Raw genomic sequence first — 57,671 nt, 5'->3', positions numbered from 1 at the left:
GGAAAGCCGAAATACGACGACGTCTGGCTGGAAAGCTGAAGGGATGGCGCGACGCAGTCCGGCACGGGTGATCGGCGGCCGCCTGCTGCAGGCGTTGCCGGTCATCCTGCTTGCGACCTTCATGGTGTTCGCGCTGCTGAAACTCGTGCCCGGCGACATCGCCGTGACGCTGGCCGGCGACAACGCCACCGACGCGCGTATCACCGAAATCAGGAAGCTCTACGGCCTCGACCGGCCGTTCCTGGTGCAATACGGCTCCTGGCTCACCAAGGCAGCGCAAGGCGATCTCTCGCAATCGCTGCTGACGGGGGAGAAGGTCGCGAACTCCATCGGCCGCGCCTTTCCCAATACGCTGCTGATCGTGGTCATTGCGCTGATCCTCGCGCTGGTGACGGGCATTCCGATGGGCGTCGTCGCGGCCATCAAGCCGAACGGCTGGGTGGACAAGATCGTCAGTGCCATCGCCTCGCTCGGCGTCGCAATTCCCGGCTTCTGGCTCGCGATGATCCTGGTCGCCGAGATCTCGCTGAAGCTGAACTGGTTGCCTGCCACGGGCGCAAAATCCTTCGCGGTCTCGCCATGGGAGGCGATCCGGCATGCGCTGCTTCCGGGCATTGCGATTGCCGCCTACGGCATGGCCGAGGTGGCGCGGCAGTTGCGGGGTTCGCTGCTGGAGGTGTTGTCGTCGCAATATGTCCGCACGCTGCACGCCAAGGGGCTGTCGATGAACCGCATCCTTTGGCAGCACGGGCTGAAGAATGTCGCGGTCAATCTCTTCACCATCATCAGCGTGCTGGTGAACCGCATGCTGGCGGCCACCGTCGTCATCGAGGCGGTGTTCGCCATTCCCGGCATGGGCAGCCTGATCGTGCGCGGCGCCATCCAGCGCGATTTCCCGATCGTGCAGGGCGTCGTGTTCGCCATGGTGATCGTCGTCATCCTGGTCAACCTGATCGCCGACCTCCTGTGCGCCGCGGTCGATCCGAGGATCGAGCAATGACGGACATGGCGCTCACGGCTCCGCGCGTTCTTGCCCGGCCGACCCGGCTGCAGCGCTTCTTCCGCTGGCTGGCGGGCGACCTGCGGGCGGCGCTGGCGCTGCTCGTGCTGCTAGTGCTGGTCATCGTCGCGATCGGCGCGCCCTGGATCGCGCCCTATGCGCCGACCGCGCAGGACGTCAACAACATGCTGGCCCCGCCGGGGGCGGGGCACCTGCTCGGCACCGACGATCTTGGTCGCGACATCTTCAGCCGCCTGGTCTACGGCGCGCCGGCCACAGTCTATGCCAGCCTGCTCGCCGTCAGCGTCGCGGTCGCGATCGGCCTGCCGGTGGGACTCGTCGCCGGCTTCTTCGGCGGCTGGACCGACGACGTCATCAGCCGGGTGATCGACACCTTCCTGTCCTTTCCGGCCATCGTGCTCGCCATCGCGGTGACCGGCGCGCTCGGCATCGGACTCACCAATGGCATGATCGCCGTCGGTATCGTGATGTTCCCGGCGCTGGCGCGGATCGTGCGGGCGCGCACCCTGATCGTGCGGCAGGAGCTTTATGTCGATGCCTCCAAATGCTTCGGCGCTCCGGCCTGGCATATCCTGTGGCGGCATGTGCTGCCGAACTCGTTGCCGCCGGTCATCGTCCAGGTGACGCTGCTGCTCGCCGCCGCGCTGCTGGCGGAGGCCAGCCTCAGCTTTCTGGGGCTCGGCATCCAGCCGCCCAACCCGAGCTGGGGGGCGATGCTGGCCCGGGCCTATCGGTACATGGAGATCGCGCCGGAGCAGATGTACGCGCCGGGGCTTGCTATTCTGGTGGTCTCGCTGGCATTCAATGCGCTCGGGGAATCCCTGCGCATCGTGCTCGATCCCACGATGAAGGATCGTTGAGACGGAACTGTCGATGTCATTCAAGAAGCTGTTGATCGCCAATCGCGGCGAGATCGCCATCCGCATCGCGCGCGCCGCGGGGGAGGCCGGCCTTGCCTCGGTCGCGATCCATCCCGCGGACGATGCCTCCTCGCTGCATGTGCGCACCGCGGACGAAGCCTGCGAAATCCCGGGCCGGGGCGCGCGGGCCTATCTCGACATCGATGCTGTCATCGCGGCGGCCAAGGCGACCGGCTGCGATGCACTCCATCCCGGCTATGGTTTCCTCAGCGAGAACGTCGGGCTCGCCCGGCGCTGCGCCGAGGAAGGCATCATCTTCGTCGGGCCCTCGCCGGCTGCGCTGGAATTGTTCGGCGACAAAGCCAAGGCAAAGGCGCTGGCCAAGGGCTGCGGCGTACCCGTGATTGAAGGCACCGAAGGCCCGACGTCCCTGGAGGATGCGCGCGCCTTCCAGGCCGGCCACGGCGCCGTCGTGATCAAGGCGATTGCGGGCGGCGGCGGGCGCGGCATGCGTGTCGTCGACGATCCTTCGAGGCTGGACGAGGCTTATGCGCGCTGCCAGTCCGAGGCGATGGCCGCTTTCGGCAGCGGCGAAGTCTATGTCGAGCGGCTGATCCGCAGGGCTCGCCACATCGAGGTGCAGATCGTCGGCGACCGCCATGGCGCGATCAGCCATCTCTGGGAGCGCGAATGCACCATCCAGCGCCGCCACCAGAAGCTTATCGAGGTGGCACCCAGCCCGTCGCTGAGCGAAGCGCTGCGCGCCCGCATCATCGAAGCGGCCAAGCAGCTCGCCGCCGCCGCGCAATACGACAATCTCGGCACCTTCGAATTCCTGGTCGACGACGAGGCGAAGGGCAATCAGGATCCCTTCGCCTTCATCGAGGCCAACCCGCGGCTGCAGGTCGAGCATACCGTCACGGAAGAGGTGCTCGGCATCGACCTGGTGCGGGCGCAGCTTGCCGTCGCCGGCGGCGCCACGCTGGGGTCGCTGGGCCTGGCGCAGCCCTATGTGCCGAAGCCGCGCGGCTATGCCATGCAGCTTCGGGTCAACATGGAGACCATGGACGAGACCGGCGCGACCCAGCCGACCGGCGGTACGCTCACCATGTTCGACCTGCCGTCGGGGCCGGGCGTGCGCGTGGATACGTTTGGCTATTCCGGCTACCGGACCAGCGCCGCATTCGACTCCCTGCTCGCCAAGGTGATCGTGCATTCCACCGGGGCGGCCTGGCGCGACGTGGTGCAGAAGGCGTCACGCACCTTGCGCGAATTCCGCATCGGCGGCGTCGCCACAAATATCCCGTTCCTGGCGGCGATCCTGGCGCACCCCGATTTCGCCGCCAACCGCATCACGACAGGATTCATCGACACCCATGTCGCCGACCTGGTCGGCGCGGCCGAGAACGTCGAAACGCTGCTGGTGGAGGAAGCGCACAGCGCGACCGGTCCGGTCGAAGCAGCGCCATCTGCCGCCGGCCCCGCCGGATCGGCGCCCGTGCCGGCGCCGCTGCAGGGCACCGTGGTCAGCATCGACGTGACCGAGGGCGATCTGGTTCGTCCGGGCCAGCAGATCGCCGTGCTGGAATCCATGAAGATGGAGCATCTCGTCAACGCGCCGCACGGCGGCAAGGTGACGAGGATCGCAAGCGGAGCCGGCACCACGCTGATGCAGGGCGAGGCGATCCTGTTCCTTGAGCCGGTCGAACTGGACGAGCATGACGTCGTCGAAGAAACCGAGGTCGATCTCGATCATATCCGCGCTGATCTTGCCGAGCTGAATGCGCGGCACGCGATCACGCGGGATGAGAACCGTCCCGGCGCGGTGGAGCGGCGGAGGAAGACCAACCAGCGCACCACGCGCGAAAACATCGCGCAGCTGGTCGACCCCGGCTCCTTCGTCGAATACGGCTCGCTCGCGATCGCGGCGCAGCGGCGCCGTCGCAAGGTGGAAGACCTGATCCAGAACACGCCGGCGGACGGCTTGATCTCCGGCGTGGCCACGGTGAATGCGGACAAGTTCGGGCCGGAAGCCGCGCGCTGCATGGTGATCGCCTACGACTACACCGTGCTCGCGGGCACGCAGGGCCACATGAACCACAAGAAGATCGACCGCATGCTCACCCTGACCGAGCAATGGCGGTTGCCGCTGGTGTTCTATGGCGAAGGCGGCGGCGGACGGCCGGGCGATACCGACCGGCTCGGCATGACCGGGCTCGACGGGCCGTCCTTTGTGCAGTTCGCCAGGCTCTCGGGCCTCGTGCCGGTGCTTGGCGTCGTCTCCGGCTATTGTTTTGCCGGCAATGCCGCCATGCTCGGCTGCTGCGACGTCATTATCGCAACGAAGAACGCCTCGATCGGCATGGGCGGTCCCGCTATGATCGAGGGCGGCGGGCTCGGCGTCTATCATCCGGCCGAGGTCGGCCCGGTGTCGTTCCAGTCGCCGAACGGCGTGGTCGACATTCTCGTCGAGGACGAGGAGGAGGCGACCGCGGTCGCGCAGAAATATCTCTCCTATTTCCAGGGTGCGGTGAAAGACTGGAAGGCCGCCGACCAGCGTCTGCTGCGGCGGGCGATCCCGGAGAACCGCCTACGCGTCTACGACATCCGCACCGTGATCGATCTCCTCGCCGACGAGGGGTCGGTGCTGGAGATCCGCCGCGATTTCGGCGTCGGCATGATCACGGCCTTCATCCGCATCGAAGGCAAGCCCTTCGGGCTGATCGCCAACAATCCAAAACATCTCGGCGGCGCCATCGACGCGCCGGCCGGCGACAAGGCCGCGCGGTTCATGCAGCTGTGCGATGCCTTCGACATCCCGATCGTGTCGTTGTGCGACACGCCGGGCTTCATGGTCGGTCCCGAAGCGGAGAAGACCGCGATCGTCCGCCATGTCGCGCGGATGTTCGTCACCGGCGCGAGCCTCACCGTGCCGCTATTCGGCATCGTTCTGCGCAAGGGCTACGGGCTCGGCGCGCAGTCGATGATCGGCGGCGGCTTCCACGCCTCCTTCTTCACCGTGGCCTGGCCTACCGGCGAATTCGGCGGCATGGGGCTGGAAGGCTATGTGCGGCTCGGCTTCCGCAAGGAGATGGAGGCGATCGCCGACCCGGTCGAGCGCGAGAATTACTACAAGGCCAAGGTCGCCGAGCTCTATGCCAACGGCAAGGCCGTCTCGATCGCCTCGGTGCTCGAGATCGACGAGGTGATCGATCCCGCCGATACCAGGCACTGGATCATGTCGGGCCTGCGTTCGGTGCCGAAGACCGAGCCGCGCACGCAGCGCAAGCGGCCGTGCGTTGACGCGTGGTGATGCAATGGTCATTGCGAGGAGCGTAGCGACGAAGCGATCCAGCTTTCTTGCGTAGTGAGATGGATTGCTTCGCTTCGCTCGCAATGACGACTGGGGTGCAATGATACCCAAACGTCTACTTTGCATGGGGTTGTTTTCGCAATTTTGTGCGGAGCCTAGAGATACCATGCCAAAACGGCCTTGAGCCGGGCGTCCTCAATGACAGGCAGCACGACGATCTGGTTCATGCCCGATGCGCGCGCCTGCGCTGCCGCGACGGAATTGTCGACCTTGAGATGCTCGTTGATGGCAGGCATGCCAGTCGCCCACGCGCCGCCGATGGAGCCTTCGCCCTTGCCGATCTGCTTTCCCTCGTAGAGCGAGGCAAGGTCGGCGCCCTTGCTGCAATCGCCGGAATGGAAGACCAGCGCGGTGCGTGCTGCGTTGGGCACCCAGATCTCGAAGCGCAGTGCGATCGGGGTGGCCTGCGCCGAAAGAAACGTCATTACCCAGGTCTGATCCGCGCCGGTCCGGTAGGGAATGCCGACGCCGCAATTGATGCCGATCTCGGTAGCCTCTTCCCAGCGCAGGAACGCCTTGGAATTGTGGAGGTCCTTGATGACCAGGGGCATGCCCGCCTTCCAGGTCCGGCCGGGCAGGCCAAATCCCTTCGGAAACCTCGTGTGCCGCGAATTGAACTCGAACATGTCGGCGGTGCCGTAATAGCCGTCGACCAGCGCCATCTCATGCGAGCGTTCGGCGTCATTGTGCCAGAACTCGATGGCGCCGACATGCTTCTCGTCGTCGCCGCAAAACAGCACCATGACTGCCATCAGGAACTCGCCGGCAAACACCGGCAGCGCCACGCCGCAGGTGAGGCCGGCCTCGACCGCCTCGTCGGTGCGCTTGAAATAAGAGTTGGCGAATTTGGTCAGGATGACGGGATGGCCGCTCGCCCAGGCCTTGCCGGGCAGGCCTTCGTCGTAGGCAAACAGCGCGTTCTCGCTCACCGCCTTGAACTCGGCATATTCCGCGCTGCAGAGACAGCCGCCGAATTCGAGCCGGGTGCGCGTGCGGTCCGGCACCCATAGTTCAACGACGCGAATGAACGTCTTCATGCGACGCCCCAGGATCATTGTTTGAGCATGACCCTGATCGGAAAACCGGTATCGACTTTCCGGGATCATGCTTGCCGGCAAGCCAGCATCCGCCATTTGGCGGCGTCATGTGCGTTCAAATTAACGGCAAGGGCTGCTCAAACTTCGAGCGGATGACCAGCTTATAAGATGGGTAGAGCGAAGCGAAACCCATCAGCTTTCGGTGGTGAGATTGATGGGTTTCGCTGCGCTCTACCCATCCTACGCCTTCGTGCGAATGACTAGGAAAGCGCTAGCTCGCTGTAGCCCTTCGCTGCGACCTCGTCGCAACGGGCGCGGTAGGCCGGCGCGCTGCCGCTGTAACGTGCGACGATGCGGGTGTCCTTGCCCTCGACATTCCGGTTGATACCGGTCATCCAGGAGTCCACCTCGTTGGAGAGCAGGCCCTCGCCGAGCGCCTTGACGTGCTCGGTCCAGTCCTTGACGCCCTCAGGCGTTGCCTCCAGCCGGGTCAGGCCGTTGTCGCGCGCAAAGCGGATCAGCCCGGTGACCCAGTCGACGCTGTACTCGATGCTGCGCGGAATATTGCCGAGCGCCGTGTGCGGCCCCATGACCATGATCATGTTGGGAAAGCCTTCGACCATCAGGCCGAGATAGGTCTCGGGCCCGCTCTTCCATTTGTCCCGCAGCTTGACGCCGCCGGCACCGCGGAAATCGATCTTGTCGAAGCTTCCTGTGATGGCGTCGAAGCCGGTGGCGTAGATGATGATGTCGAATTCGTACTCTTTCTCGCTGGTCTTGATGCCCTTGGGCGTGATCCGCTCGATCGGCGTCTCCGCGATGTCGACGAGCTCGACATTGTCGCGGTTATAGGCCTCGTAATAGAAGGTCTCGAGCGGCAGCCGGCGTGTCCCGAAGCCGTGGCTTTTCGGGATCAGCTTCTCGGCAACCTTCGGATCCCTGACCCGTTCGCGGATCTTGCGCGCGATGAAATCGCTGATGGTGGCATTGGCCTTGCGGTCGATCAGTATGTCGCGGAAATTGCCCTGCCAGATGCCGAAGCCGCGCTCGCCGTACAGCTTCTCGTAATGCGCCTCGCGCTCCTCGTCGGAAACTTCGAATGCACCGCGCGGGTCGGGCGTGTGGATGAAGCAGGCGAAGGTTTCCTGGCAGCGCGCGAATATCTCGGGATAGCCGGCCTTGATCTTCGCCTGCATCTCGGCGTCGATCTTGGCGTTGTGCAGCGGTGCGGCCCAGTTCGCGGTGCGCTGGAACACCGTGAGATGGCCGACCTCCGAGGCGATGGTCTGGATGGTCTGGATGCCGGTGGCGCCGGTGCCGATCACGGCGACGCGCTTGCCGGCAAAATCGACCGGTTCCTTGGGCCATCGCGCGGTGTGGAAGGCCTGTCCCTGGAAGGAGTCGCGGCCTTCGATACGCGGCAGCGTGGGTGTCGAAAGCGGGCCGATCGCAGTGACGAGGAAGCGGCAGGTAGGCTCGCTGCCGTCCTCCAGCGAGATGCGCCAGCTGCGCGTATCCTCCTGATAGATCGCCGCGGCGACCCGGCTCCTGAACTGGATGTCGCGCCTCAGGTCGAGCTTGTCGGCCACAAACTGGCAGTAACGCAGGGTTTCCGGTTGGCCGGCAAAGTGCTCGGACCATTCCCATTCCGCCAGCAACTCCTTCGAGAAGGAGAACCCGTAGGAATAGCTTTCGGAATCGAAGCGCGCGCCGGGATAGCGGTTCCAGTACCAGGTGCCGCCGACATCGGTGCCGGCTTCGAACACGCGGACGCGCAAGCCCAGCTCGCGAAGGCGGTGGAGCTGGTACATGCCCGACAGCCCGGCGCCGATGATGATGGCGTCGTAGTCGAGCGCGGAATTTGGCGGCGAAGCGGTCACCCCGGCGTTTCCCTTGTCGTTTTGAGCAGGCTAGCCGGTCCGTGGTCCCGGAACAAATGCCGCCGGAGCATGGCGGTTGCAGTTTTTCGTGTGGCTGGCGAAACTGCAGGAAATAAATCCCGGGGGGCGCATGAGCGAAGGACGTTACCGGCTGATCGGATCGACGGCTTCGCCCTATGCGCTCAAGCTGCGCGCGCTGATGCGCTATCGCCGCATTCCCTTCGACTGGCTGATCATGACCAAGGCCCTGCGCGCGGCCACCGCGCATCTGCGGCCGATGCTGATCCCGGTGCTGCAATACCCTGACGGCACCTATCGCGGCGAGACCACGACGCTGGCCTACGATCTCGAAGCGCGACACAAGGGGCGCTCGGTCATCCCCGAGGACAAGGCGGTCGCTTTCGTCTGCGACCTCCTGGAGGACGTCGCCGACGAATGGGCGGTCAAGGCATTGTTCCTGTACCGCTGGTGGGATCCGGAGGACCAGGCCTATGTCTCGCGCTGGGCCGGCGAGGAGTGGTCGACCTCGGAAGCCGAGACCGGCAGCGCGCTGGAAATCGAGGAATTCCGGCAGCGGCAGATTTCGCGCATGGTCATTCTCGGCGCAACGGAAGAGAACAAGCCGTTGCTGGAGGAAAGTTACCGCCGCATCCTCAGCGCCTTCGAGCCGCATGTCGGCATGAGCAGGTATCTGTTCGGCAGCCGGCCGTCGTTGGCCGATTTCGCCTGGTTCGGCCAGCTCAGCGAGATGGCGACGGATCCAACGCCAATGCGGATCATGCGCAAGCTCGCGCCATTCACCGACCACTGGGTGCGGCGGCTGGACGATGCCTCCGGCGTGGAAGGCGAATGGTATCCACGCGAGCAGGCGCTCGGCGGCATGGCGGAGGCGCTCTTGAAGATTGCCGGCGAGCTTTACTTGCCGTTTCTCGCCGCCAACGAGCAGGCCTTCGCGAAGGGGCTCGATCGGCTGGAGCTCAAGGTCTGGGGCCTGCCTTACGCGCTGGCGCCGTTCAAGTATCAGGTCAAATGCCTGCAGCAGCTGCGCGAGAAATTTGCGGCGCTTGGCGTTGAAGACCGTGCGGCGTTATGCCCCGTGCTGGAGCGCACCGGTTGCTGGGCCCATCTGGCGGGTTGAGCAAACGAATGGGCCCCGGTGCAGCTATGGCATCGCGGGGCCCTGGTTCTTCGTTTTAGCGAAGAGTGTTGGCATAAGCCATTTCATGTTCAGGATCGCATGGCACGTGGCCTTTGGGCCTCGATCCTGCGGGTATGGTTCAAATTGTCGGCGGCGTAACACGAGGTCGGCAGCTGTCCAGCCTCACCTTGCGCCGTGACCTTGCAGAGCAAGGTCGCGTGTCTGAGCCGGTGGCGTCATGCTCCTCTCCAAGAGTGGGCCGACGGACTTTGTCCGCATTCCTGCCTGCCGTCCGGTGCCTTGGCCGGTCGGCAATTCCTGCGAGGCGGGAAGCCGGTGCTTCGCGACCCCAGCAGGTGCAGCACTTGGAAATGCTGCGCCCGATATTCCAAAGTGTCAAGCTAGGCGTGAGTCGGGTTCCCGCGCTTTTGCACCGTCATCCCTAACAGCAGGTTCCCGGCTACTTGTGGCGCCGGCTGCCGAGCGCGGCGGCAACGCTCTCGGGGTTCTTGATCCGCTCGACCAGCATGTCGATGCGATCGGTGCCCCAGAACAGTTCGCCGTTAAACACCATGGTGGGCACACCGAACACGCCGAGGGATTCCGCTTCGTCGATGATGCGATCGTGCTCGGCGCGGGCCGGGCCATGCACATACGCTTCGAAATCGGCCACGGAGCCTCCGAGCGAGGCGACGACGGCGGACATTTCCGGCAACTCGTCGATGTCGAGCTCGTGATTCCAGAACTTCCTGAACACCGTGTCGTGGTAGGAGCGGAAGAAGCCATGGCGCTGCGCGAACAGCATGCCGGCACTGGCATAGAAGCCGTTGTAGATGCGTCGCGGTCCCTTGATGGTGAGGCCTTGCGCGTTGGCGAGCCGCCGCGCGTCCATGTAGGAGTAGCGCACCTTGCGCCAGAAATGCGGCGTGCGCTCTTCCACCGCGCCCATGAATTCGGGGATGCGCAGCGTATAGGGCAGCCATTCCAGCTCCACGCCGAGGCTTTGCTTGATCTCGAACAGCCGCTTGTTGGCGATATAGGCGAACGGGCTCTTGTAGTCGGTGTAGACGCGAACCTTGGCCATGGGTGGCTCCCAGCTCAGGCTTTGCTCTGGCGGTAGTCCTTCAAGTTAACGTCATGCGTCATCTGCCAGTAGTCGACGAACCGCCACGGCATCGCTGAGAACACGCGGCCCTGGCTGTTGCGGTAATAGGTGGTCATGCCCGGATGGGTCCAGATCATCTGCTCGTGCTCGGCGTCGACCTTGCGGACATATTCGTCATGCGCGTCCGGCTTGACGTCGATGGCAGCAAGGCCGTGCTCGATCATCTCGACCAGGCAGGAGGTGATGTAGCGGCTCTGGCATTCCGACTGGAAGATCACGCTGCCGCCGTGCGCCGGGCCGGTGTTCGGGCCGAGCATGACGAACAGGTTGGGAAAGTCGGGGACGGTGAGGCCGAGATAGGCAGTCGGGTTGTCGTTGGCCCAGGCCTGCTTCAGATTCTTGGCCCCGCGTCCGGTGATGTTGAGCCGCGCCGCCATCTCCGTCACCTTGAAGCCGGTGGAGATGACGATGATGTCGTGCGCGCGCCGCTTGCCGTCTGCGGTGACGATGCCATCAGGTGCAAAGCGATCGATCGGCTCGGTGACCAGCTCGACATTTGGCCTGGTCAGCGTCCTGAACCAGTTATTGTCCAACAGGATACGCTTGCCGTAGGGTGGGTAGGTCGGCAAGCATTTTCTGATGAGGTCGGGACGATCCTTCAGTTCATCCAGGATGAAATTCGTCAACTCTTCGCGGTGGCGATCGTTGCCCTTGTTGACGGCGCGTTCCGGATGCGGCCATGCCGGATCCTTGCGCAGGAACGGCAACAGCCCGTCGCCATAGCGCCAGAACATGTTGAAGCGATACCACTGCACATAAAACGGAAGATAGGCGAGCAGCCATTGCGCGCCGTCGGTGATCGGATCGGAATAGCCCTTCACCGGCCGCGCCCATTGCGCGGTGCGCTGGTAGACGGTGACGGAAGCGACGCGGTCGGCGATCGAGGGGACGAGCTGCATGGCGGTGGCGCCGGTGCCGATCACGGCGACGTGCTTGCCTTCGAGCTCGATGTCGTCGCTCCACAGCGCCGAGTGGATCTTTTGACCCTTGAAGGTGTCGTCGTCCCTGAAACGCGCAGGCGCGGGGTCGTTGAGCTGGCCGATCGCGCTGACCAGAATGGTCGACTCGAACGTCTCCTCGCCGTCCTTGGTGCGCAGCGTCGATATCCAGCGCTTGCTGGCTTCGTCCCATCGCGACGATGTCAGCTCGGTGTTGAGCCGCACATGCTTGCGGATGTCGTGTTCGCCGGCGACCTTGAGCAGATAATCCTGCAGCTCCTGGCGCTGCGCGAAATAGCGCGTCCACGGATTGCGCTTGCCGAAGGAGAAGGAATAGGAGTGGTTCGGCGTATCGACGCCGCAGCCGGGGTATCGATTGACGTACCATGTGCCGCCGATCTCGTCGTTCTTCTCGACGATGGTGTAGGGGATACCGAGCCGGCCGAGCGCGACACCGAGCGCAATGGCACAGACCCCGGCGCCGACGATCAGGACGTGCTGCGCGGCGAGCTTGTCATCCGAAGGACGCTTGCTCCAGCGCATCTCGCGCGGGATGAAACCCATCTCCTCCCGCATCAGCGGCGCATATTCCGGCGTGACATTCTCGCCGAGGGTGGCGCGCATCATCTTCAGCATCAGCTCGTTGCCGGGATCGACGATGGCCGGCTTCGGCTCGCCGCTCTCGAACAGTTTCAGCACGGCGGCGCGGACTTCATCCTGGATTTCCTTCGGCACACCCGCGTCGGGATCGGGGATCAGCCGCACGTCGCGCTTCGGTTTATAGGGCGGCTCCAGCCAGCGCATGTCGCCGGTCATGTGCACCAGCACCATGAGCAGCACGCGGATGTCGCCCTCGGCGATCGCCGAGGCGAGGTCAAGCTTCTTGCGCGGGATTTCGATGTTCATGGCGTTGTCCTCAACTGGCTGGCGGCTGCGGCAGCCCGCCATAGGCGCCCCAGGTCGAGCCTGCGAGAAAACCGGCGTCGACCGGCAAGTTAATCCCGGTGACGGCGCTGCTCATGGGCGAGAGCAGCCACGCGATGGCCTGCGCCACCTCGACCGGCTCGACCATCCGGCCCATCGCGGCATAGCGCTCCATCAGCGGCTTGTTCATCGCGCCCGAGGCGATGCCGGCTTCGAGCGCTGCGGTGCGCGTGAAGCCGGGGGAGACGGCGTTGACGCGCACGCCGACGCGGCCCCATTCCGCGGCCAGCGTTTGCGTGACCTGGATGACGCCGGCCTTGGCCGCGGTATAGGCGTGGATCGGGCCGGAGGTCATGCCGGCGACGGATGCGACATTGACGATGGCGCCAAAGCGGCGCTGCGCCATGCGGACGCCGACGCTGCGCGCCACCATGAAGGTGCCGCGCAGGTCGATGTTGACCTCGCGGTCCCATTGCTCCATCCGTACCTTTTCGAGGCTGTGCATCTTTCCGAAAATGCCGGCGGCGTTGACGAGGCCTGAAATCGGCCCGTGCGCCTTCTCGATGTCGGCAACGCCCGCCGCCACGCCGCCTTCGCTGGCGACGTCGAACGGCGCGGGCCACAGGATCGCGCCGCCCGCAATCGGCTCGGGTGCGATGTCGACGATCACGACGGTCTTGCCTTGTCCGGCCAGCAGGGTCGCGGTGGCGGCACCGATGCCGCGGCTGCCGCCGGTGACGAGGACGATGCCTTCGCTCATTTCCGCTTGCCCTCCGGCTTGATCAGCCCGCGCGTGATCAGTTTTTCGTAGGCCGACTTTACGTGACCGGGCACGTCGACGACGCCGCCATCCTCGGCATAGGAATAGCGCAGGCTGAGATAGCCGCGAGCGCCCATCAGCATGTGCACGACAGCTTCGAATTCCTCGTCGCTGTAGTCGACGATGGTGCCGGCCTCGCGGGCGCGCTGCAGGATGCGGACGTAGGCGCTCGCCACGTTGTCGAGATGCTTCTGATAGCCGGCGGGCGCGAAGAACTCGGCTTCGTTGAGGATGCGCAGGAATTCCGGGACCTCGCGGATGAAGTTGAAGAAGGCGGCAAAGCGCTCGATCTCCTGCCGCGCGGCGTGTCCCGTGCCGGTGCGGTCGCGGATGAAGCGCACCATGTCGATGCCGATCTTCGGCAGCAGCTGGTCGAGCAGCTCCTGGCGGTTGACGAAGTGATTGTAGAAGGTGCCTTGCGCTACGCCGGCCTGCTCGGTGATGCGGGCGACGGAGGCCTCCGCATAGCCGTATTGGCCGACCACTCTCGTGGCGGCCTCGAAGATCTTCTGCTTGGTCCAGGCGTTGCGTTCGACCCGGTTAAGTTTCGTCACCTTGGCGGATGCGGCTTGGGTCATGCGGATGTCTCGAGCTCGGCGCGCAGGATGCGCTTCAACACTTTTCCTGAAGGGTTGCGCGGCAGGCTGTCGCGCAGGATGAGCTGTTTCGGCACCTTGAAGCCGGCGAGCCGGGCGCGGCAGTGGTCGGTCAGGTCGGGCATCGCAAGCTCCGCGCCTTCGGCGAGCACGACGATGGCGACCGGCTTCTCGCCCCAGCGCTCGTCGGGCAGGCCTATCACGGCGACCTCACGCACCTGCGGCAGCTCGTAGATCACGCGCTCGACCTCGGAAGAGGCGATGTTCTCTCCGCCGGAGATGATCATGTCCTTCTTGCGGTCGGTGAGATACAGGAAGCCATCCCTGTCGAGATAGCCGACGTCGCCGGTGCGGAACCAGTCGCCGAAGAAGGCCGATGCGGTCTTTTGCGGATCCTTCCAATAGCCTTTGGTGATCTTCGGCCCGCGCAGGCAGATCTCGCCGTTCTCGCCGGGCGCGAGCCTGTTGCCCGCATCGTCGCGGATCTCGATCTCGACATGGGCAATCGCCCGGCCGGTCGAGCCGATCTTCTCGATCTCGCGGCCCGGCTCCATGAACGTGTCGCCGCCGACGCTTTCGGTAAGGCCATAGGCGTCGATGTAGCGTGCGTTCCTGAAGAACTCCGAGAAGGCGCGGATGCGAACCTCCGGCGTCTTCTCGCCGCCGCCGATAGCCCATCTCAGGCTGGAGACGTCGTAAGCGTTGCGGGTCGGGCAGGTGAGGATCGCCGTGGTCATCACCGGCGCAAGCCAGGCCGCGTTGAGCTTGTCTTTCTCGATTGCTGCAAGCGCCGCCTCGGGCTCGAAATTGCGAAGTACCGACAGCATGCCGCCGTGCCAGAGCACGGAGATGCCGGGCAGGTCGAGCGCGCCGACATGATAGAGCGGACCGACGACGAGCAATCGCGTGTCGGCATTGAGTCCGAGCGCGATGGTCTGGTCGGCGGACTTCCAGTAGAGGTTCTCGTAAGTGAGCATCACGCCCTTCGGGCGATCCGTCGTGCCCGAGGTGTACATCAGCCGCATCAGGTCGCCGGGCTGCACGGGCTGCATCGGTGCAGGTGCGGTTTCCGGCGCGAGATTCACGATGCTGGCTTGCGCGGCATCGTCCAGCAGCACCACCGGCGCGTTGCCTGAGGTAATTGAGGCGAGTTCTTCATCCGCAACCAGCAGGCGCGCGCCGGCATTGCCGACGATGTAGCCGACTTCATCCGCCGAGAGCCGATAATTGATCGGCAGGAACACCGCGCCGACATGGCTTGCCGCAAACACCAGCTCGAGGAAAGCGGCGCTGTTCTTCATCAGCACGGCGACGACGTCGCCGCGGCCGATCCCGCGCGCGGCGAGCCAGCCGGACGTCTTGCCGATGCGCTCATCGAAGGTCGCGTAGGTAATTTCTTCGCCGCGGTATTTCAGCGCACAGCGGTGCGGAGTCCGCTTCGCATGGAACGCGATGAAGCTCGACAGGTTGATCATTGCCGCTCGAAAAGCCGGTTTTCCGGCTTCGCTTCCTTCCCCGATGAATTATGACTCGTAATTCATCTTTGGCTTGACGTCACCCCCCAGGCTCTGAAATTCTTCCAGGCACGGAGACAATACGATCTCCGACAAGGGATTTTGGCAAACGAAACCCGATCAGGGAGTGGAAAATGACGAGAACCCGCAAACCGGGCATCAGCCGCCGCACGACTCTCGCGCTGATGGGCGCCGGCGCAGCAAGCCTGGCGACCCCATGGGTCGCACATGCCCAGGCCAAGACCATCAAGATCGGCATGCCGACCATTCTGTCCGGCCGCGTTGCGCAGCTCGGCACCTCCTCGCGCAACGGCGTGATGATCGAAGTGGAAAAGGTCAACGCTGCAGGCGGTTTTGCCGGGCGGCAGATCGAGATGGTGGTCCGCGACTCCAAGGGCCAGCCGCAGGAAGCCGCGCGCGTCGCACGCGAGCTCGTCAACACCGACGGCTGCGAGATCCTGATCGACGCGGAAGCCTCCTCCGGCGCCTTTGCCGTGCATGAAGTGGCGCGCGATCTCGGCGTGCTCTGCATTCACACCAATTCGGAAACCTCTTCGCTGACCGCCGATCCCAAGCAGCACATCCCGAATGCGTTCCGCACCGCGCGGCAGGGCGTGCACGATTCCATCGCCGGCGGCAGCTATGCGGCGGCGATCGCCAAGGCCAAGGGCCTGAAGAAGTGGGCAACCTGCGCGCCCGATTACGCCTATGGCCGCGACACCACCGGCGAGTACACGACCTATCTGAAGCGCTTTGCGCCCGACATCGAGATCATCAGCGAGTCCTGGCCGAAGCTGTTCCAGCCCGACTACACCGAGGTGGTGACGAAGATTCTGCAGGCCAAGCCGCAGGCGCTCTACACCTGCCTGTGGGGCGGCGATCTCACCTCCTATATCGACCAGGCCAACATCTATGCGCTGTTCAGCCAGATGGAGGTGTTCGCGGTCAACATGGCCGACTACACCGCGCTGACCGTGGTGAAGAATCTGCCCAAGGGCATCCATTCCGGCAACCGCTACATCAAGACCTATCCGGCGACGGCGGAGAACGCGGCCTGGGGCGACGCCTACAAGGCCAAGTACAACGAGTATCCCACCAACTGGTCGTGGGAGAACGCCACCGCGATCATGCTGCTGGCGGAAGCTTCGAAGAAGGCAAATTCGGCCGACGGCAAGAAGATCGCGGAGGCCCTCAAGGGTCTCAAGATCAAGTCGCCGTTCGGCGCCGACGGCACCGTGACGATGCGCGCCGAGGACAATACGCTGGTCGGCTACGCCATCGGCTGGGGCACCACGATCCCGCAGGAGCCCTATGTGCCGGAGGTCAAGCCCGGCGATTGGAAGACCATTCTCGAACTCGAAGCCGAGTGGAAGAAGAGCAAGGGCTACACCTGACCGGTGAACAAGAGCAGGGGTGGCGCGCGCCGCCTCTGCTTTCTCGTGCATGGTTTTCCTGCGGGCCCGCGCTGGCAGCCCGTCTCATTGGACATCTCCCTTGGATCTCGACGCGCTCACCGGCTGTCTCGTCACTTCCGCCTGTCTGGTGACGCAGACCACCAGCGGACTCATCATCGGCATGCTGCTGTTCCTCGTCGCCGTCGGGTTGACGCTGATCTTCGGTGTGCTGAAGGTGGTCAATTTCAGCCATGGCGCCTTCTACATGTTCGGCGCCTATTTCGCGATGACGGCCTACCAGGCGACCGGCAGCTTCGCGCTGGCGATGCTGGCCGGCGCGATCGGCACCGCGATCATCGGCCTCGTCTTCGAGCGCGGCTTCATGAGCCGCGTCTATGGCCGCGACGTGCTGATGCAGCTGCTGGTCTGCTACGCCTTCGTGCTGATCTTCGACGACGTCGTGCGCATGATCTGGGGTCCGGAATTCAAGTCGATGGGCATGCCGGCCGCCTTTCAGGTGGTGCCGCTGTTCATCGCCGGGGGCGTGGTGCCGCCGTATTATCTGCTGCTGATCGGCGTGGCGCTGGCTGCGGCGCTCGTGCTCGGGCTTGGCCTGGCGCGCACGCGGATCGGCAAGGTGATCCGTGCGGCCGCGCATAATCCCGGCATGGTTTCCGCGCTCGGCATCAACACCGGCCTGATCTATGGCGGCGTGTTCGCGCTCGGCGGCGGGCTTGCGGGGCTTGCCGGGGCATTGGCCGCGCCCGTGCGCTCGCTGACGCCGGGCATGGGATTCTCCGTGCTGATCGAATCCTTCATCGTCACCGTGATCGGCGGCATGGGCTCGATCCTGGGCGCGCTGGTCGGCGCGCTCCTGATCGGGCTGATCCGCTCCTTCGGTTCGCTCGGCTTTCCGCTGTTCACGGAAGGCTTGATGTATCTGTTCATGGTGATCGTGCTGGTGTCGCGGCCCTCGGGCCTGTTCGGCAAGGAAGTGGCATGAGCGAGCTTCAGGCCGGGCAGGGCACTGCCCTCGACGTTCGCGCCGACACCAAATCGACGCGCTATCGCGACGTGCTGATCGCGCTCGCCGCTTTCGTCATCCTGGCGCTGCTGCCGGCATTTACCGGCAGCAAGTTCCTGCTCGACTTCGTGATCCGTTGTGCCGCCTATGGTCTGTTTGCGACCTCGCTCAATCTGCTGGTCGGCTATACCGGCCTGACGTCCTTCGGCCATGGCATGTTCTTCGGACTCGGCGCCTACGGCTTTGGGCTGATGATGCAGAAGGCCGGCGTTTCCGTTCCCGTCGCTTTCGTCTCGACGCTGCTGATCGTTCTGGTGTTCGCAGCCGTGATCGGGGCGATCTGCGTGCGCCTGAAGGAAATCTATTTCGCCTTCGTTACGCTCGCCTTCCAGATGCTGATCCACTCCACGATCCTGTCCTGGGTGTCGTTCACCGGCGGCGACCAGGGGCTGCGCGGCGGCATCCCGCGGCCGCCCTTCCTCGGCATCGATCTTTCCAACCATCTGCATCTCTACGTCTTCAGCTGCGCGCTGCTGGTGCTCGGGCTGCTTCTGATGCGCCAGATAGCGCAGTCGCCGTTCGGCTATACCTTGCGCATGATCCGCGACAATGCCACGCGTGCGAGCTTTGTCGGTATCGACGTGTACCGGGCAAAACTCACCATCTTCGTACTGGCGGCGCTGTTTGCCTCCGTCGGCGGCATGATCATGGCGCTGTTCGTCTCCGGCGCCTATCCGGAATTCGCCTACTGGACCATCTCGGGCGAAGGCATCTTCATCAACATGCTGGGCGGCGTGACGACGTTCCTCGGGCCGATGGTGGGCACCGTACTGCTGTTGATCCTCAACGACACCGTAACGCGGCTGACCGAATATCACGGCATCGTGCTCGGCATCGTGATCCTGTTCTTTGCCATCGGCTTGCGCAAGGGCCTGATGGATTTTGCCTGGGAATGGTACGTGCAGCGGCGTGACGCAGCAAAGGAGCGCGGCTGACCATGCTTGAGATCCGCGGGCTCTCGAAATCCTTTGGCGGCGTGAAGGCGACCGACAATGTCTCGCTCGATTTCGCCGACGGCTCGCTCACCGCCGTGATCGGTCCGAACGGTGCGGGCAAGAGCACGTTCTTCAACCTCATCACCGGTGCGTTCAGGCCGGACAGGGGGCAGGTTCTGCTCGACGGCGTCGATCTCGCCGGCCGGACGCCGCCGGAAATCGTCCGTCACGGCATCGGCCGCGCGTTCCAGGTCGCCAGCATCTTTCCCTCGCTGACCGTCGAGGAAACCATGCTCGCCGCCGTCGGCGCCGACCAGCGCCGTGCCGGCGTGCTGCACCGGCGCTTCCCGCTCGCCGAGACGCGCGACCGCGCCGAGAATGCGATGGAGTTGCTGGGCCTCGCCAACAAGCGCCGGCGCACTGCGGCGACGCTCTCGCATGGCGACCAGAAGCTGCTCGATATTGCGCTGGCGCTGGTGCTCGATCCGAAGGTGCTGCTCCTCGATGAACCCACCGCGGGCATGGGTACCGAGGAGCGCTGGCGCATGATCGACAAGGTGCGCGAGCTCTGGGAGCGGCAGAAGATCACCGTCGTCTTCATCGAGCACGACATGGATATCGTGTTCAAGATCGCGCCCGAGATCGTCGTGCTCTGCTACGGCCGCATCCTTGCCAGGGGGACGCCGGAGGCGATCCGCCGCAACCAGGACGTCATCGACGCCTATCTCGGCACCGACCATCATGCCGGAGCGCACGCATGAGCGAGGCGGTCGTAAAGGTCGAGGATCTCGACGTCTATTATGGCACCAGCCAGATCCTGTTCGGTGTCGGCCTGTCCGTGCGCCAGGGCGAGACCATGGCGCTGCTCGGACGCAACGGCGCCGGCAAGTCGACCACCATGAAGGCGATCATGGGGCTGGCGCCGGCGCGGCGCGGCCGGGTGCTGCTGCATGGGCAGGTCGTTTCGGGCATGAAGCCGCATCACATCGCCCGTGCCGGGCTCGGCTTCGTGCCGGAGGACCGCCAGATTTTCCCGGAGCATACGGTCGAGGACAATCTGGTGATCGGCCAGAAGAAGGGCCCGAACGGAGAGGACGATTGGCCGATCCGGCGCATCTATGACGTCTTCCCGCTGCTGGAGCCGCTGCGGCAGCGGATCGCCGGACGGCTCTCGGGCGGCGAGCAGCAGATGCTGGCGATCGCCCGCACGCTTATGGGCAATCCGGCCTTGCTGCTTCTGGACGAGCCCAGCGAGGGGCTGGCGCCGATCATCGTGCAGCGGATCGGGGAACTGCTCCGCCAGCTCCGCGGCACCGGCGCCACGGTGCTGATCGCCGAGCAGAACATGCATTTTTGCCTTGGCCTTGCGAGCCACGCGACGGTTATCGACAAGGGCCAGATCGTCTACACATCCTCCATCGAAGAGCTGAAGGCCAACGACAACATCCGGCAGCGCTATCTTGCGCTGTAGGGTCCTTCAGTCACAAGGGAGGAACCATGGCCGGCAAACTGTCGCCGACCCACGAGGCGCCGTACCGGGGCTTGCGCGTGCTCGATTTCGGGCAGGGCATCGCCTCGCCCTATTGCGCCATGCTGCTCGGCGTCTACGGCGCCGATGTCATCAAGGTCGAGCCGCCCGAGGGCGACTGGTCGCGCTTCCTCGGCACCACTTATGGCAACCACACCACGCTGTCCGCCGTCTATAACCGCGGCAAGCGCAGCCTGTGCCTCGACATGAAGCACAGGGACGGCATCGCCATCGCCAGGAGGCTGGCAGGGGAAAGCGATGTGCTGATCGAGGGCTTTCGCCCCGGCGTCGCCGCCCGCCTCGGGCTCGGCTACGAGGAACTGGCACGGGAAAATCCCGGGCTGATCTATCTCTCGATCAGCGCCTTCGGGCAGAGCGGACCCTATTCGAAACGGCCGGGCTCGGATTCCGTGGCACAGGCCTTTTCCGGCCTCGTCTCGGTCAATCCCGGCAATGACGGCCTGCCGCACCGCGTCGGCACCACGGTCTCCGACGTCGTCACCGGCGTCTACGCCTTTCAGGCCATCGCCACCACACTGTTCGCGCGTGCGGCGACCGGCACGGGACGGTGGATCGATGTGAACCTCGCGCAATCCACCGCAGCCCTGCTGGGTCACAAGGCCGCTGAGCATGTGCTGGAGGGTGGCGCACCGCGGGCGCTCAACGTGCCTGCCGGCACCTATCAGTCCAGCGACGGCTGGATGATGGTGACGCTGGTCAACGAGCCGCAATACAAGCGCCTTTGCGCCGCCATCGGCCGCGAGGATCTCGCTGACGATCCGCGCTTCGCCGATTTTGCGCGGCGGGCGGATTCAGCCGATGCGCTGATCCCGCAATTGCGGGAAATCTTCCGCACCCAGCCCAGCGAAGCCTGGATGACGCGGCTGCATGCCGCCGACATCATCGCCGAACGCATCCACACGCCCGGCGACTGGCTGAACAGCCCCCATGTCGAGGCGACGAAGGCCGCGGTCTGCCAGAATACGCCGGGCGTCGGTCTCGTCTATTCGCCGCGCACACCGGGAATAGCAAGCCTCTCCGAGGACAGCTTGCGGCCCGCACCCGATATCGGGCAGGACAGTGTCGACGTGCTATTGGAAGCAGGCTTCGATCGGGGCGCCGTTGACGATCTCGTCAAGTCGGGCGCAGTGCGTCAGGCCAAGGGAGGGCAGGCATGAGTGCTGATCTGGTTCGCTATTCGGCGGCGGCTGGCGTCGCCGAAATCATGCTCGACCGCGCTCCCGTCAACGCGCTGAGCATGCCGCTGATCGACGCGCTGCTCGCGGCGCTCGCCCGGGCGCGCGACGACGAGGCGGTGCGCGCCGTGATTGTCGCCAGCGCCCACAAGGTTTTTTGTGCTGGACTCGACCTCGACATCGTCAGGGGTAAGCCGGGCATCGAGACCAAGAAATTCCTGGAGCGGCTGTATTTTGCGCTCAACGACACCCAATACCGCATGGGCAAGCCGACCATCGCGGCGATCGACGGCGCGGTGCGCGCGGGCGGCATGACGATTGCGATCTCCTGCGACATGATCGTTGCCGGCGATGCCTCGACCTTCGGCTATCCCGAGATCGACGTCGGCCTGATCCCGGCTATCCATTTCGTGCAGCTGCCGCGGCTGGTCGGCAAGCACCAGGCTTTCGGCCTGCTGTTCCTCGGCGATCCCTTCGATGCCGCCACCGCCTTCCGCATGGGCCTGATCAGCGAAATCGTGCCGAAGGGCACCGCGCTCGACCGCGCCCGCGAGATCGCGCGGCGGCTCGCCGCCAAATCGCCGATCGTGATGAAGATCGGCCGCGACGCCTTCATGCGCGCAGTCGATGCCGATTTCCGCCGCTCGGTCGAGAACGCCGCCGAAAGTTTCGCGCTGGTCGCGACCACGGAAGATTGTCAAGAAGGATTGAATGCGTTCGTCGAGAAGCGGACGCCGAGCTACAAGGGGCGCTAGATGGCAGGGCTTTATTTCGAGGATTTCGTCGTCGGGCAGGAATTCCACCACGAATTCTCCCGCACTGTCACCGAGATGGACAACACCATGTTCAGCTTGTTGACTATGAACCCGCAGCCGCTGCATCTCGACGCGCATTTCGCCGAGAAGACCGAGTTCGGCCAGCGGCTGTTCAACAGCCTCTACACGCTCGGCATCATGATCGGCATGACCGTCTACGACACCACGCTCGGCACCACCGTCGGCAATCTCGGCATGACCGAGGTGAAATTCCCGAAACCCGTGTTCCATGGCGACACCCTGCGGTCGCACACGAAAATCATCTCCAAGCGCGAGAGCAAGTCGCGGCCGGGGCAGGGGCTGGTCGAGTTCGAGCACACCGCGACCAATCAGCGCGGCGAGGTGGTGGCAAGTTGCCGCCGCACCGGGTTGATGCTCGGCAAGCCGAAGGCGTGATGCGATGCGTTCCATGTTGTTTGTTCCCGGCGACAGCGTCCGGAAATATGAAAGCGCGAAGAAGACCGCGGCCGATGCCCTGATCCTCGACCTCGAGGATTCCATCGCGCCGGAGGGCAAGGTCGCCGCGCGCGCCATCACCCGCCAGATGCTGGATAGCCGCAATCCCGCGCAGAAGATGTATATCCGCGTCAACGCGCTCGATACCGGCATGACGCTCGGCGATCTCGCCGCCGTGATGCCGGGCCGGCCCGACGGCATCGTGCTGCCGAAATGCGCAGGGGCTGCCGACGTCAACACGCTCGCGCTCTATCTCGACGCCTTCGAGGCGGCCTCCGGCATCGAGCAGGGCACCACGCGGATCGTGACGGTTGCGACCGAGACCGCGCGCGCCGTGCTGAAGCTGATGGATTTCGAGAACATGAGCCCGCGGCTGTGGGGCATGATGTGGGGCGCGGAAGACCTTGCGGCATCGCTCGGCGCCTCGCGCAACCGCACCGACGGCCGCTTCAACTCGCCGTTCGTGCTGGCGCGCGATCTCTGCCTGATCGCAGCCGCGGCCGCCGGCGTGGTGCCCATCGACACCATCGCCGCCGACATCAACGACCTCGAGGCGTTGAGGGCCGAGTCGATCGCCGCGCGGCACGATGGATTCCTCGCGAAAGCCGTGATCCACCCGAAACACGTCGACGTCGTCAACGCCGCCTTCATGCCGACGGAGGAGGAGATCGCCTGGTCGGAGCGGGTAGTCGCCGCCTTTGCCGGCAATCCCTCCGGGGTCGTCAAGATGGACGGCAAGATGCTGGACAAGCCGCATCTGCGCGCGGCGGAGAAGATTCTGGCGCAGCGCGGGCGGTAAATGGTCTACCGACAGCGCGATGATGATTGTTGAAGCGAGCTGGAGCTTCGCTCGTTATAACTCCGAGCATTCGTGGTCATGGGCCCCGGCCTTCGCCGGGGCGACGCTCAGTGTTGCCAATCCGACACGACGGGCAAATCAGCGGGGTTCCTGTCAAGCCCCTGTATCGAAATATTTCGCTTTACAAGAATTCCGATTTACGGTATTCGCTCTCCCAGCCCGCGCCACTATGAGGGGACGCTTCGCGGTCGTCACGAACGTTGGCGCGGGTTGCGATGGACGCTGCGGCGTCAGGTGGGTTCATCTCGCCGGACGAAACGTTGGCAGCGTACGGCGAAGTCGTATGGTCCTGGCGCCGCGACCGTGGCGTCTATCGGCCCTGCCTGTGCGGGTGCCGCAACGGTGACAACAAACGCCGCTCACCGGGGAGAGTACGTATAAGCCGTAAAGCCGTTGCGCGGGGAAAGCCGGGTTGTCTCGGCTGTACCTGTCAAACCCGTGTGCATCTTCTGTAGCACTCTTCGCACACGGTAATGCGGGCGCAGCCAGCGCCCGGCTTTCCCTGCGCCCTCTTCAAGGAAAGAGGGCCAACGAGATGCAAGACCCCGGGCAAATCATGCCGCGGGAACGAGAGGGTGTGGCTCCGTCATTGCCAGCGCCTCAACGCAAATCCACAGCATTTCCCGCATGGCGGAACCGATTTCCATCCGCTTTACTCGCGGCGGCATCTCGCCCTATCGTCGTGTCCGAGCTGATCGCCCGCCAAGCGGCGACGGGCTGAGGGAGCGGGACGATGGCCCGGGCAGAGGCATTGCAGCGCAGCCTTGCGTCGATCGACGTGAGCGACCCGCATCTCTATCAGGACGACACCTGGCGGCCGTTGTTTGCCCGGTTGCGCCGCGAAGACCCCGTGCATTACTGCGAAACCTCACCGTTCGGGCCGTACTGGTCGGTGACGCGCTACGACGACATCTTTGCCGTCGAACTCGACCACGAGACATATTCTTCAGCCTCCGAGCTCGGCGGCATCCAGGTCGCCGACCAGCCCAAGGGGCAGGAGCGTCCGAATTTCATCCGCATGGACCCGCCCGGTCACACCGCACAGCGCCGCACCGTCGCGCCGATCGTGGCGCCGTCCAATCTGGTCAATCTGGAGGCGCTCATCCGCAAGCGTACCTGCGCCGTGCTCGACGCGCTGCCGCGCAACGAAACATTCGACTGGGTCGAGCGGATATCGACCGACCTCACCAACATGATGCTGGCGACGCTGTTCGATTTCCCCTGGGAGGATCGCGCCAAACTGACCTGGTGGTCGGATGTCGCGATCGCCAATGTGGCTTCACCCGATGCGGTCGTGCATTCCGAGGCGGAGCGTACCGCCGAGATGATCAAGATGGGCGAGTATTTCCGCAAATTGTGGAATGCGCGGATCGATGCGCCACCGACCTTCGATCTCGTCTCGATGCTGGCCCATTCGGAGGCAACCAGAAATCTCGACGCCCGTGAATTCATCGGCACGATCGGCCTGTTGATCGTCGGCGGCAACGATACCACGCGCAATTCCATGACCGGCGGGCTGATGGCGCTGATGGAGAATCCGGGTGAGTTCGAGAAAGTGCGGGCGCAGCGCGAACTGATTCCGAGCCTCGTTTCCGAAATCATCCGCTGGCAGACGCCGGTGCTGCACATGCGCCGCACCGCGCGCCGCGACGTCGAGCTGTGCGGCCGCAGGATCGCCAAGGGCGACAAGGTCGTGATGTGGTACATTTCCGGCAATCGCGACGAGGACAAGATCGAGCGCGCCGACGAGTTCATCGTCGACCGCGTCAAGCCGCGCCAACATCTCTCCTTCGGCGCCGGCATCCATCGCTGCGTCGGCGACCGCCTCGCCGAGCAGCAGATTCGAATCTTGTGGGAAGAAATCCTGCAACGCGATCTCCGTTTCGAGATCATGGGCCCGGCGCAGCGGCTCTATTCGAACTTCATCCGCGGGATACGCTCGTTGCCTGTGAGAATCGTGAACTGAGCAAGAAATTGTCATTCCGGGGCGATGCGCAGCATCGAACCCGGAATCTCGAGGTTCCGGGTCTGGTCTTTCGGACCATCCCGGAACGACGGAAGGAACTGGAATGAACGACCCCGTTGACGTCCTCATCATCGGCGCCGGTGCCTCGGGCGCCGCCGTGGCGTGGAGCCTGGCCGACACCAAGATGCACATCCTCTGCCTCGACCAGGGCGGCTGGATGAATCCGGCGGAATATCCCAGCACCGGGCGCGACTGGGAAGCGAAGTTCTACGGCGACTGGGCGACGAGCCCGAACATTCGCGGCCGGCCCGAGGACTATCCGATCAACGACGATAATTCGCCGATCAAGGTCGTGAACTTCAACGCCGTGGGCGGCTCGACGGTCATGTACACCGCGCACTGGCCGCGGCTGCATCCCTCCGATTTCAAGGTGAAGACACTGGACGGCGTCGCCGACGACTGGCCGATCGACTACGACACGCTGACCCCGTTCTTCGAAGAGAACGACCGCATGATGGGCGTATCGGGGCTGTCAGGCGATCCGCGTTCGCCGCTGACGCATCCGCCGATGCCGCCACAACCGCTCGGGCTCTCGGGGCCTTTGATCGGCAAGGCCATGAACAAGCTCGGCTGGCACTGGTGGCCCTCGGACACCACGGTCGCGACGATGGACTATGAGGGCAGGGCGCGCTGCATCAATCTCGGCCATTGCACGCCGGCCTGCGCGCAGGGCGCCAAGGCCTCGACCGACATCACCTATTGGCCGCACGCGATCCGCGCCGGTGTCGAGCTCAAGACACATTGCCGCGTGCGCGAGATCCTTACCAACGAGCACGGCATGGCCTCCGGCGTCGTCTACTACGACAAGGATGGCGTCGAGCAGTTCCAGCCGGCCGAGGTGGTCATCATCGCCTGCAACGGCGTCGGCACGCCGCGGCTGCTGCTGAACTCGGTTTCCGGCCGCTTCCCGAATGGGCTGGCCAATTCATCCGGACTGGTCGGCAAGAACCTGATGTTCCATCCCTATGCGCAAGTCTACGGCTTCGTGAAGGAGGTGACCGACTCCAACCGCGCGCCGCCGACCTGCCTGTGGAGCAAGGAGTTTTATGACACCGATCTGTCGCGCGGCTTCGTCCGCGGCTACGGCATCCAGTTCGGCCGCGGCGCCGGGCCCGTGTTCGAAGCCGTCGCTAGCGAACAGAAGGGTATTCTGCCGTGGGGCGCGGACCACCACCGCGTTTTCCGCAAGCTCAATGGCCATCGCCTCGCGGTGTCGGCGATCTGCGAGGATCTGCCCGAGGAGCATAACCGCGTCACGCTCGATCCCGTGCTGAAGGATGGGCACGGCATTCCCGCGCCGAGGATCGACTACACGATCAGCGAGAACAGCCGCAAGATGATGGATCACGGACTGGCGCGCGGCCGGGAGATTCTCGAAGCTGCCGGCGCGACCGACATCTGCACCAACGACCCGATCCCGTGGGGCGGCTGGCATCTGCTCGGCACCGCGCGGATGGGCACCGATCCCGGTCGCTCCGTGGTCAACGAATGGGGCCGCTCCCACGACGTGAAGAACCTCTTCATCGTCGACGGCAGCGTGTTCGTCACCTCCGGCGGCGTCAACCCGACCTCCACCATCCAGGCCATCGCGCTCTACATCGCCGACCAGATGAAGCAGCGTCTCGCCAATCTCTTTGACTGAGGAAGTGATGTCCGAACTGAGCCAAACCCAGCGCGATGACTTGCGCACCATCGCTGCGATGATCATCCCGGCGAGCGACGAATATAAGGTGCCAGGCGCGGACGACCCCGCGATACAGGCCGACATGCTGAAGACGCTCGGCCGCGATTCTGAATTGGTAAAGAAGGCGCTCGATCATCTCGCGCGCCTAGCAGGCAAGCCGCTCGCCGCGCTCGATGTGGCAAGGCGCGATGCAGTCGCCACGGAATTCCGGGCCAAGGGCGGCGCGGCTGCCGCCACGCTCGTCCGCGTCGTGCTGCAATGCTACTACCGCGACGACCGCGTGCTGCGCTCGCTCGGCCTCGACCTGCGCGCGCCGTTCCCGAAGGGTTACGTGTTGCAAGATGGCGACTGGTCGCTGCTCGACCCCGTCAAGGCGCGCCCGGCCGACCTGCGGCGGGCTTGATCGCTACGCGCGTCCCGCAAGGTGCTTGCCGGCGATATAGCCGAAGGTCAGCGCCGGCCCGAGCGTGATGCCGGCGCCGGGATAGTTGCCGCCCATGATGCTCGCCATGTCGTTGCCGGCGGCATAGAGGCCCTCGATCACCCTGCCTCCCGCATCGAGCGCGCGCGCATGCGCGTCGGTCTTGATGCCGGCATAGGTGCCGAGATCGCCGATCACCATCTTGATGGCGTAGAACGGCCCGTTCACGACCGGGGCGACGCAAGGGTTGGGCCCGTGCTGCGCGTCGCCCTGGTAGCGGTTGTAGGCGCGCGAGCCCTTGCCGAAATCAGGGTCGGTGCCGTTGACGGCATTCGCGTTGAACGCGGCAACCGTCGCCTCGAGCCCCTTCGCGTCGATGCTGGCCGCGTTCGCGAGTTCAGCGAGCGTTGCGCCGCGCTTGAGATAACCGGTCCTGAGGTGATGGCCGAGCGGCATCGGGAAGGGCGGCACGCAGCCGAGGCCGTAGGTGCGCAGCGTCGTGTGATCGCAGATCAGGAACGCGGCGAGTTCGTCGCCGGGCCTGGCCGCCTTCACCATGTCCTGCACGAAGTCATGATACGAGTTACCCTCATTGGCGAAGCGCTTGCCTTGGCGCGTCACCGCGATCACGCCGGGCTTGGCGCGGTCGATGAAGTGCGGCATCACGCCCTTGCTGCCGTCCTTGCGCGTGGTGATGGAGACCGGCACCCAGGCCGCGGCATTGGGCAGGGTGTCCTCGACACGGCCGCCGGCGGTTTCCGCGAGCCGCAGGCCGTCGCCGGTGTTGCCGACCGGGCCGGGCGAAAAATGTTCGTTGCCGGTCGGCGCATGCGGGAACATCGCCTTGCGCCGTGCGACGTCGTGCGGGAAGCCGCCGCAGGCGAGCACGACGCCGCGTTTGGCGATGACACGGATGCGCCGGCCGTCCCGCTCGACGATGGCACCGCGCACGGCGCCGTCCTCGACGATCAGTTCGCGCACGGGAGAGGAAAGCCAGAGCGGGACGTTGAGATCGAGCGCCGATTTTGCGAGCCGCCCTGCCAGCGCATTGCCGTTGGTCAGCGTCATGCCGCGGCCGTGCCGTATCACGTCCATGAAGTGCTTCGACAGCCGCTTGGCGACATAGATCGCCGAGGTTAGCGACTTCGTCGCGCGCATGAAATGGATGATCTCCTTGCCGGAGCCGAGCATCATGCCAAATACCGTGAGCTCCGGCAGCGGCATGCCGATGTCCTTGATCAGCGGCCCGAGCTCGCGGCCGTCGAACGGCCGTGTCACCATGGAGCGGCCGCCCTGCGTGCCGCCCGGCGCTTCCGCGTGATAATCCGGAAAGGTCAGCGGCATGTCGAAACGCAACGCCGTCTTGCTGGTGAAGAAATCGACTGCCTCCGGGCCGTGGCTCAGGAACGCATCGACCCGCGCGGCGTCAAAGCTGTTGCCGGCCTCGTGGCGCAAATAGGTCCGGGCCTGCTCGGGACTCTCGACAATGCCCCAGGCCCGCGCCAGCGAAGTGCCGGGGATCCAGAGCCAGCCGCCGGATCGCGCGGTGGTGCCGCCGAACTTCGGCTCCTTCTCGACGATGAGGACCTTGAGGCCGTGATGCGCGGCGGTGACCGCGGCCGACATGCCGGAGCAGCCGGAGCCCGCAATCAGCACGTCGCATTCGTAAGTGTTGGATTCGTTGCTTGTCACGCAATCTTCCCCAGGAGTTGGCCGTGTCGGCGCCGGGCGGCGCGACAATTGTTCTGGATTGGCCCCGATTGTTGTGAGCGCCGGCGGCGCTGTCAATTGCCCGCCGTGGACGCCCACTAGGCCCGTCCTGCATGGCCCCACAACCGGTATCATCCGTGACCTTGGGGAGTTTCACCATGCCTGATACGGACCCGGGAATCCCCGATGACGCCCATCGGCCGATCGTGGCGGCTCTTGCCGCGACTTTCTGCTACTTGCCGCGACCGGGCGTTGCTCTAAGCTTCCTGCTTGCCGTGCAGGAAAAGACAACAACAGGGTTTGCGCGGCCGAGGGGAAACGCATTGAACGGGCAGGCGGACCGGCGCAGCGAGGTCACGCGAGGCGCCAGTGAGGGCATTCGTCAGCGTGTGTGGGCCGGCGCCTGGGTTGCGCTGTTGCTGGCGGTCCTCGCCTTTCTCGTGATCTATCCGATGCTGCTCCTGCTCGTCGGCGCGCTGACCGACGTCAATCCCGTCGTCGAGGGCATTCAATTGTCGCATTTGTCGGTCGGCAATTTCCTCGCCGTGCTCGGCAATCCGAACGTCGCGGAAGCGCTGGTCAACACGCTGCTTGCCTGCGGCGGCGGCACGCTGATTGCCGTGGTGATCGGGCTCGCGTTCTCCTGGATCGTCGTGCGCACCAACACGCCGTTCAGGGGATTTATCGCCGCCGCCAGCCTGCTGCCGCTGTTCGCGCCGCCGCTGGTCGCCGGTGTCGCCTGGTCCATTCTGGGCTCGCCCAAGACCGGGCTGATCAACACGATGTTCAAGTGGGTGGGGCTCGACTGGCGCGTCGACTTCTATTCGCTGTGGGGCCTGATCTTTGTGTTCGGCATCTATTACGCGCCCTATGTCTACATGTTCACCTCGTCGGCGCTGCGCAACATGGATCCGAGCCTGGAAGAGGCCGCGGAGATTTCCGGCGCCAGCGCCTTCTCGACATTGTTCTCGGTGACGTTTCCGCTGATCATGCCCGCGATCGTCTCGGGCATGCTGCTCTCCTTCATCGTGATGCTCGGCATCTACGGCATCCCAGCGGTGCTGGGGGCGCCGATCAATCTGAACGTACTCACGACCTACATCTTCAAACTCACCAACTGGTCGCCGCCGCTCTACAACACGGCCGCCGCCGTCGCGGTGATCCTGATGGTCGTCACCGGTGGGCTGGTCTACCTGCAGCAGAGGGTGCTGAGCGGCCGCAGCTACACCACGGTCGCCGGCAAGGCCTACCGGCCGCGCAGCCTCGACCTCGGGCCGTGGCGCTGGTTCACCTTTGGCCTCGCGCTGGTCTATCTGCTTGCGGTCGTTGTGTTGCCGATGCTGGCGCTGATTGTCGCCGCATTCCGCAAGTTCATGTTCATCCGCGATGTCTCGAGCCTGTTCGACCTGCGCCAGTACTCGCTGATGCATTTCGAGAGCATTTTCGACAATCCGCTGACGATGCGCTCGATCTACAACGCGGTCGAAGTCGGCGTTATCACCGCGGTCGTTGGCGGCGCGCTGGCCTTTGCCATCGGCTACACCATCCACCGCACCAATGTGATCGGCCGTCGCAGCATCGACCTGATATCGACCCTTCCGGTGGCGATCCCGGGTCTCGTGGTCGGCGTGGCCTATCTGTGGGCCTGGATCGGCATACCCGGCGGCCTCTACGGCACGATCTGGATTCTGGCGCTCGCCTTCATCGCCCGCTTCATGCCCGATACCGTGAAGGCGCTTTCGACCTCGTTCCTGCAGATCCACCGCGAACTGGAAGAAGCGGCCTGGGTTTGCGGCAAGGGCGTGCTCGGCACCATCAGGACGATCGTGCTGCCGCTCGCCAGCCCCGGCGTGCTCGCTGCGATGACGCTGCTATTCGTACTGGCAATCCGCGAGCTCGGCTCGTCGCTGTTTCTCTACACCAGCAAGACCATGGTGATGTCGGTGCTGCTGCTCGACTATTACGAGGGCGGCAATCTCGGCAAGACCGCAGCCTTCAGCCTGGTGCAGACCGTATTGCTCGGCGTCCTGATCGGTGGCGCCAACTGGCTTTCGCGCGGCGCGGCGCAAGGCAGCGTCGCCCGTACCGGATGAAACAAAAATGGGAGGAGAGGCCATGAGGAAAATGATCATCGCCCGGCTCACCGGCCTTGCCGGAGCCGCTCTGCTGACCGCGATGCCCGCAATGGCGCAGGACGTCGGCTCGCCTGAACTGATCGCAGCCGCCAAGGCGGAGGGCAAGCTCGTCTACTACACAGCCAATTTCGCCGAGGTGGAGCAGCAGGTCATCAAGGCCTTCAACAAGCGCTTTCCCGAGATCAAGATCGAGATGGTGCGCGCGCCCGGCGGTCAGCTCATCACCCGCGTCAAGACCGAGGCGGCCGCCGGAAAGCTGATCGCCGATGTGATCGATCATTCCGACCGTGCGCTGATGTCCGAACTGGTCGACCTGTTCCAGGACTACGCGCCGCCGAATGCAGCCGACTACAATCCGGAGGCGCAGGTCTCGCCGAAGCTGTGGCCCCGCGCCACGCTGGTGTGGTCGATCGCCTACAACACGGAGCTGGTGAAGGACCCGCCGAAGAACTGGTGGGACCTGACCAAGCCGCAATATGACAAGATGACCGGGCAGGTGTTCGCGCAATCCGGCGGCACCACCTGGACCCGCATCATGTTCGAGCGCCAGGTGCTGGGCGAGGACTACTGGGCAAAACAGGCCGCCACTCGTCCTGTCCTCTATCCCTCGGGCGCGCCGATGTCGGACTCGCTGGTGCGCGGCGAGATCGCGATGGGGCCGTTGCTCTACAACGCCATCTATCCGAAGCAGAAGGACGGCGCCCCGATCAAGATCTTCTTCCCGCCTGAAGGCGCGCCAGCCAATCCATATGCGACCGGTATCCCGAAGACGGCCGCGCATCCGAATGCCGCAAAGCTGTTCCTCAACTGGTGCCTGTCGAAGGAGGGCCAGGCTTTCATGATCAAGGAGTTCGGCAACCTCACTTCGCTGAAGGAGGCGCCGGTTTATCCCGAAGGCTTCGATCCGAAGGTGGTGAAGGTCTGGTATCCCAAATTCGACGAGTATGTGAAGCTGCACAAGGCCTGGGTCTCGGAGTGGGACAAGACGTTCGGTTACCGGCAATGAGCGGCGCATGAGATCCAGGCGATCATGACCGCAACGCTGGAAGTCACAGACCTGCGCAAGCAGTTTGCCGTCGGCCGGCCCGCGGTCGACGGCGTCAGCTTTTCCGTGCCCGCGGGCGAGATCGTCGTGCTGCTCGGGCCTTCCGGGTGCGGCAAGACAACGACCCTGCGCTGCGTCGCCGGGCTGGAGCATCCGACCGGCGGGGAGATTTCGATCGGCGGCAATCTCGTGTCGTCACCGTCGCGCGGCATTCTGGTGCCGCCGCGGCTGCGCGACCTCGGCATGGTGTTCCAGTCCTATGCGGTGTGGCCGCATATGACAGTGCGGCAGAACGTGATCTATCCGCTCAAGCACCGGAAACTCTCTCGCGCGGATGCCAATCGCAAGGTCGAGGAGGTGCTGACGCTGGTCGGCCTCTCCGAATACACCGATCGCCCCGTGGTGGCGTTGTCGGGCGGTCAGATGCAGCGCGTGGCGCTGGCGCGCAGCATCGTGTACCGGCCGCAGCTTCTGCTGCTCGACGAGCCCTTGTCCAATCTCGATGCCAAGTTGCGCCTGCGCCTGCGCGACGATCTGCGGACCATCCTCAAGCGGACCGGCATGACGGCGCTCTATGTCACCCATGACCAGGCCGAAGCGGTGGTGCTCGGCGACCGCATCGGGGTGATGCGCGACGGCAAGCTGCTGCAGATGGGAACGCCCGACGAGATCTATAACCGTCCGGCCGATCTCTTCGTCGCCAATTTCACCGGCGCGACCAACGAGCTCGCCGGCACGCTGGTAGCGCGCAACGGCAAGTTCGGCACCGTCGATTTCGGCGACGGACGCAGTGGCGAGGTCGCGCTGCTGCATGCGCTGGATGTCAACGACAAGGTGCGGATTGCGCTCCGGCCGGAGAACATCACGATCGGCGGCCAAGGCGGCAACGTCTATCCGGCGCGTGTGACGGATCGCCGTTACCAGGGCACGCAGACCGCCTATGACATCGACCTGTTCGGCCGCAGGCTGGAGGTGCTTGAGCTCGGCACCGCCGCGCGGCATCAGGTGGGCGTCGAGACGCAGGTTTCGCTGCCGCGCGATTCCTGCTGGGCCTATCGCGACACGGGGCCGTCGTCCTCCGAGTAGCAGCGCCCGGTGTGCCGGTCAGGGTTAGTGATTCGCTAACCGGCAGACTTCGATTCAATTTTATCGATCGCAAGGACCGTCGATTTACGCGTCTTCTGTAGGGTGCTCCCCATACTGGGGGGAGCCATGTTTTTCAAACACGAACATTCGCGTACGGATTCGATTTCCGATTCCGTCTATATGGACATCATTGCGACGCTTTATGGCTCGCTGGTCCCGATCGCACTCACGGGTCTCGCCCAGTTGATCGTCGGCAGCATCGCTGCCTGGCAGACCAGCGACGTCTTCACCTGGATTCTCACCGCAGCCGGCCTGATCCTTGCGATTGCCCGCTCCGTCGACGTCGTCGCGTTCCGCCGCCGCGTCGCGCGCAAGCCGGCGCTCGACCGGAAAGAGGCGGTTCGCTGGGAGTGGCGGTATGCGATGGGCAGCGTCGCGACCGCCTTCCTGATCGGCGTATTTGCCGCCCGCTGCGTGTTTCTCGGCGATGCGGCCTGCTCGGCGATGGCGACCGGCCTTGGCTTCGGCTTCGGCGCGGGTGTCGTCGCGCGGCTGTCGCTGCGGCCGGTCGTGGCGATCCTGGACCTCGGCATCACCGGCATTCCGGTGATCGTTGCGACGTTCCTGCAGCCGCTGGATGCAGCCCATGTCGGGCTCGGCCTGCTGTTTGCGATTTACCTCGTCGGCAGTTTCGAGATGGTCCGGCAGTCCTACAATGCCAATCTGGTTCACATCACGCTGAAGCGCGAATTCGAGCAGATGGCGCGCAGGGATCCGATGACCGGACTGTTCAACCGCACGGCGTTGACCTCCGACCTGGCGCAGCTCATTGCGGATTGCGGTCAGCGCATGGTGGCGGTGCATTCGATCGATCTCGATCATTTCAAGGCGGCCAACGACAGGTTCGGGCACCCCCTCGGCGATGCCTTGCTGCGGCAGGTGGCGGGCCGGCTGAAATCCATTGCCGGCGAGGGCGATCTGCTGGTCCGCATGGGCGGCGACGAATTCATCCTGGCGCAGCGGGCGGTGAGCTCGCGGGACCATGCGGAGGCCATGGCCAAACGCATCTTCGAAACCGTCAGCTCGCCCTACTGCGTCGATGGGCAGGATATCGTGATCGGCGCCAGCGTCGGCGTCGCCGTCGCGCCCATGGACGGTATTTCCGTGGAAGCGCTGCTATCGCGTTCCGACCGGGCGCTCTACCAGGCCAAGGCGTTCCGCGGCGGCTATGTATTCGCAAGCGATCTGCCGCCGCCGGAAGATTCTCCGGGGATGGCCGACAAGACGGCCGCCTCGCGTCGCGCTGCCTGAGTGCGGCGCTATTGCAGCGCCATGCCCGCGGTTTTCACCACCGTGGTGAGCTTCTCGTGATCGGTCTTCATCAGCGCGGCGAGGTCGCGCAGCGACATCGGCTTGCCCGGAATATCGGTCACGGAGAGCTGTCGCTGTACTTCCGGACTTTCCAGCGCCTTGCTGATGGCGGCGTTGATCTTCCCGGCAAGTGCGTCGGGCGTGCCTGACGGCACATAGATGCCGTACCACGGCACGTAGGCGGCTTCCGGATAGCCGGCTTCGGCGATGGTCGGCACGTCAGGCAGGTCATTGACGCGGTTGTGGGTGAGTACGGCGAGCGGCTTGATGGTGCCTTGCTTGATGTGCGGCAGCGCCAACGCCATCGAGACGATCTCGAAATGCATCAGATTGGTGATGAGGTCGACCAGCGCTTGCGGCTGGCCCTTGTAGCCGACATTGGTCAGCTTGATGTTGGCGGCCTGAAACAGCTTTTGCGCGGAGAGATCGATCGACGATCCCGTCCCGGGATTGCCGAAGTTGAGCTGGCCCGGCTTGCTGCGAGCGAGTTCCACGAACTCGCCGATCGTCTTCGCCGGCAGCGTCGGATTGACCACCGCCACGCTTTGCGTCCAGACCGCAAGCCCGACGCATTTGAGGTCCTTCATGGCGTCCCAGCCGGCGTCCTTGTAGAGCCCGGGATTGACCAGCGCCGCAGGCCCAGTGACCAGCCAGGTGTATCCGTCGGGATCGCTGCGCGCGACAGCGGCAGTGCCGATATTGCTGTTGCCGCCGGGACGTGCCTCGACGACGACGGTAGCCTTGAGATCGCGTCCGACCTGCTCGGTGACGGTGCGCGCCACCATGTCGACGATGCCGCCGGCGGGGTAGGGGACGATGATCCGGATCGGCCGGCTCGGCCAATCGTCCTGCGCCTGCACCACGGCGCTGCCACCAAGCAGCAATGCAACGGCGGCAATAAAGCTCGACACGGCCCCGGTCCGGCTCATACTTCCCTCCCACCTCAAACCGCGCCGTTCGAGCGGCGCTTGTCAGTAACGTCAGGCGTTGGCGACCAGCGATCTGATGCTGCGCGCGAGCCCAAGCATGCGCGGTCCGCATTCGCGCTCGATCTGCTCGGCGGAAAATCGAAACGAGGGGATGCCGCAATTGACGGAGAGGCAATCGCCCGACGGCGTGCGGTAGAGCGGCGCGGCAACGCCAAAGATCTCGCGCCGCCATTCGCCGAGTGAAATCGCAAAGCCGCGTTCGCGGCAAAGCTTGATATCGGGCAGGGTCCGCTTCATCACATAGTCGACGTCCTGCGGCTGCTCGGCTTTCACTTTGGCGACATATCCGTCGAGTTCTTCCTTCGTATAGAGCGACAACAGGGCGCGGCCGACCGCGGTCGTTACGATCGCTCCGGTGAAGCCGACGTCGGGCACATGCGGTACGGCATCGGTCGTACGCAGCGTCTCGACATAGATGAAGTCGAGTCCGAACGGCATCGCGATCGAGACGGTACCGCCGGCATAGGCCGCGAAATCGCGCATCAGGGGGCGCGCAAGCTGCCGCACTTTCAGTGCCGACAGGACCGGGTAGGCGGCCGCCAGCACGCCAAGCCCGAGCACGAAGCCCTTAGTATCGCGCTTGAGATAGCCGAGTTGCGCCAGCGTGTAGGTGAGCCGCGACACCGTCGGCCGGGACAGGCCGGTACGTGCCGCGAGTTCGGCATTGGACAGCGGACCGGGATTGTTGCGGAAGGCTGCCAGCACATCGAGCCCGTGCGCGAGCGTGGTCGCGAACGAGGGATCGGCCTGTGGTTCGACAGTCGTGAGGACGGCAGTCATGACAAAATAATGGCCTCCTATGATCGATCTTGTCAATATATCAAAACGAATTTGCGTTTTGTGTCGATATCGGCTTATCTCACCGCCAAAAGGCGGGAGGAAGCATGGATTTCGATCTGTCCGGGCGATCGGAGCAGTGGCGCGGGAGGCTGCAGGCCTTCTTCGACCGGGAAGTGCTGCCGCGGCACCGCGCCTGGCTTGAGCATGTCGCGGCCAACCCTGACGCGCCGCCCTTCATGGCTGACCTGCAGCAGAAAGCGCGTGCCGCGGGCCTCTGGAATCTCGGTCTGCCCGAGCTTGCTTCCGACGAGCCGGGCACGAGATTGTCCAACCTCGAATACGCGCCGCTGGCGGAGATCATGGGCCGGCTGTTCTGGGCGCCGGAAGTCTTCAACTGCCAGGCCCCCGATGTGCCCAATATGATCGCGCTGCAGAACTGCGCGACGCCTGAGCAGAAGGCGCGCTGGCTGCGTCCGCTGCTGGAAGCGCAGACCCGATCGGCCTTCGGCATGACCGAGCCGGATGTCGCCTCGTCCGACGCAACCAACATTGCCACCAGGATGGAGCGTAACGGCAGCGACTACGTCATCAACGGCCGCAAATGGTTCATCACGGGCGCGGCGCATCCGCGCTGCAGCTTCCTGATCGTGATGGGCGTGAGCAATTCGGACGCGGATCGCACGGGCCGCCATTCCTGCATCATGGTGCCGATGGATGCGCCGGGCGTCCGCCTGGTGCGCCGGCTGAGTTGGATGGGCTGTCAGGATCACGTCGCGCCGATCGGCGAGCTGACCTTCGAGAATGTCCGCGTGCCCGCGGAAAACCTGCTCGGCGCCGAGGGCGACGGCTTCAAGGTGGCGCAGGTCCGGCTCGGCCCCGCGCGCATCCACCACTGCATGCGCTCGATCGGGTTGTGCGAGCTGCTGATCGAGTTGATGATGGTGCGCGCGATGGAGCGCTCGACCTTCGGCCGCACCATCATCCAATACGACACCGTGCAGCGCTGGATCGCCGAGTCCCGCGTCGAGCTGGAGCAGGCCCGGCTGCTCGCCTATCGCTGCGCCTGGCGGCTCGACCAGAGCGGCCATCACGGCGCCTGGCGCGACGTCTCGCTGATCAAGGTCGCGGTGCCCGCGATGCTGCAGAGGATCGCAGACCGCGCGATGCAGGTGTTCGGCGCGATGGGCGGCTCGGAAGATACGCCGATCCACCAGGCGCTGGCGTGGGGCCGGCTGCTGCGGATCGGCGACGGGCCCGACGAGGTGCATCTGCGGCAGATCTTCCGGATGGAGCCGACGCCGTCGTGGTCGATTGCCAATTCACCCTATCTGGCGGCCCACCCCGCCTGAGGCGATAATGAAGTCACGATGGACTTCCCCGAAGAGGCACTTGCCGATGACGATGACGGACCAAACGCAGCAAACGACCGGGAACGACAAGGAATGGCTGCGCAAGAAATATCTGGAAGAGCGCAACAAGCGGCTGCGCGCTGACGGCAACGACCAGTATCTCCAGATCAAGGGGCAGCTCGCCCACTATCTCGACGATCCCTACACGCCCGTCACGGCACGCGCGCCGAAGAGCGATCATGTCACCTTCGCCTTCATCGGCGGCGGCTTTGCCGGCCTCGTCACGGCGGCGCGGCTGGCGGAGGCCGGCATCAGGGATGTCCGCATCATCGAGAAGGGCGGGGATTTCGGCGGCACCTGGTACTGGAACCGCTATCCCGGCGCGCAGTGCGACACCGCCTCGATGGTGTACATGCCGCTGCTTGAAGAAACCGGCCACATGCCGTCGGAGAAATATGCGCATGCGCCGGAAATCCTCGCGCATTGCCAACGCATCGGCAGGAAGTACGGCCTCTACGACAACGCCTTGTTCCACACGGAGGTCGTGAGCCTCGACTGGGACGAGGCGAAATCGCGCTGGCTGATCCGCACCACGCGCGGCGATTCCTTCACGGCGCAGTTCGTCGGCATGGGCACCGGGCCGCTGCACGTGCCGAAGCTGCCCGGCATTCCCGGCATCGAGTCTTTCAAGGGACATTCGTTCCACACCAGCCGCTGGGACTACGACTACACCGGCGGAGATCCCGATGGTGCGCTGATGGAGAAGCTCGCCGACAAGCGCATCGGCATCATCGGCACCGGCGCCACGGCCGTGCAGTGCGTGCCGCACCTCGCACGCGCGGCCAAGGAACTCTACGTCTTCCAGCGCACACCCTCCTCGGTCGATGTCCGCGGCAACGGGCCGATCGATCCAGAATGGTTTGCCGAGATCGCGACGCCGGGCTGGCAGCAGCGCTGGCTGGAGAATTTCACGGCCAACCAGGCCGGCGGCACGGCGGATGTCGATCTCGTACAGGACGGCTGGACTGACCTGAACAAGCGCATCCGCGCAAAGATCATTCAATTGCCCCGCGAGCAAAGGACGCCGCCCAACATGCTCGCGGCGTTCGAAGACTCCGACTTCGAGAAGATGGAGGAAATCCGCGCGCGGGTCGACACCATCGTCAGGGATCGCGAAACCGCCGCCAGGCTCAAGGCCTGGTACCGCCAGCTCTGCAAGCGGCCGTGTTTCCACGATGCGTATCTTCAGGCGTTCAACACGCCGGGCACTCATCTGGTCGATACCGACGGCAAGGGCGTCGAGAAGATCACCGAAAGCGGCGTTGTCGTGGCGGGCAGGGAGTATCCGCTCGATTGCATCATCTACGCCTCCGGCTTCGAGGTCGGCACCGAGTACAAGCGCCGCGCCGGCTTCGACCTGACCGGCCGCGGCGGCGCAAAACTGTCGGACTATTGGGCGTCAGGCATGCGCACCAAGCACGGGATTCACGTCCACGGCTTTCCGAACGCCTTCTTCGTGCAGCCGGCCCAGGGCGCCAACCTGATCTCCAACGTGCCGCACAATCTGACCGAGGCCGCGCGCACGATCGCCATGATGGTGAGCCACGCGCGCATGATCGGCGCCAAACAAATCGAGGTCAGCAAGGAGGCCGAGGACCGCTGGATCGAGCTGCTGCTCACCGGTCCCGGCCGGATGATCGGCTCGCAGGACTGCACGCCCGGCTACTACAACAACGAGGGACAGGAGCCCGGTCCCGCGGCGAAGCTCAGTGTCGGCCACCCGGCCGGCGCGCTGGCCTATTTCAAATATATCGATGCGTGGCGGAGCAACGGCCAGTTCGAGGGGATCGAATTCCGCTGAGCGTCGAGACCGGAAACATTCAAGGGGAGTGACGAGTATGACCCAGACCGCCGTCGAAATGCCGAAGGAGTCGCCCAAGGACGCATCCGCTTCCGTCATTGCGCAGCACGAGGCGACGCTGAAGGCGCTGCCGTTTTCGGACACGCGTGATTTCGACGACGCCGCGCGCGGATTCCTCGGCACCATCGAGAACGCGAAGATCGCCTCGCCGCAGGGCAGGGTGGTATGGAGCCTCGAGCCCTACGCTTTCCTGAACGAGGAAAAGGCGCCGCCAACCGTCGATCCCAGCCTGTGGCGGCAGTCGCGCCTCAACATGAATCACGGCCTGTTCGAGGTGGTGCCCGGCGTCTACCAGGTGCGCGGGCTCGATATCGCCAACATGACCCTGATCGAGGGCGACAAGGGCGTGGTCGTGGTGGATACGCTGACGTCGATCGAGGGCGCGCGCGCCGCGATGGAGCTTTATTTCGGGCATCGCGGCAGGAAGCCCGTCACCGCGGTCATCTTCACGCATACCCATACCGACCATTGGGGCGGCGCGCGCGGCGTGCTCGACGACGCCACGCTCGCAAGCGGCAACGTGCCGATCATCGCGCCGAACCTGTTCATGGAGCACGCGGTCTCCGAGAACATCATCGCGGGACCGGCGATGCTGCGCCGGGCGCAATATCAATTCGGGCCGTTCCTCGCCAAGGGCGTACGCGGGCACGTCGATTGCGGGCTCGGCAAGTCGATGGCGGCGGGGGCGGTGGCGCTGTTGCGCCCCACCGATCTCATCATTTCAACCGGCGACAAGCGCGTGATCGATGGGCTCGAATTCGAATTCCAGATGGCGCCCAACAGCGAAGCGCCGGCGGAGATGCACTTTTTCGTGCCGCGCTACAAGCTGCTCAACCTTGCGGAGAACTGCACGCATAATTTCCACAATCTGCTGCCGTTCCGCGGCGCCGACGTGCGCGACGCACTCGCCTGGTCGAAATATCTCGGCGAGGCCCTGCAGATGTGGGGCGGCAAGGCAGACGCCATGTGCGGCCAGCATCACTGGCCGGTATGGGGCAGGGAGCGGATCGACACCATGATCCGTCAGCAGCGCGACCTCTACAAGTTCGCGCATGACCAGACCATCCGCCTGATGAACCACGGCCTGACCGCGACAGAGATCGCCGAAGCCATCCGCCTGCCGAAGAGCCTCGATGGCGCCTGGCACGGCCGCGGCTATTACGGCCACATCCGGCACAATGTGAAGGCGATCTACCAGAAATACCTCGGCTGGTACGACGCCAATCCCGTCCATCTCGATCCGCTGCCGCCGGTCGAAAGCGGCAAGAAGTATGTCGAATACATGGGCGGTGCGGACGCGCTGCTCACCCGCGCGCGGAAGGATTTTGCGAAAGGAGAGTTCCGCTTCGTCGCGCAAGCGGTGAGCCATGTCGTGTTTGCCGATCCGGACAACCAGGCGGCCCGCGCGCTTCTCGCCGACACCTTTGAGCAACTCGGCTACGCCGCCGAAAGCTCGACTTGGCGCAACGCCTATCTGTTCGGCGCCCAGGAATTGCGGCAGGGCATGCCGAAGGCGCCGCCGCGCGCCGCCATGCCGCGCGAGACGCTGGCCGCCCTGCGCACCGAGCAGTTGTGGGATGTGCTCGGCGTCCGCCTCAACGGACCGAAGGCGGAAGGCAAGCGTATCGTGCTGAACTGGAGTTTCACCGACACCGGCGAGGCCTTCATTCTCAATCTGGAAAATTCCGCGCTGACCTATGTCGCAGGCGCTCAGGCCGCCGACGCCGACGCCGGCTTCACCCTGGCGCGCGGTGTGCTCGACGAGATCGTCGCAAAACTGACCACGTTCCCGGATGCGGTCGGCGCCGGCAGGATCAAGGTGACGGGCAATCCGCTGCGGCTCGGCGAATTGATGATGCTGATGGACGAGTTCCCGCGGATGTTCGAGATCGTGGAGCCGAAGCGCACGCCGGTTGCCTAAGGCGCCGGCATCAGCTTCAGGCGCGTGGTGAGGAGGGCGGCGATCCCGAGCGATACGCCGATGCCGGCAACGGAAGCCGCCCAGCCGAGCCGGTCGAACAACTGGCCGAGCACGGCGCTGCCGGCAAGACCGCCGAGAAAGTAGCACGCGAGATATGTCCCGCTTGCGATGCCGCGATTGTCCTGCGCTGCCTGTCCGACAAAGCCGGTCGCGCAGGCCTGCGCAAAGAACGTGCCGATTCCGACCAACACCATGCCGGCCAGTACCTCCGCAAGATGCGAGGACAGCATCAGCGGCAGGCCGATGGCGGCCACGGCCAACGCCGCCCAGATCGACGGCCGCGTGCCGAAGCGCGCCACCGCTCTTCCGGCGAACAAGGTCGTCACGACCGACGGCGCGAAGACGAAATAGACGAAGCCGAGGTCCATCATGCCCAGCGCCAGCGGCGGGCGGACCAGCACGAAGTTGACGAAGCTGAAGGTGCCGATGAAGGCAAACAGGATGCAGAATCCGATGGCGAAGGCGGCGCGAAGCTGCGGGCTGCGCCAATGCGCGATCATTGCGGCGAATGGCGACTGCGCGGCCGGCATGGCATGCATCGGCTGAACGCGCCGGACGGTGAAATAGACGAGTACTGCGCCGGCAAGATTGAGCAGTGCAAAGAAGTAGAAATTCGACGCCAGCCCGAGCGTATCGGCGACACCAGCCGAAATCAGCCGGCCGACCAGATTGCTCGCGACATTTCCGGTGATGTAGGCCGCGAACGCGCCGCCGGCGTCCATCGCGCTGCATTGCTCACCGAGATAGGCCAGCGTCAGTGCAAAGGCGCAGGCCATGCAGAGACCCTGCGCGATACGGAGCATGGTGAAGACAGTCAGGTCCGGCGCGCTTGCCAGCAGCATCGTCGGTACGGCGAGCAGGACAAGGCTCACCAGGATGCCGAGCCTGCGGTCGATGTGCGGGCTGAAGAAGCCAACCACGAGACCGGCAATCGCCATGCCCATGGTGCTGGCTTTGACGGCAAAACCCATCGCGGCCGGCGTCACGCTATAGTGCCGCGTCAGCGCCGGCAGGATCGCTTGCGTCGCAAACAGGTCGACGACGGTGAGGAAGGCGGTTAGCCCGATAACGATTGAGCGCATCGCCACGCCTGGCGAGTGATCGTGCATCCCGCTCGCTCTCATGGTCGCGGCCAGTTCGGTCATCGGTCTCTCCCGAAAGAGGAGGGGGATGTGACGCCAGGCGTGCGGGGCAACACGGGGGTCCGGGCGTCACATCCCCATAACGAGCAGGGGCAGGGCTCGTTACATGTGCTTGTCGTGCGGATCCTTGCGGATGTCGCCGACATAGAGAATGACGGTCTCCTTGCCGAGGTTCTTCCACCAGTGCGAGGTACCGAACATCTCGGGGCGGATGTCCCCGGCCTTGTGCACGATCGGGTCGGCGCAGTTCGAGGCGTATTCGACGATCTCGCCCTGCTGCACATAGATCAGCGCCGGACGGTCGTCATGGCTGTGCCACGGCACGACGCCGCCGGGCTCGATGGTCAGCTTGCGGAAGCGCAACTCGCGATCCCTTATCGCGGCCGGCTGTTTCTCCAGGTTGATCGAGCCGAGCGTGACGTCGGTGACGCCGACCGGCTTGTAGTCGACCTTCTCGCGCACATTGGGCTTCATCTTGTCGGCGGGGCATTCTCCGGCGAGCGCCGGAGCCGCGGCAAAAATGCCTGCGAACGCCAGTGCGGCGAGAAGCGGATGCGAATCTTTCCTGAGCTTGAACATGTCATAATCTCCTTTGGCCATCTGGCCGTTTGGCCCCGGCCCAATGTTCCGGCCGGCGACGACACCAATTTCGTTGAACAAGCTTCAACAAGGAAATGCCGGTTGGCTCTGGGTTCGATAGCGCAGCGCTATTCGCGGGGCATTCGCTGCTTGATGCATGGGAGCTATCAAACCGATTTCGCATCGGTATTTCTCGTCAAGGCCGGGAGGGCCTCAGATGGCGGAGCGCCCGAATGGCGGGCGTCCAACCTTCTGAGGAGCCCCCAATGACCAAGCTGTCCAAGACCCTGATCGCTGCTGCTGCGTTCGCTACCATCGCGACGGCGGCCTTCTCCCAAGCCGCGTGGCAGATGAACTCGGGAATGGCCTACATGTATGCCGGGCCCGGCAAGATGAGCGCCATGGCGATGGCGGCTGGCGAGAAGAACCACGACGCCATGATGAGGCAGGCCACCAAGGTGCCGGCCAACACCATGTTCTTCATGCACAACAACGAGCTCTACTCGGTGTCGGGTACGCTCGATCCGACCGGCAATTTCTATCGTCCCTGATCGTCCGATGCCCTCGGGGCCGCCCCTTGGGGCGGCCTCGCTGCAAAAATTATCATCTACGGAAAAACATGCCGGAGCCGGACATGACGCAATTGTCGCCCGCCAATGCTGAGCGCCTTCGACAGGCCTTCCTGCAGTGCCGCGACATGGAAGGAACTCTGAGCGAGCAGCTGGAGGCCTATGCTGCGGCCGGTCGCGAGATTTATCCGGCCTATGGCGAGGCGGTGGATCGCCTGGTGGCGCGGGTCCATCAAAACGGCGGCGGCGAGAATGCGCCGCATCCCGGCGATCCCATGCCGTCGTTCATCCTTCCGGACGATGCCGGCCATATCGTCACGCTGAAATCGCTGCTGACAAAGGGTCCGGTCGCCGTGATGTTCTATCGCGGCCGTTGGTGTCCCTACTGCCGGCTGAACGTGCGCGCGGTGATCCAGGCGCTGGACCGCATCAAGGCGATGGACGCACAGGTCGTGGCGATCATGCCGGAGATGCAGGAATACGCCGAGAAATTCAAGGCCGAGTCCGGTGCGCCGTTTCCGGTGCTGACCGATCTGGACAACGGCTATGCGCTCTCGCTCAACCTCGCGATCTGGCTCGGCAGCGAGATCCAGCGGCTGTTGTCGCACCAGAACCTGGCGAATTTTCACGGCAATGACGGCTGGGTGCTGCCGATCCCGGCGACCTTCGTGGTCGGCCGCGACGGCCTGGTGAAAGCGCGCTTCGTCGATCCGGATTTCCGCAGGCGAATGGAGATCGACGATCTCCTGGCGGCGTTGCGCAGCGCGAGCGAGGAGCGCTAGAGCATGATCCGGAAAAGTGTGAAGCGGTTTTCCGAAAAGATCATGCTCAAACAACAACCTGAAGCGCGATGACGATTCATCCCGATCTCATCGCGCTTTAGGGATCCTTGTTCAGGAACTGCTGCCAGTCCGCCCCCCGCAGCATCCGCATGACGGCGGAGGCGACCGCCGTCCGCTCGCGACCGGCGACGCCGTAGAGGTGCACGGTACGCCGGGCGTCCAGTCCTTCGATCGCCGTACGCTTCAGCGTCCTCGGGATCGTCGCGGTATGCGGGATCACGGCAACGCCGATATCGGCCTCCAACAGCTCAATGAGGTCGCGCTCGGAAGAGATTTCGTGGCTGCCAGCGACGTCGAGCCCATGCTCGCGCAGCGAATGACTGATCCGTTCGGCATGTTCGCAATAGCGGCGCGATAGCAGCTGCTGATTCCTGAGATCATCGAATCCGATACCGTCCTGGCTAGCCAGCGGGTGTCGTTCGCTCAAGGCGAGCTCGAACCCTTCGGTGAACAGCGGCCAGACATCGAGGCGATCCCAGTCGCTGCTGAGTTCGGCGGCAATGCCGAGCTCGGCCTCGCCGTTCTTGAGATACTCGCCAACCTGCCGGCTGTCGCCGCGCAGGAAGCGGAATTCCAGCCGGTTGAACTGCCGCTTGATCTGGTCGAGATAGGGAATCAGCAGCGACAGATCGATCGAATGCGTCAGCGCAATACGAAGCATGCCGACTTCGCCATTCTTCAGCGAGGCGGCCAGCGATTGCGCGCCGCTTGCGGCGTCGTAGCATTGCTGCAGCAGCGGAAGCATGCGCTGGCCGAGCTCGGTCAGCTGTACCGGCCGCTCGCGGCGAAACAGGTCGCCGCCGAGTTCGGTCTCGAGCTGCTTGACTGCACGTGTCAACGAGGGCTGGGCCACGTTGCAGTCGTCGGCCGCCCGCGTGAAATTCAGCGTGCGCGCGACCGCCAGGAAATATCGCACCTGGTGCATTTCCATGATCGTGCTGCTCCGAATTTCCCCTCGCCGCCAGGCTAGCCGACAACGCACTGATATGACACGGCAATAGTGATAGCGCGAACCTATCAAATTGGAAGCCAGTCGGCATTTCCATAATGGCGGTCCGCCCGTCAGATTGGCCCAGGGATCACGGCAAGAGGGCCAGTCATGAACATCCAGGTTAAGACGCAAGATTCGGCTTCAAGGCCGCTTGTGGGCAAGGTCTCGCTCGTCACCGGCTCGACCAGCGGCATCGGGCTCGGCATCGCACGCGCGCTGGCGGAGGCCGGATCGGACGTCGTGCTCAACGGCCTCGGCGTCGCCGCCGAGATCGGAAAAGCGCGGGAGAAACTTGCCGCCGAGTTCAACGTCCGTGTCGGCTATTCGCCGGCCGACATGACCAGCGCCGGCTCCATTGCCGAGATGGTTGCCGCAACGCTCGCCGAACTCGGCCGGCTCGACGTGCTCGTCAACAATGCCGGCATTCAGCATGTTGCCCCGCTCGAGCAGTTTCCGGTCGAGAAGTGGGACGCGATCCTTGCGGTCAATCTTTCTTCTGCGTTTCACGCCACGCGGGCCGCGTTGCCGTCGATGCGCCAAAACAGGTTCGGGCGCGTCATCAATATCGCCTCCGCCCATGGCCTGGTCGCGTCGCCTTTCAAGGCGGCCTATGTCGCGGCCAAGCACGGCATCGTCGGGCTCACCAAGGTCACGGCGCTGGAGACGGCCGAAGAGGCCATCACCTGCAACGCGATCTGCCCGGGCTATGTCTATACGCCGCTGGTCGAAGCACAGATCGACGGACAGGCCAAGGCGCATGGCATTTCCCGCGATCAGGTCATCCGCGACGTGCTGCTGGCGCAACAGCCCAACAAGCGGTTTGCCACGGTCGAAGAACTCGGCGCGCTGACGGTGTTTCTTGCCAGCGACGCGGCATCGTCGATCACCGGCATTGCGCTGCCGGTCGACGGTGGCTGGACCGCACATTAGGCAAAGCGCGAACCTTGCCGGGATTTGCGGCACCAGGATTGGGAGCGAACCATGAATGCCGTTGACAGGAATGCTTCGAACGTCAGGCCGCCCGGCAAGTCCGATCCCGGCCAAATCGTGCTGGTGCTGCAAGGCGGTGGCGCGCTCGGCTCCTATCAGGCCGGCGTGTACCAGGCGCTGCATGAAGCCGGCATCGAGCCGGACTGGATCATCGGCACCTCGATCGGCGCGATCAATGCCAGCCTGATTGCCGGCAACTCGCCGCAGAACAGATTGTCTCGCCTGCGCGAGTTCTGGAAGAAGATGGAGCAGAATCCGATCTGGAGTTTTCGCGACATCTTTCCCGGCTTCAATGAGAAGCTCTCCTACTGGGCGACCGTCACCAACGGCATTCCCGGCTTCTTCCGGCCCAATCCGCTGGCGCATGCCGGGGATTCCTATCCGCTCGGCGCCGACAATGCCGGCTACTACTCGACCGCTCCGCTGGAGCGGACGCTGACCGATCTCGTCGATTTCAACCTGCTGAACGCCTGCAAGCCGCGTCTGACCGTGGGCGCTGCGCATGTCCGCAGCAGCCAGATGCGATATTTCGACAGCCGCGACGGCGAACTCACCATCCGCCACATCATGGCCTCGGGCGCGTTGCCGCCAGCTTTCCCCGCCATCCGTATCGACGGCGAGCTCTATTGGGACGGCGGCATCCTCTCCAACACGCCGACGGAGGCCGTATTCGACGACAACCCGCGCAGGAATTCGCTGATCTTCGCCGTGCATCTGTGGAATCCCTCCGGCGACGAGCCGGCCACGATGAGGGACGTGCTGAACCGCCACAAGGACGTGCAATATTCCAGCCGCATCGCCAGCCACATCGCGCGACAGCAGCAGGCGCACCGGCTGCGCCATGTCATCAACCAGCTCGTCGCACGACTGCCCGAGGAGGAGCGCAGGCTCGATGCGGTGCGCGAGCTCGCAAGCTATGGCTGCCCGACGCGGATGCATGTGGTGCGTCTGCTCGCACCGCAGCTCGAATGCGAGACCCACACCAAGGACATCGACTTCTCGCCAGCAGGCATCATGCAGCGCTGGGATGCCGGTTACGCCCACACCAGGGCGGTGCTGGAGCGCAAGCCATGGGTCGGCGAGTTCGATCCGCTGTCGGGCGTCATTCTGCACGAACACCCGGGAGAAGCGCTGCAAGCAGCGGCGGAGTGAAGGTGCCTATGCCGCAGCCCGGGGCGACATGATCTTGCGGTAGAGCGTGCCGTAGCAGGCCGCCGAAAGGTCCCAGCTGTAGGTTTGCGCCATCGCGCTGCGGCGCATCGCGTCGAGCCGGTCCTTGGCATTGTAGGCGGAGAACGCGCGGCGCACGCCGCCGAGGAAGGAATCCGTCGACGGCCGATCGAACAGGAAGCCGGTCTCGCCATCCCTGATGGTCTCGGCAAGCCCTCCGGTCTGGTGGCCGATCGGCAGCGAGCCGAAGCGCTGTGCATACATCTGGCTCAATCCGCAGGGCTCGAAGCGAGAGGGCATCAGCGTGAAGTCGCTGCCTGCGAATATCCTGCGCGCCTGTCCGTCGTTGAATCCGATCGCGACGCCGATGGCATCGGGCCGGCGGCGGTGGGCATCCACCAGCGCGTCCTCGATCGCGGGCTCGCCGCTCCCGGTGACGATGATCTGCCCGCCGGCCGCGATGATTTCGTCCGCGGCCGACAGCACCAGATCGATGCCCTTCTGGTGCACGAGGCGGGCGACAAGCCCGAAGATCGGCCCGCGCGAGACCGCGAGCCCGAATTGTCGGCGCACATAGTCGGCATTGGCCTGCTTGCCGTCCCAGTCGCCGGCGCCAAAGGGTTGCGCGAGCTGTGCGCAGAAGCGCGGATCCCAGCTCTCATCGATGCCGTTCAGGATGCCCGTCAACTGATCGGCATTCGAGCGGAGGCGCAGCAGGCCCTCGAGACCGCAGCCGAGTTCGGTCGTGGTGATCTCCTTGGCGTAGGTTGCGCTGACGGTGGTCAGGTGCGAGGCGTAGATCAGTCCACCCTTGAGGAAGGAGAGCCGGTCGTAGAATTCAAGACCGTCGATATGGAAGGAGTCTTCCGGCGCGCCGATCCGCCGCAGCGACTCGCGCGGAAAATTTCCCTGATAGGCGAGATTGTGGATGGTGAGGATCGACGGGATTTTCGCGCCTTTCCAGGCCAGGTAAGCCGGCACCAGCGCGGCCTGCCAGTCGTTGGCATGGACGAGGTCCGCTGCCCAATTCCTGTCCAGACTGCCCATCGCGAGTTCCGCCGCTGCGGAGGCCAGCCGCGCGAAGCGGATGTCGTTGTCCGGCCAGTCGCGGCCGTTCTCGTCGCCGTAGGGGTTGCCCGGCCGGTCGTAGAGCTGCGGGCAAAGCAGCACGTAGACCGGCAATCCATCGCGGGTTGAAGTCAGTCCCACCGAGCAGGCCGGCATCTCGGCAAGCGCGGCGCATTGTCCAACGATTTCAATGTGGGTGAACTGTTCGACCACGTCCCGGTAACCGGGGAGCACGACCCTGACATCGCTCAGGGAACGGAGCGCACGGGGCAGGGCAGCGGAAACGGCAGCGAGCCCGCCAACCCGGACGAAATCGTCCATCTCCGTGGTGACAAAGAGGACCTTCAAAGCACCCTCGTTACCCAAACCGCTTTTGCTACTATGCAAGATCGGGTCCAATTTTGCTCGGCTGAAATGCAGGCGATGAAGGGAGGGGGCCGGGCGGAAGGCTTTCCTGCGGGGCCTGCTCAAACTAGGGTCGCGCCGCGCGCGCCCCGCGAAGGTGGCGCGCAGGGAGCGTGAGCGACAATGACAATAGCCGGGAAGGGTGAGGGGAATTTGACAGGTAGCTTTGCCGGTCTGCGCGTACTCGATTTTTCGACCACCATTGCCGGGCCGCACTGCACGCGCATGCTGGCCGACACCGGCGCCGAGGTCATCAAGATCGAGACCGCCGAGGGTGAGACCATGCGCACCCGTCCGCCGCTGCGCAACCATTGCAGCACGGCCTTCGGCCAGCTCAACATCGGCAAGAACAGCGTCGTGCTCGACCTGAAATCGCCCGATGGCGTCGAGGCCGTTCGCCGCCTGATCGCGAGCGCCGACGTGCTGGTGGAGAATTTTCGTCCCGGCGTGATGAAGCGGCTCAAGCTCGACTACGACTCGGTGCGTGCGCTCAATCCGAAGCTGATCTATTGCTCGATTTCGGGCTATGGCCAGACCGGGCCGTCGGCGGAATTGCCTGCCTATGCGCCGGTCATCCACGCCGCTTCCGGATACGAGATGGCGCATCTCGCTTATCAGCCCGGCCGTTCGCGGCCGGACTATTGCGGCATCTATCACGCCGACGTCCTGACCGGCGTCTACGCTTACGGCGCCATCGGAGCCGCCTTGTACCAGCGTCATGCGACCGGGAAGGGGCAGCATATCGACGTGTCGATGCTGGAATCCATGCTGAGCCTGACGCTGAACGAGATGCAGTGGGCGCAATTCGAGGTCAAGCCGACGCAGCGGCCGATGTTCGGGCCGATCGAAACCAGCGACGGCTATGTGATGGTTGCCATCGCCAGCGAAAAGACGTTTCAGAGCCTGATGCAGGTGATCGGTCATCAAGAGTGGGTGAGCGACCCGCGCTTTGCCAAATATGCCGACCGCCGCGAGAACTGGGCGAAACTCATGGAGGGCGTGGAGGCCTGGTCTCGTTCGGTGAGCACGGAGCAGTGTCTTGCCGCGCTCAACGCGGAAGGCGTGCCGTCGTCGGCCTATCGCACCGTCAAGCAGGCGCTGGCCGATCCCCAGATCGCCCATCGCGGTGCGCTGGCGGAAGTCGAGGACGGTGGCGGCACCTTCAAGGTGCTCAATCTCCCGTTCCGGATGTCCGGGGCAAAGGTATCCGCGGCCAGGAAGATGGCCACGCTCGGCGAGCACACGCGCGCCTATCTGAAGGAGGCCGGGCTTTCCGACGACGATATCGCGGCATTTGCGGAAAAGCCGGCGACCGTCGCACGGGGCTGAGGCGGCTGCGGCTTTTCATCCCGCAGGTGAAGTTGCGGGCTTGCAGCGGCGCGCGATTCCCGTCAATCTGACAAGACGTCGTTTACGATCCGGAATACCGGACGGACGCCTGATTGGAGGGAGGAAACCATGATCGCGGCAACCCGCTCGAGCGCCTTTGCGCCGATTTTCCTTGTGGCGGCATTTGCACTGTCGGGCAGCCCCGCCAGCGCGCAAAAGGCAGGCGGCACCATCACCGTCGGCCTCGAACTCGACATCCCCGGATTCGATCCGCTCAAGGTCGGGGTCTACGACACCGCCGCGCTGACCGCGTCGTCCGCGATCTTCGACACACTCACCACTCTCGACGCCAACGGAAAGGTGCAGCCCAGGCTGGCGCTGTCCTGGGAGCCTTCGGAGGACTTCAAGACCTGGACCTTCAAGCTGCGTCCGGGCGTGAAATTCCATGATGGCACGCCGTTCAATGCCGCGGCCTACAAGGCCAATTTCGACCGGCAGAAGGACCCGGCCAACAAGTGTCGCTGTGCTTTCTATATCGCGGGAACAAAGAGCGTCGATGCGCCCGACGAACTGACGCTTGTCTACAACCTCAACGACCCCGCGGTGAACTTCCCCGCGCTGGTGTCCTTTGCAAGCTCTAACAACGCGGTTCACTCCCCCACGGCCTGGAAAGCCAAGGGCGACGACTACAACCGTAATCCCGTCGGCACCGGCCCCTATGTCATGAAATCCTGGACCGCCGGCGATCGCATGACCCTGGAGAAGAACCCGGACTACTGGGACAAGAGCAAAGTCTATCTCGACCGCATCGTTCTGAAGCCACTGCCTGACGCGCAGTCGCGTTTCGCGAGCCTCCAGTCCGGAGAGGTCGACCTGATCTGGGAGGACGAATACAGCGCCGACAACATCCAGAGGGCGCAAAAGGACTCCAAGCTGACCGTGCATACCTACACCGGGTCCGGCGCAGGGGTCACCGCCTTCAACACCAAAGTCCCGCCGCTCGACGACGTCCGTGTGCGCCAGGCGCTGGTGATGGCGCTGGATCGCAAGAAGATGTCGCAGGCGCTTACCAATGGTCTCGCCAAGCCGGCCTCCAATCCCTATGGCGACGGCTCGTGGGTCAAGTGCAAGGATGACGGTGCGCTGCCCTATGATGTCGAGAAGGCCAAGGCGCTGATCAAGGATTACGGCAAGCCGGTTGAATTCAAGAAGCTCTTCACCGCAACGCCGCGCGGACGCGCCGCCGGCCAGGTTGAGCAGCAGCTCTGGAAGCAGATCGGCGCCAACATGGAGATGGAGCAGGTCGACCAGGCTACGTTCCCGGCACGCGGCTTCACCCGCCAGTTCCAGGTGATCGGCTGGCGGATCATCGATCTCGCCGATCCCGACGTCCAGATGTACGCCAATTTCCACACCGGCAGCCCGGCGAATCTGGCCCAGTACTCGAATCCGGAGCTGGACGGTCTGCTGCAGAAGGCCCGTACCACGGCCGACACCGACAAGCGCATCGATCTCTATTGCCAGATCACGCGGCTGATCAACAAGGAGGCGATCTGGTACTGGAGCTTCCAGAACACCTACTATGCGATCTCGACGGCGAAGATCAAAGGCCTGCCCAAGATGTATAGCGGGGTGATCGACGTATCGCGCACCTGGAAGGAATAGCCTCGCATGGCGTTCTTCCTCGCGCAGCGGCTCCTCTATCTGGTGCCGGTGCTGATCGCCGTCTCGCTGCTGACGTTCTCGATCTCGTCGCTGCTGCCCGGCGATCTTGCCATGACGATCCTTGCCGACCAGGCAACGCCGGAGAATCTCGCGGCGCTGCGGCGCGACATGGGGTTGGACCAGCCGCTCTGGCAGCGGTATTTCACCTGGCTCGGCCATATCATGCAGGGCGACTTCGGCCGCTCCTTCCGCACGGGCCAGACCGTGCTGCAGGCGCTCGCCGAGCGGCTGCCGGTATCGATCGAGCTGATGCTGCTGGCCCAACTCGGCGCGCTGTCGATCGGCGTGCCGCTGGCGATCGTCTGCGCCGCGCGCAGCGGCGGCCCGTTCGACCGCTTCATGACCGGTACCGCCTTCGCCATGCTGTCGGTACCGACCTTCCTGTCGGCGATCCTGCTGATCTATCTGTTTGCGGTTGAGCTGCGCTGGCTGCCGGCGACCGGTTACGTGCCGTTCGCCGAAGATCCGCTCGGCAACCTTCGTTTCATGGTGTTGCCCGCGATGACGCTCGCGCTGGCGGAATGGCCGGGCATCATGCGCATCCTGCGAAGCGACATGATCGCAACATTGCAGGAAGACTTTATCTCTCTTGCCAAGGCCAAGGGGCTGACGCCCGCACGCATCCTTTTCGTGCATGCGCTGAAGCCCTCGTCCCTGACGCTGGTGACGATCACCGGCATCAATATCGGGCGGCTGATCGGCGGCGCGCTGATTGTCGAGACGATTTTTGCGCTTCCCGGCATTGGCCGGCTGCTGGTCGGCGCGATCCTCACCCGCGACCTCATCATCCTGCAGGGCGTGGTGCTGCTGGTTGCCGCGGGTTTCGTCATCGTGAACTTCATCGTCGACCTCCTCTACGCAGTCCTCGATCCCAGGATCCGCCATGGCCACGCTTGAACTCGATCTTGCCGAGGAGGCTGTCTCCCAGCCGGCGCGCAAGGGCAGGCGGCTCGGCATGCTGTTCTGGGCCGCGATCGTCTGGATGATCTTCGTCTTTGCCGTGGCGATTTTCGCGACCGTGCTGCCGATTGCGGACCCGGCCGCCATGGACATGCTGGAGCGGCGCGCCCCGTTCTCGGCAGCGCACTGGCTCGGCACCGACGGACTGGGCCGCGACGAACTCTCGCGCCTGATCTACGGCGCGCGCATATCGTTGCTCGTCGGTCTATGTGCGCCGATGATCGGCCTGACTGTCGGTGGCGCGCTCGGCCTGCTCTCGGGTTATTTCCGCGGCCGGGCCGGAACCTTTGTCGTCGGCGCCATGGACGTGCTCTTGGCCTTTCCGCCGCTCATTCTCGTGCTGGCCGTTATTGCCTTTGTCGGGCAATCGATCCTCAATCTCACGCTCATCCTCGGCGTGCTCGGCATTCCCGCCTTCATGCGGGTGGCCCGCGCTACCACGCTGACGCTGTCGCGGCGCGAATTCGTCATTGCCGCCGAGGCGCTCGGTGCTTCGCATGCGCGCATCCTGTTGCGCGAGCTGCTGCCGAACGTGATTCTGCCGCTGTTTGCCTTCTTCCTGCTCGGCGTTGCCGTCACCATCGTCGTGGAAGGCTCGCTGTCGTTCCTCGGCCTCGGCGTGCCGCCGCCGATCTCGAGCTGGGGCAGCATGATCGGCGAGGGACGCGAGAGCCTCGACATCGCGCCGCGGCTCGCCTTCATGCCGGCGATTGCGATGTTCCTCACCGTGCTTTCCTTCAATCTCGTCGGCGACACCCTGCGTGCGCTGACCGACCCGCGGCAGGGCGCGCTGTGACAGACAGAGCGCTGCTTTCGGTCGAGGAAGTCTTGGTCGACCTGCCGACCCCGCGCGGCAATTTGCGCGCGGTGGATCGGGTTAATCTCACGGTAGGTGCGGGGCAGACGCTCGGCGTGGTCGGTGAATCCGGCTGCGGCAAGACCATGCTGTCGCGCGCGATCCTGCAGCTGTTGCCGAAAAAGGCCAAACTCCAGGGCCGCGTGATGTTCGACGGCCAGGATCTCGTCAGTCTCGATCGGGAATCCCTGCGCAAGCTGCGCGGCCGTTCGCTTGCCGTCGTGTTCCAGGACCCCATGACGTCGCTCAATCCGGTGCTGACCATCGGCACCCAGTTGATCGAGACCCTGCAGGAGCATCTCGAGCTTGATCTTGCCGCAGCAAGGAAGCGCAGCGTCGAGCTGCTTGCTGCGGTCGGGATTCCCGCGCCCGATCAACGCTTGACGCAATACCCGCATCAACTCTCCGGCGGCATGCGCCAGCGTGTGGCGATCGCGATCGCGCTCTCCTGCGAACCGAAGCTGTTGATCGCGGACGAGCCGACCACCGCGCTCGACGTCACCATCCAGGCGCAAATCCTCGACCTGCTGGCGCGCGAGCAGCGCCGCCGCCACATGGCGATGATCCTGATCACTCACGATCTCGGTGTCGTCGCCGGCCGCACCGACGAGGTCGCCGTGATGTATGCCGGCCGCGTCGTCGAGCGCGCGCCGACACCGGCGTTGTTCAAGAAAATGCGCATGCCCTACACCGAGGCGCTGCTGGCGGCGATCCCGAAACTCGACGCCGCGCCGCACACGGTGTTGCCGGCGATCTCCGGCCGGCCGCCGGATCCCACGCGCCCGATCAAGGGCTGCTCCTTCTCGCCGCGCTGCCGCTATGCGGTGGCGCGCTGCCACGGGGAGAAGCCGGAACTCACCGAAGCAGAGACGCCGGCGCACCAATATGCCTGCTTCCACCCGATCGAAATGCCAGTCGCCGTGCCCGCATGATGCTGCAATCTTCGCCCGCCGATCCCCTGCTCAAGGTCGAAAACCTCGTCGTCGAATACAACGTGGGCGGCAAGACCGTTCACGCCGTCTCCAGTGTCAGCCTCGATATTGCGCGCGGCGAGACGCTGGGCCTCGTCGGTGAGTCCGGCTGCGGCAAGTCCACGCTCGGCCGCGCCGTGCTGCAATTGCGCCACGCGCAATCCGGCAAGGTGCTGTTCGACGGCAACGACCTGACCGCGATGCGCGGCGATGCCCTGCGCAAGATGCGTCAGCGCGTGCAACTCATCTTTCAGGACCCGATCGCCTCGCTCAATCCGCGGCGGCGGATCGGCGACATCGTCGCCGAGCCGCTGGTCATTTCCGGCGTCAAGGATCCGGAAAAGCGCAAGCAGATGGTGAGCGACGTGCTGTCAGCCGTCGGCCTCGATCCGGGGCTGGTGATGGGCCGCCTGCCGCACGAATTCTCCGGCGGGCAATGCCAGCGCATCTGCATCGCGCGCGCGCTGGTGCTCAATCCCGATTTCATCATCTGCGACGAGCCGGTCTCCGCGCTCGACGTTTCCATCCGCGCGCAGATTCTCAATCTGCTCGAGGAAATGAAGGCGCGCTACGGGCTGACGCTGCTGTTCATCGCCCACGACCTCGCCGTCGTGAAGGCGGTGAGCGACCGTGTTGCGGTGATGTATCTCGGCCGATTGTGCGAAGTGGGCCCTTCCGAGCAGCTGTTCGCAAGACCGGCGCATCCCTATACCGCGCTCCTGATCGAAGCCATTCCGGTGCCCGATCCCGACATGCGTCCGGCCGAGGCCGTCGCCGTGGGCGAGCCGCCGTCGCCGATTGCGCCGCCCTCGGGGTGCCGCTTCCGTACCCGCTGTCCGCGGGCCGACGCGAAATGCTCCACCGAAGTGCCGGAACTGCGCGCCGTTGCGCCCGGGCAGTACGCCGCCTGCCATCATCCGCTGATCTGAATACCAGCCAAGCGCGAGCGCGTTTGTCCTGATGGGACAGACGTGGCAAGGTCGCGCCCAACAAGAAGCCAGCTTTCGGGAGAGACGCGATGAAGAGTTTTCAGGTTGCCGATTTCAACGCCCCGCTGAAAGAGGTCGATGCGCCGACGCCTCAGCCGACGGGCACGCAGGTGCTGATCAAGGTGAAAGCCGCCGGCGTCTGCCACAGCGACCTTCACATCTGGGAAGGCGGCTACGATCTCGGCCATGGCCGCAAACCGCTGTCGCTGAAGGATCGCGGCGTGTCGCTGCCACGGACCATGGGCCATGAAACCGTCGGCGAGATCGTCGCGTTCGGGCCCGATGTCACGGCCGCCGACAAGGGCGACCTCAAGGTCGGCGACATCGCGCTGGTCTATCCCTGGCTCGGCTGCGGCAAGTGCCCGACCTGCGTGGGTGGCGACGAGAACATGTGCGCGGTCAAGCCGAACTCGCTCGGCGTCTATTGCGACGGCGGCTACGCCGACCACATGACGGTGCCGAACCCGAAGTATCTGATCAATCTGAAAGGGCTCGATCCCGTCACCGCCGCGCCCTATGCCTGTTCCGGCGTTACCACCTACAGCGCGCTGAAGAAGGTCGACCTGGGCGCGCCGATCGTCGTGTTCGGCGCCGGAGGCCTCGGGTTGATGCTGCTGTCGCTGTTGAAGGCGATGGGCGGCAAGGGCGCCATCGTCGTCGATATCGATGCGCGCAAGCGGGAGGCCGCGGAAGCGGCCGGCGCGCTCGCCACCGTCGACGGCAAGGCGCCGGACGCGCTGGAGCAGTTGCAGAAGAAGGCGGGCGGGCCGATCCGCGCGGTGATCGATCTCGTCGGCAGCGCCCAGACCACGCAGCTCGGCTTCGACTGCCTCGCCAAGGGCGGCAAGCTCGTCATCGTCGGCCTGTTCGGCGGCGGCGCCACGTTCCCACTGCCGCTGATCCCGATCAAGGCAGTCACGATCCAGGGCAGCTATGTCGGCAATCTCCGCGAGACGCAGGAACTGCTCGACCTCGTGCGCAGCAAAAAGATTCCGCCGATCCCGGTGACGAAGCTGCCGCTCGCGAAAGCCAACGACGCGCTGCTCGACCTGCA

Annotated in this window: 49 protein-coding genes (2 of these 49 only partly in view); 35 read left to right on the top strand and 14 right to left on the bottom strand. The window is 64.5% G+C overall.

What is annotated here, in order from left to right; all coding sequences use genetic code 11:
• The 4 genes in view from HZB49_RS01800 to HZB49_RS01785 are tightly spaced (at most 13 nt apart) and all read left to right on the top strand, a layout consistent with a single transcriptional unit that may run on beyond the window.
• Positions 1-39, top strand: the final stretch of a protein-coding gene (locus HZB49_RS01800; RefSeq protein ID WP_291608752.1) for an ABC transporter substrate-binding protein. 1,509 nt of this gene lie to the left of the window's left edge; the window shows 39 of its 1,548 coding nt (coding positions 1,510-1,548); its start codon lies off the left edge, out of view; the stop codon is at positions 37-39.
• A 4-nt stretch (positions 40-43) separates the two neighbouring features.
• Positions 44-1,000, top strand: a complete 957-nt coding sequence (locus HZB49_RS01795; protein ID WP_291608751.1) for an ABC transporter permease — start codon at positions 44-46, stop codon at positions 998-1,000.
• Positions 997-1,881 (top strand): ABC transporter permease, encoded by an 885-nt coding sequence (locus HZB49_RS01790; protein ID WP_291608750.1) that lies wholly within the window; start codon positions 997-999, stop codon positions 1,879-1,881. The genes HZB49_RS01795 and HZB49_RS01790 overlap by 4 nt, the downstream gene beginning before the upstream one ends.
• Positions 1,882-1,894: 13 nt before the next feature.
• The gene (locus HZB49_RS01785) at positions 1,895-5,194 is read left to right on the top strand and encodes a carboxyl transferase domain-containing protein (protein WP_291608749.1); all 3,300 of its coding nucleotides are present in this window, start codon (positions 1,895-1,897) and stop codon (positions 5,192-5,194) included.
• A gap of 155 nt (positions 5,195-5,349) precedes the next feature.
• Here the strand turns inward: HZB49_RS01785 and HZB49_RS01780 are convergent, their stop codons facing one another.
• Both HZB49_RS01780 and HZB49_RS01775 read right to left on the bottom strand, forming a co-directional pair.
• Positions 5,350-6,291, bottom strand: coding sequence for a GAF domain-containing protein (locus HZB49_RS01780; RefSeq protein ID WP_291608748.1), 942 nt, complete (start codon positions 6,289-6,291; stop codon positions 5,350-5,352).
• Between the two features lie 260 nt (positions 6,292-6,551).
• Positions 6,552-8,171 carry an NAD(P)/FAD-dependent oxidoreductase gene (locus HZB49_RS01775; protein WP_291608747.1) on the bottom strand — a complete coding sequence of 540 codons (1,620 nt, stop codon included), beginning with the start codon at positions 8,169-8,171 and terminating at the stop codon, positions 6,552-6,554.
• A 130-nt stretch (positions 8,172-8,301) separates the two neighbouring features.
• On the opposite strand from HZB49_RS01775, the gene HZB49_RS01770 reads away from it, so the two are divergent.
• Positions 8,302-9,309, top strand: coding sequence for a glutathione S-transferase family protein (locus HZB49_RS01770; protein ID WP_291608746.1), 1,008 nt, complete (start codon positions 8,302-8,304; stop codon positions 9,307-9,309).
• 460 nt (positions 9,310-9,769) lie between these two features.
• Here HZB49_RS01770 and HZB49_RS01765 read toward each other — a convergent pair whose 3' ends face one another.
• Genes HZB49_RS01765 through HZB49_RS01745 form a run of 5 tightly spaced genes read right to left on the bottom strand, consistent with a single transcriptional unit; the run spans position 9,770 to position 15,227 of the window.
• Positions 9,770-10,393, bottom strand: a complete 624-nt coding sequence (locus tag HZB49_RS01765) for a DsbA family protein (RefSeq protein WP_291608745.1) — start codon at positions 10,391-10,393, stop codon at positions 9,770-9,772.
• A 14-nt stretch (positions 10,394-10,407) separates the two neighbouring features.
• Entirely contained in the window at positions 10,408-12,318 is a 1,911-nt protein-coding gene (locus HZB49_RS01760) for an NAD(P)/FAD-dependent oxidoreductase (RefSeq protein ID WP_291608744.1), read from the bottom strand.
• A 10-nt stretch (positions 12,319-12,328) separates the two neighbouring features.
• Complete coding sequence (locus HZB49_RS01755; RefSeq protein ID WP_291608743.1) at positions 12,329-13,096, bottom strand: SDR family NAD(P)-dependent oxidoreductase; 768 nt, start codon at positions 13,094-13,096, stop codon at positions 12,329-12,331.
• The gene (locus HZB49_RS01750) at positions 13,093-13,734 is read right to left on the bottom strand and encodes a TetR/AcrR family transcriptional regulator (RefSeq protein ID WP_291608742.1); all 642 of its coding nucleotides are present in this window, start codon (positions 13,732-13,734) and stop codon (positions 13,093-13,095) included. Before HZB49_RS01750 ends, HZB49_RS01755 begins: the two co-directional genes overlap by 4 nt.
• Positions 13,731-15,227, bottom strand: a complete 1,497-nt coding sequence (locus HZB49_RS01745; RefSeq protein ID WP_291608741.1) for an AMP-binding protein — start codon at positions 15,225-15,227, stop codon at positions 13,731-13,733. The genes HZB49_RS01750 and HZB49_RS01745 overlap by 4 nt, the downstream gene beginning before the upstream one ends.
• 173 nt (positions 15,228-15,400) lie before the next feature.
• Here HZB49_RS01745 and HZB49_RS01740 point away from each other — a divergent pair, with 173 nt between their 5' ends.
• From HZB49_RS01740 to HZB49_RS01685, 12 genes are all read left to right on the top strand, one after another.
• Positions 15,401-16,660 (top strand): ABC transporter substrate-binding protein, encoded by a 1,260-nt coding sequence (locus HZB49_RS01740; protein ID WP_291608740.1) that lies wholly within the window; start codon positions 15,401-15,403, stop codon positions 16,658-16,660.
• Between the two features lie 100 nt (positions 16,661-16,760).
• Positions 16,761-17,663: a branched-chain amino acid ABC transporter permease gene (locus HZB49_RS01735; RefSeq protein ID WP_291608739.1), complete on the top strand. Its 903-nt coding sequence runs from the start codon at positions 16,761-16,763 to the stop codon at positions 17,661-17,663.
• Positions 17,660-18,679 (top strand): branched-chain amino acid ABC transporter permease, encoded by a 1,020-nt coding sequence (locus HZB49_RS01730; protein ID WP_291608738.1) that lies wholly within the window; start codon positions 17,660-17,662, stop codon positions 18,677-18,679. Before HZB49_RS01735 ends, HZB49_RS01730 begins: the two co-directional genes overlap by 4 nt.
• 2 nt (positions 18,680-18,681) lie before the next feature.
• Entirely contained in the window at positions 18,682-19,440 is a 759-nt protein-coding gene (locus HZB49_RS01725) for an ABC transporter ATP-binding protein (RefSeq protein ID WP_291608737.1), read from the top strand.
• Positions 19,437-20,150, top strand: a complete 714-nt coding sequence (locus tag HZB49_RS01720) for an ABC transporter ATP-binding protein (RefSeq protein ID WP_291608736.1) — start codon at positions 19,437-19,439, stop codon at positions 20,148-20,150. The genes HZB49_RS01725 and HZB49_RS01720 overlap by 4 nt, the downstream gene beginning before the upstream one ends.
• Positions 20,151-20,176: 26 nt before the next feature.
• On the top strand, positions 20,177-21,385 hold the full coding sequence (locus HZB49_RS01715) for a CoA transferase (RefSeq protein ID WP_291608735.1): 1,209 nt from the start codon (positions 20,177-20,179) through the stop codon (positions 21,383-21,385).
• Positions 21,382-22,158: an enoyl-CoA hydratase/isomerase family protein gene (locus HZB49_RS01710; protein WP_291608734.1), complete on the top strand. Its 777-nt coding sequence runs from the start codon at positions 21,382-21,384 to the stop codon at positions 22,156-22,158. Before HZB49_RS01715 ends, HZB49_RS01710 begins: the two co-directional genes overlap by 4 nt.
• The gene (locus HZB49_RS01705; RefSeq protein WP_291608733.1) at positions 22,159-22,614 is read left to right on the top strand and encodes a MaoC family dehydratase; all 456 of its coding nucleotides are present in this window, start codon (positions 22,159-22,161) and stop codon (positions 22,612-22,614) included. It abuts the gene before it with no gap.
• 4 nt (positions 22,615-22,618) lie between these two features.
• Positions 22,619-23,473 (top strand): CoA ester lyase, encoded by an 855-nt coding sequence (locus tag HZB49_RS01700; RefSeq protein ID WP_291608732.1) that lies wholly within the window; start codon positions 22,619-22,621, stop codon positions 23,471-23,473.
• Between the two features lie 793 nt (positions 23,474-24,266).
• Positions 24,267-25,499 carry a cytochrome P450 gene (locus HZB49_RS01695; RefSeq protein ID WP_291608731.1) on the top strand — a complete coding sequence of 411 codons (1,233 nt, stop codon included), beginning with the start codon at positions 24,267-24,269 and terminating at the stop codon, positions 25,497-25,499.
• A gap of 103 nt (positions 25,500-25,602) precedes the next feature.
• Positions 25,603-27,201, top strand: coding sequence for a GMC family oxidoreductase (locus tag HZB49_RS01690; RefSeq protein ID WP_291608729.1), 1,599 nt, complete (start codon positions 25,603-25,605; stop codon positions 27,199-27,201).
• 7 nt (positions 27,202-27,208) lie between these two features.
• The gene (locus HZB49_RS01685) at positions 27,209-27,646 is read left to right on the top strand and encodes a hypothetical protein (protein WP_291608728.1); all 438 of its coding nucleotides are present in this window, start codon (positions 27,209-27,211) and stop codon (positions 27,644-27,646) included.
• A 3-nt stretch (positions 27,647-27,649) separates the two neighbouring features.
• Here the strand turns inward: HZB49_RS01685 and HZB49_RS01680 are convergent, their stop codons facing one another.
• Positions 27,650-29,356 (bottom strand): FAD-dependent oxidoreductase, encoded by a 1,707-nt coding sequence (locus tag HZB49_RS01680; protein ID WP_291608727.1) that lies wholly within the window; start codon positions 29,354-29,356, stop codon positions 27,650-27,652.
• Between the two features lie 176 nt (positions 29,357-29,532).
• Between HZB49_RS01680 and HZB49_RS01675 the strand changes: the two genes are divergently transcribed.
• The 4 genes from HZB49_RS01675 to HZB49_RS01660 all read left to right on the top strand — a co-directional run bounded on the left by HZB49_RS01675 (position 29,533) and on the right by HZB49_RS01660 (position 34,951).
• Positions 29,533-31,467 (top strand): iron ABC transporter permease, encoded by a 1,935-nt coding sequence (locus HZB49_RS01675; protein ID WP_291608726.1) that lies wholly within the window; start codon positions 29,533-29,535, stop codon positions 31,465-31,467.
• Positions 31,468-31,489: 22 nt separating this feature from the next.
• Positions 31,490-32,515, top strand: coding sequence for an extracellular solute-binding protein (locus HZB49_RS01670; RefSeq protein WP_291608725.1), 1,026 nt, complete (start codon positions 31,490-31,492; stop codon positions 32,513-32,515).
• 24 nt (positions 32,516-32,539) lie between these two features.
• The gene (locus HZB49_RS01665; protein WP_291608724.1) at positions 32,540-33,640 is read left to right on the top strand and encodes an ABC transporter ATP-binding protein; all 1,101 of its coding nucleotides are present in this window, start codon (positions 32,540-32,542) and stop codon (positions 33,638-33,640) included.
• A gap of 126 nt (positions 33,641-33,766) precedes the next feature.
• Positions 33,767-34,951: a GGDEF domain-containing protein gene (locus HZB49_RS01660; protein WP_291608723.1), complete on the top strand. Its 1,185-nt coding sequence runs from the start codon at positions 33,767-33,769 to the stop codon at positions 34,949-34,951.
• Positions 34,952-34,959: 8 nt separating this feature from the next.
• Here HZB49_RS01660 and HZB49_RS01655 read toward each other — a convergent pair whose 3' ends face one another.
• Positions 34,960-35,940 (bottom strand): tripartite tricarboxylate transporter substrate binding protein, encoded by a 981-nt coding sequence (locus HZB49_RS01655; RefSeq protein ID WP_291608722.1) that lies wholly within the window; start codon positions 35,938-35,940, stop codon positions 34,960-34,962.
• A gap of 51 nt (positions 35,941-35,991) precedes the next feature.
• Positions 35,992-36,780, bottom strand: a complete 789-nt coding sequence (locus HZB49_RS01650) for an IclR family transcriptional regulator (protein ID WP_291608721.1) — start codon at positions 36,778-36,780, stop codon at positions 35,992-35,994.
• A 104-nt stretch (positions 36,781-36,884) separates the two neighbouring features.
• Between HZB49_RS01650 and HZB49_RS01645 the strand changes: the two genes are divergently transcribed.
• The 3 genes from HZB49_RS01645 to HZB49_RS01635 are packed head-to-tail and all read left to right on the top strand — an operon-like array spanning position 36,885 to position 41,971.
• Complete coding sequence (locus HZB49_RS01645) at positions 36,885-38,129, top strand: acyl-CoA dehydrogenase family protein (protein ID WP_291608720.1); 1,245 nt, start codon at positions 36,885-36,887, stop codon at positions 38,127-38,129.
• A 46-nt stretch (positions 38,130-38,175) separates the two neighbouring features.
• On the top strand, positions 38,176-39,990 hold the full coding sequence (locus tag HZB49_RS01640; RefSeq protein WP_291608719.1) for an NAD(P)/FAD-dependent oxidoreductase: 1,815 nt from the start codon (positions 38,176-38,178) through the stop codon (positions 39,988-39,990).
• A gap of 37 nt (positions 39,991-40,027) precedes the next feature.
• Positions 40,028-41,971 (top strand): alkyl sulfatase dimerization domain-containing protein, encoded by a 1,944-nt coding sequence (locus tag HZB49_RS01635; protein ID WP_291608718.1) that lies wholly within the window; start codon positions 40,028-40,030, stop codon positions 41,969-41,971.
• Here the strand turns inward: HZB49_RS01635 and HZB49_RS01630 are convergent.
• Positions 41,968-43,176 (bottom strand): MFS transporter, encoded by a 1,209-nt coding sequence (locus HZB49_RS01630; protein ID WP_291608717.1) that lies wholly within the window; start codon positions 43,174-43,176, stop codon positions 41,968-41,970. The genes HZB49_RS01635 and HZB49_RS01630 overlap by 4 nt on opposite strands.
• 99 nt (positions 43,177-43,275) lie before the next feature.
• Positions 43,276-43,752, bottom strand: coding sequence for a cupin domain-containing protein (locus HZB49_RS01625; RefSeq protein ID WP_291608716.1), 477 nt, complete (start codon positions 43,750-43,752; stop codon positions 43,276-43,278).
• Positions 43,753-44,018: 266 nt separating this feature from the next.
• Between HZB49_RS01625 and HZB49_RS01620 the strand changes: the two genes are divergently transcribed.
• Both HZB49_RS01620 and HZB49_RS01615 read left to right on the top strand, forming a co-directional pair.
• A complete protein-coding gene (locus HZB49_RS01620; protein WP_291608715.1) occupies positions 44,019-44,303 on the top strand; it encodes a hypothetical protein in 285 nt (94 codons plus the stop codon).
• An 83-nt stretch (positions 44,304-44,386) separates the two neighbouring features.
• Positions 44,387-45,103 (top strand): peroxiredoxin-like family protein, encoded by a 717-nt coding sequence (locus tag HZB49_RS01615; RefSeq protein WP_291608759.1) that lies wholly within the window; start codon positions 44,387-44,389, stop codon positions 45,101-45,103.
• A 97-nt stretch (positions 45,104-45,200) separates the two neighbouring features.
• Here HZB49_RS01615 and HZB49_RS01610 read toward each other — a convergent pair whose 3' ends face one another.
• Positions 45,201-46,094, bottom strand: coding sequence for a LysR family transcriptional regulator (locus HZB49_RS01610; RefSeq protein WP_291608714.1), 894 nt, complete (start codon positions 46,092-46,094; stop codon positions 45,201-45,203).
• A 168-nt stretch (positions 46,095-46,262) separates the two neighbouring features.
• On the opposite strand from HZB49_RS01610, the gene HZB49_RS01605 reads away from it, so the two are divergent.
• Together HZB49_RS01605 and HZB49_RS01600 are read left to right on the top strand one after the other, a co-directional pair.
• Entirely contained in the window at positions 46,263-47,084 is an 822-nt protein-coding gene (locus HZB49_RS01605; RefSeq protein WP_291608713.1) for a 3-hydroxybutyrate dehydrogenase, read from the top strand.
• Positions 47,085-47,135: 51 nt separating this feature from the next.
• A complete protein-coding gene (locus tag HZB49_RS01600; RefSeq protein WP_291608712.1) occupies positions 47,136-48,296 on the top strand; it encodes a patatin-like phospholipase family protein in 1,161 nt (386 codons plus the stop codon).
• A gap of 6 nt (positions 48,297-48,302) precedes the next feature.
• Here the strand turns inward: HZB49_RS01600 and glgA are convergent, their stop codons facing one another.
• The gene (gene glgA, locus HZB49_RS01595) at positions 48,303-50,003 is read right to left on the bottom strand and encodes a glycogen synthase GlgA (RefSeq protein ID WP_291608711.1); all 1,701 of its coding nucleotides are present in this window, start codon (positions 50,001-50,003) and stop codon (positions 48,303-48,305) included.
• Between glgA and HZB49_RS01590 the strand changes: the two genes are divergently transcribed.
• The 7 genes from HZB49_RS01590 to HZB49_RS01560 form a co-directional block, all read left to right on the top strand.
• Positions 49,911-51,116 carry a CoA transferase gene (locus HZB49_RS01590; protein WP_291608710.1) on the top strand — a complete coding sequence of 402 codons (1,206 nt, stop codon included), beginning with the start codon at positions 49,911-49,913 and terminating at the stop codon, positions 51,114-51,116. The two genes, glgA and HZB49_RS01590, sit on opposite strands and share 93 nt — an antisense overlap.
• A 129-nt stretch (positions 51,117-51,245) precedes the next feature.
• Positions 51,246-52,781, top strand: coding sequence for an ABC transporter substrate-binding protein (locus HZB49_RS01585; protein ID WP_291608709.1), 1,536 nt, complete (start codon positions 51,246-51,248; stop codon positions 52,779-52,781).
• A gap of 6 nt (positions 52,782-52,787) precedes the next feature.
• Positions 52,788-53,738 (top strand): ABC transporter permease, encoded by a 951-nt coding sequence (locus tag HZB49_RS01580; RefSeq protein ID WP_291608708.1) that lies wholly within the window; start codon positions 52,788-52,790, stop codon positions 53,736-53,738.
• Complete coding sequence (locus HZB49_RS01575; RefSeq protein ID WP_291608707.1) at positions 53,725-54,597, top strand: ABC transporter permease; 873 nt, start codon at positions 53,725-53,727, stop codon at positions 54,595-54,597. Before HZB49_RS01580 ends, HZB49_RS01575 begins: the two co-directional genes overlap by 14 nt.
• Positions 54,594-55,589 carry an ABC transporter ATP-binding protein gene (locus tag HZB49_RS01570; protein ID WP_291608706.1) on the top strand — a complete coding sequence of 332 codons (996 nt, stop codon included), beginning with the start codon at positions 54,594-54,596 and terminating at the stop codon, positions 55,587-55,589. Before HZB49_RS01575 ends, HZB49_RS01570 begins: the two co-directional genes overlap by 4 nt.
• Positions 55,586-56,557 carry an oligopeptide/dipeptide ABC transporter ATP-binding protein gene (locus HZB49_RS01565; RefSeq protein ID WP_291608705.1) on the top strand — a complete coding sequence of 324 codons (972 nt, stop codon included), beginning with the start codon at positions 55,586-55,588 and terminating at the stop codon, positions 56,555-56,557. Before HZB49_RS01570 ends, HZB49_RS01565 begins: the two co-directional genes overlap by 4 nt.
• Before the next feature lie 89 nt (positions 56,558-56,646).
• Positions 56,647-57,671 carry the 5' portion of an alcohol dehydrogenase gene (locus HZB49_RS01560; RefSeq protein WP_291608704.1) on the top strand. Its footprint extends 40 nt past the window's final position, so the window shows 1,025 of its 1,065 coding nt (coding positions 1-1,025); its start codon is at positions 56,647-56,649; the stop codon falls past the right edge of the window.

The organism is Bradyrhizobium sp., assembly GCF_016219575.1.
Classification (GTDB): domain Bacteria; phylum Pseudomonadota; class Alphaproteobacteria; order Rhizobiales; family Xanthobacteraceae; genus Bradyrhizobium.
The sequence above is the reverse complement of the archived record's forward strand: the minus strand, read 5'-3'. Positions and strand labels throughout refer to the sequence as shown.

Bases quoted from the DNA above. Each gene is read 5' to 3' on its own strand.
- HZB49_RS01795 (WP_291608751.1), top strand. From the start codon at position 44: ATGGCGCGACGCAGTCCGGCACGGGTGATCGGCGGCCGCCTGCTGCAG.
- HZB49_RS01790 (WP_291608750.1), top strand. From the start codon at position 997: ATGACGGACATGGCGCTCACGGCTCCGCGCGTTCTTGCCCGGCCGACC.
- HZB49_RS01785 (WP_291608749.1), top strand. From the start codon at position 1,895: ATGTCATTCAAGAAGCTGTTGATCGCCAATCGCGGCGAGATCGCCATC.
- HZB49_RS01780 (WP_291608748.1), bottom strand. From the start codon at position 6,291: ATGAAGACGTTCATTCGCGTCGTTGAACTATGGGTGCCGGACCGCACG.
- HZB49_RS01770 (WP_291608746.1), top strand. From the start codon at position 8,302: ATGAGCGAAGGACGTTACCGGCTGATCGGATCGACGGCTTCGCCCTAT.
- HZB49_RS01765 (WP_291608745.1), bottom strand. From the start codon at position 10,393: ATGGCCAAGGTTCGCGTCTACACCGACTACAAGAGCCCGTTCGCCTAT.
- HZB49_RS01760 (WP_291608744.1), bottom strand. From the start codon at position 12,318: ATGAACATCGAAATCCCGCGCAAGAAGCTTGACCTCGCCTCGGCGATC.
- HZB49_RS01755 (WP_291608743.1), bottom strand. From the start codon at position 13,096: ATGAGCGAAGGCATCGTCCTCGTCACCGGCGGCAGCCGCGGCATCGGT.
- HZB49_RS01750 (WP_291608742.1), bottom strand. From the start codon at position 13,734: ATGACCCAAGCCGCATCCGCCAAGGTGACGAAACTTAACCGGGTCGAA.
- HZB49_RS01745 (WP_291608741.1), bottom strand. From the start codon at position 15,227: ATGATCAACCTGTCGAGCTTCATCGCGTTCCATGCGAAGCGGACTCCG.
- HZB49_RS01740 (WP_291608740.1), top strand. From the start codon at position 15,401: ATGACGAGAACCCGCAAACCGGGCATCAGCCGCCGCACGACTCTCGCG.
- HZB49_RS01730 (WP_291608738.1), top strand. From the start codon at position 17,660: ATGAGCGAGCTTCAGGCCGGGCAGGGCACTGCCCTCGACGTTCGCGCC.
- HZB49_RS01725 (WP_291608737.1), top strand. From the start codon at position 18,682: ATGCTTGAGATCCGCGGGCTCTCGAAATCCTTTGGCGGCGTGAAGGCG.
- HZB49_RS01720 (WP_291608736.1), top strand. From the start codon at position 19,437: ATGAGCGAGGCGGTCGTAAAGGTCGAGGATCTCGACGTCTATTATGGC.
- HZB49_RS01715 (WP_291608735.1), top strand. From the start codon at position 20,177: ATGGCCGGCAAACTGTCGCCGACCCACGAGGCGCCGTACCGGGGCTTG.
- HZB49_RS01710 (WP_291608734.1), top strand. From the start codon at position 21,382: ATGAGTGCTGATCTGGTTCGCTATTCGGCGGCGGCTGGCGTCGCCGAA.
- HZB49_RS01705 (WP_291608733.1), top strand. From the start codon at position 22,159: ATGGCAGGGCTTTATTTCGAGGATTTCGTCGTCGGGCAGGAATTCCAC.
- HZB49_RS01700 (WP_291608732.1), top strand. From the start codon at position 22,619: ATGCGTTCCATGTTGTTTGTTCCCGGCGACAGCGTCCGGAAATATGAA.
- HZB49_RS01695 (WP_291608731.1), top strand. From the start codon at position 24,267: ATGGCCCGGGCAGAGGCATTGCAGCGCAGCCTTGCGTCGATCGACGTG.
- HZB49_RS01690 (WP_291608729.1), top strand. From the start codon at position 25,603: ATGAACGACCCCGTTGACGTCCTCATCATCGGCGCCGGTGCCTCGGGC.
- HZB49_RS01685 (WP_291608728.1), top strand. From the start codon at position 27,209: ATGTCCGAACTGAGCCAAACCCAGCGCGATGACTTGCGCACCATCGCT.
- HZB49_RS01675 (WP_291608726.1), top strand. From the start codon at position 29,533: ATGCCTGATACGGACCCGGGAATCCCCGATGACGCCCATCGGCCGATC.
- HZB49_RS01670 (WP_291608725.1), top strand. From the start codon at position 31,490: ATGAGGAAAATGATCATCGCCCGGCTCACCGGCCTTGCCGGAGCCGCT.
- HZB49_RS01665 (WP_291608724.1), top strand. From the start codon at position 32,540: ATGACCGCAACGCTGGAAGTCACAGACCTGCGCAAGCAGTTTGCCGTC.
- HZB49_RS01660 (WP_291608723.1), top strand. From the start codon at position 33,767: ATGTTTTTCAAACACGAACATTCGCGTACGGATTCGATTTCCGATTCC.
- HZB49_RS01655 (WP_291608722.1), bottom strand. From the start codon at position 35,940: ATGAGCCGGACCGGGGCCGTGTCGAGCTTTATTGCCGCCGTTGCATTG.
- HZB49_RS01650 (WP_291608721.1), bottom strand. From the start codon at position 36,780: ATGACTGCCGTCCTCACGACTGTCGAACCACAGGCCGATCCCTCGTTC.
- HZB49_RS01645 (WP_291608720.1), top strand. From the start codon at position 36,885: ATGGATTTCGATCTGTCCGGGCGATCGGAGCAGTGGCGCGGGAGGCTG.
- HZB49_RS01640 (WP_291608719.1), top strand. From the start codon at position 38,176: ATGACGATGACGGACCAAACGCAGCAAACGACCGGGAACGACAAGGAA.
- HZB49_RS01635 (WP_291608718.1), top strand. From the start codon at position 40,028: ATGACCCAGACCGCCGTCGAAATGCCGAAGGAGTCGCCCAAGGACGCA.
- HZB49_RS01630 (WP_291608717.1), bottom strand. From the start codon at position 43,176: ATGACCGAACTGGCCGCGACCATGAGAGCGAGCGGGATGCACGATCAC.
- HZB49_RS01625 (WP_291608716.1), bottom strand. From the start codon at position 43,752: ATGTTCAAGCTCAGGAAAGATTCGCATCCGCTTCTCGCCGCACTGGCG.
- HZB49_RS01620 (WP_291608715.1), top strand. From the start codon at position 44,019: ATGACCAAGCTGTCCAAGACCCTGATCGCTGCTGCTGCGTTCGCTACC.
- HZB49_RS01615 (WP_291608759.1), top strand. From the start codon at position 44,387: ATGACGCAATTGTCGCCCGCCAATGCTGAGCGCCTTCGACAGGCCTTC.
- HZB49_RS01610 (WP_291608714.1), bottom strand. From the start codon at position 46,094: ATGGAAATGCACCAGGTGCGATATTTCCTGGCGGTCGCGCGCACGCTG.
- HZB49_RS01605 (WP_291608713.1), top strand. From the start codon at position 46,263: ATGAACATCCAGGTTAAGACGCAAGATTCGGCTTCAAGGCCGCTTGTG.
- HZB49_RS01600 (WP_291608712.1), top strand. From the start codon at position 47,136: ATGAATGCCGTTGACAGGAATGCTTCGAACGTCAGGCCGCCCGGCAAG.
- HZB49_RS01590 (WP_291608710.1), top strand. From the start codon at position 49,911: ATGACAATAGCCGGGAAGGGTGAGGGGAATTTGACAGGTAGCTTTGCC.
- HZB49_RS01585 (WP_291608709.1), top strand. From the start codon at position 51,246: ATGATCGCGGCAACCCGCTCGAGCGCCTTTGCGCCGATTTTCCTTGTG.
- HZB49_RS01580 (WP_291608708.1), top strand. From the start codon at position 52,788: ATGGCGTTCTTCCTCGCGCAGCGGCTCCTCTATCTGGTGCCGGTGCTG.
- HZB49_RS01575 (WP_291608707.1), top strand. From the start codon at position 53,725: ATGGCCACGCTTGAACTCGATCTTGCCGAGGAGGCTGTCTCCCAGCCG.
- HZB49_RS01565 (WP_291608705.1), top strand. From the start codon at position 55,586: ATGATGCTGCAATCTTCGCCCGCCGATCCCCTGCTCAAGGTCGAAAAC.